Origin of the sequence: Amycolatopsis sp. NPDC059235, assembly GCF_042754125.1 — a bacterium.
Taxonomy (GTDB): domain Bacteria; phylum Actinomycetota; class Actinomycetes; order Mycobacteriales; family Pseudonocardiaceae; genus Amycolatopsis; species Amycolatopsis albidoflava.
Genome location: NZ_JBHZAG010000020.1, coordinates 1 through 57,671, shown reverse-complemented (window position 1 = coordinate 57,671; position 57,671 = coordinate 1). Strand labels below are relative to the sequence as shown.

49 protein-coding genes and 3 pseudogenes (1 of these 52 running past the window's edge) are annotated in these 57,671 nt (G+C 65.9%); 39 read left to right on the top strand and 13 right to left on the bottom strand.

Annotated features, from left to right (window positions below; genetic code table 11):
• Window positions 1-1,265, bottom strand: partial view of a group II intron reverse transcriptase/maturase gene (ltrA, locus tag ACFXI3_RS15930; protein WP_378400151.1) — the 5' portion only. The gene continues 487 nt to the left of window position 1, outside the view; only the first 1,265 of its 1,752 coding nucleotides appear in the window; the start codon lies at window positions 1,263-1,265; the stop codon falls past the left edge of the window.
• Window positions 1,266-2,813: 1,548 nt separating this feature from the next.
• On the opposite strand from ltrA, the gene ACFXI3_RS15925 reads away from it, so the two are divergent.
• Complete coding sequence (locus ACFXI3_RS15925; RefSeq protein ID WP_378400102.1) at window positions 2,814-2,984, top strand: hypothetical protein; 171 nt, start codon at window positions 2,814-2,816, stop codon at window positions 2,982-2,984.
• Between the two features lie 1,390 nt (window positions 2,985-4,374).
• Here the strand turns inward: ACFXI3_RS15925 and ACFXI3_RS15920 are convergent.
• A complete protein-coding gene (locus ACFXI3_RS15920) occupies window positions 4,375-4,977 on the bottom strand; it encodes a hypothetical protein (RefSeq protein ID WP_378400101.1) in 603 nt (200 codons plus the stop codon).
• Window positions 4,978-5,359: 382 nt separating this feature from the next.
• Here ACFXI3_RS15920 and ACFXI3_RS15915 point away from each other — a divergent pair.
• From ACFXI3_RS15915 to ACFXI3_RS15875, 9 genes and pseudogenes are all read left to right on the top strand, one after another.
• Window positions 5,360-6,789: pseudogene (locus ACFXI3_RS15915) on the top strand (hypothetical protein).
• Window positions 6,790-6,791: 2 nt separating this feature from the next.
• Complete coding sequence (locus ACFXI3_RS15910; RefSeq protein ID WP_378400100.1) at window positions 6,792-7,547, top strand: recombinase zinc beta ribbon domain-containing protein; 756 nt, start codon at window positions 6,792-6,794, stop codon at window positions 7,545-7,547.
• Window positions 7,548-7,589: 42 nt separating this feature from the next.
• Window positions 7,590-8,129 carry a hypothetical protein gene (locus ACFXI3_RS15905; protein ID WP_378400099.1) on the top strand — a complete coding sequence of 180 codons (540 nt, stop codon included), beginning with the start codon at window positions 7,590-7,592 and terminating at the stop codon, window positions 8,127-8,129.
• Between the two features lie 356 nt (window positions 8,130-8,485).
• Entirely contained in the window at window positions 8,486-9,571 is a 1,086-nt protein-coding gene (locus ACFXI3_RS15900) for an isochorismate synthase MenF (RefSeq protein WP_378400150.1), read from the top strand.
• Window positions 9,572-9,627: 56 nt separating this feature from the next.
• A pseudogene (locus ACFXI3_RS15895) lies at window positions 9,628-10,254 on the top strand (isochorismatase family protein).
• On the top strand, window positions 10,251-11,753 hold the full coding sequence (locus ACFXI3_RS15890) for a class I adenylate-forming enzyme family protein (RefSeq protein ID WP_378400098.1): 1,503 nt from the start codon (window positions 10,251-10,253) through the stop codon (window positions 11,751-11,753). Before ACFXI3_RS15895 ends, ACFXI3_RS15890 begins: the two are co-directional and overlap by 4 nt.
• The gene (locus tag ACFXI3_RS15885) at window positions 11,750-12,673 is read left to right on the top strand and encodes a DMT family transporter (RefSeq protein ID WP_378400097.1); all 924 of its coding nucleotides are present in this window, start codon (window positions 11,750-11,752) and stop codon (window positions 12,671-12,673) included. The genes ACFXI3_RS15890 and ACFXI3_RS15885 overlap by 4 nt, the downstream gene beginning before the upstream one ends.
• A gap of 629 nt (window positions 12,674-13,302) precedes the next feature.
• A pseudogene (locus ACFXI3_RS15880) lies at window positions 13,303-13,491 on the top strand (transposase family protein); the annotation flags it as partial.
• Between the two features lie 190 nt (window positions 13,492-13,681).
• Window positions 13,682-14,548 carry a transposase gene (locus tag ACFXI3_RS15875; RefSeq protein ID WP_378400096.1) on the top strand — a complete coding sequence of 289 codons (867 nt, stop codon included), beginning with the start codon at window positions 13,682-13,684 and terminating at the stop codon, window positions 14,546-14,548.
• A 76-nt stretch (window positions 14,549-14,624) separates the two neighbouring features.
• On the opposite strand, the gene ACFXI3_RS15870 is transcribed toward ACFXI3_RS15875, so the two are convergent.
• Window positions 14,625-15,014 carry an SSI family serine proteinase inhibitor gene (locus tag ACFXI3_RS15870; protein WP_378400095.1) on the bottom strand — a complete coding sequence of 130 codons (390 nt, stop codon included), beginning with the start codon at window positions 15,012-15,014 and terminating at the stop codon, window positions 14,625-14,627.
• Window positions 15,015-15,331: 317 nt separating this feature from the next.
• Here ACFXI3_RS15870 and ACFXI3_RS15865 point away from each other — a divergent pair, with 317 nt between their 5' ends.
• From ACFXI3_RS15865 to ACFXI3_RS15835, 7 genes are all read left to right on the top strand, one after another.
• Complete coding sequence (locus ACFXI3_RS15865; protein WP_378400149.1) at window positions 15,332-15,940, top strand: response regulator transcription factor; 609 nt, start codon at window positions 15,332-15,334, stop codon at window positions 15,938-15,940.
• A gap of 91 nt (window positions 15,941-16,031) precedes the next feature.
• The gene (locus ACFXI3_RS15860; RefSeq protein WP_378400148.1) at window positions 16,032-16,670 is read left to right on the top strand and encodes a GDSL-type esterase/lipase family protein; all 639 of its coding nucleotides are present in this window, start codon (window positions 16,032-16,034) and stop codon (window positions 16,668-16,670) included.
• Window positions 16,671-16,698: 28 nt separating this feature from the next.
• Window positions 16,699-17,358, top strand: a complete 660-nt coding sequence (locus ACFXI3_RS15855; protein ID WP_378400094.1) for a transposase — start codon at window positions 16,699-16,701, stop codon at window positions 17,356-17,358.
• Complete coding sequence (locus ACFXI3_RS15850; protein ID WP_378400093.1) at window positions 17,355-17,711, top strand: transposase; 357 nt, start codon at window positions 17,355-17,357, stop codon at window positions 17,709-17,711. The genes ACFXI3_RS15855 and ACFXI3_RS15850 overlap by 4 nt, the downstream gene beginning before the upstream one ends.
• 168 nt (window positions 17,712-17,879) lie before the next feature.
• The gene (locus ACFXI3_RS15845) at window positions 17,880-18,938 is read left to right on the top strand and encodes an ISL3 family transposase (RefSeq protein ID WP_378400092.1); all 1,059 of its coding nucleotides are present in this window, start codon (window positions 17,880-17,882) and stop codon (window positions 18,936-18,938) included.
• The gene (locus ACFXI3_RS15840) at window positions 18,875-19,528 is read left to right on the top strand and encodes a transposase (protein WP_378400091.1); all 654 of its coding nucleotides are present in this window, start codon (window positions 18,875-18,877) and stop codon (window positions 19,526-19,528) included. The genes ACFXI3_RS15845 and ACFXI3_RS15840 overlap by 64 nt, the downstream gene beginning before the upstream one ends.
• A gap of 160 nt (window positions 19,529-19,688) precedes the next feature.
• Window positions 19,689-20,063 (top strand): hypothetical protein, encoded by a 375-nt coding sequence (locus tag ACFXI3_RS15835; RefSeq protein WP_378400090.1) that lies wholly within the window; start codon window positions 19,689-19,691, stop codon window positions 20,061-20,063.
• 31 nt (window positions 20,064-20,094) lie between these two features.
• Here ACFXI3_RS15835 and ACFXI3_RS15830 read toward each other — a convergent pair whose 3' ends face one another.
• The 7 genes from ACFXI3_RS15830 to ACFXI3_RS15800 all read right to left on the bottom strand — a co-directional run bounded on the left by ACFXI3_RS15830 (window position 20,095) and on the right by ACFXI3_RS15800 (window position 31,412).
• Window positions 20,095-21,222: a Wadjet anti-phage system protein JetD domain-containing protein gene (locus ACFXI3_RS15830; protein WP_378400089.1), complete on the bottom strand. Its 1,128-nt coding sequence runs from the start codon at window positions 21,220-21,222 to the stop codon at window positions 20,095-20,097.
• Window positions 21,209-25,498, bottom strand: coding sequence for a hypothetical protein (locus tag ACFXI3_RS15825; RefSeq protein ID WP_378400088.1), 4,290 nt, complete (start codon window positions 25,496-25,498; stop codon window positions 21,209-21,211). Before ACFXI3_RS15825 ends, ACFXI3_RS15830 begins: the two co-directional genes overlap by 14 nt.
• Before the next feature lie 166 nt (window positions 25,499-25,664).
• Entirely contained in the window at window positions 25,665-26,441 is a 777-nt protein-coding gene (locus tag ACFXI3_RS15820) for a hypothetical protein (RefSeq protein ID WP_378400087.1), read from the bottom strand.
• Window positions 26,438-28,426 (bottom strand): hypothetical protein, encoded by a 1,989-nt coding sequence (locus ACFXI3_RS15815; RefSeq protein WP_378400086.1) that lies wholly within the window; start codon window positions 28,424-28,426, stop codon window positions 26,438-26,440. The genes ACFXI3_RS15820 and ACFXI3_RS15815 overlap by 4 nt, the downstream gene beginning before the upstream one ends.
• Entirely contained in the window at window positions 28,423-28,950 is a 528-nt protein-coding gene (locus ACFXI3_RS15810; RefSeq protein WP_378400085.1) for an RNA polymerase sigma factor, read from the bottom strand. The genes ACFXI3_RS15815 and ACFXI3_RS15810 overlap by 4 nt, the downstream gene beginning before the upstream one ends.
• A gap of 889 nt (window positions 28,951-29,839) precedes the next feature.
• On the bottom strand, window positions 29,840-30,955 hold the full coding sequence (locus ACFXI3_RS15805; protein ID WP_378400084.1) for a hypothetical protein: 1,116 nt from the start codon (window positions 30,953-30,955) through the stop codon (window positions 29,840-29,842).
• On the bottom strand, window positions 30,948-31,412 hold the full coding sequence (locus tag ACFXI3_RS15800) for a hypothetical protein (protein WP_378400083.1): 465 nt from the start codon (window positions 31,410-31,412) through the stop codon (window positions 30,948-30,950). The genes ACFXI3_RS15805 and ACFXI3_RS15800 overlap by 8 nt, the downstream gene beginning before the upstream one ends.
• A gap of 308 nt (window positions 31,413-31,720) precedes the next feature.
• Between ACFXI3_RS15800 and ACFXI3_RS15795 the strand changes: the two genes are divergently transcribed.
• Window positions 31,721-32,092: a winged helix-turn-helix transcriptional regulator gene (locus ACFXI3_RS15795; RefSeq protein WP_378400082.1), complete on the top strand. Its 372-nt coding sequence runs from the start codon at window positions 31,721-31,723 to the stop codon at window positions 32,090-32,092.
• A gap of 14 nt (window positions 32,093-32,106) precedes the next feature.
• Here ACFXI3_RS15795 and ACFXI3_RS15790 read toward each other — a convergent pair whose 3' ends face one another.
• Window positions 32,107-33,282, bottom strand: a complete 1,176-nt coding sequence (locus tag ACFXI3_RS15790; protein WP_378400081.1) for a diguanylate cyclase — start codon at window positions 33,280-33,282, stop codon at window positions 32,107-32,109.
• Window positions 33,283-33,414: 132 nt separating this feature from the next.
• Window positions 33,415-34,782, bottom strand: coding sequence for an MFS transporter (locus tag ACFXI3_RS15785; protein WP_378400080.1), 1,368 nt, complete (start codon window positions 34,780-34,782; stop codon window positions 33,415-33,417).
• An 808-nt stretch (window positions 34,783-35,590) separates the two neighbouring features.
• Here ACFXI3_RS15785 and ACFXI3_RS15780 point away from each other — a divergent pair.
• The 7 genes from ACFXI3_RS15780 (at window position 35,591) to ACFXI3_RS15750 (ending at window position 42,331) form a co-directional block, all read left to right on the top strand.
• Window positions 35,591-36,073 (top strand): hypothetical protein, encoded by a 483-nt coding sequence (locus tag ACFXI3_RS15780; protein ID WP_378400079.1) that lies wholly within the window; start codon window positions 35,591-35,593, stop codon window positions 36,071-36,073.
• Window positions 36,070-36,363, top strand: a complete 294-nt coding sequence (locus ACFXI3_RS15775; protein ID WP_378400078.1) for a response regulator transcription factor — start codon at window positions 36,070-36,072, stop codon at window positions 36,361-36,363. Before ACFXI3_RS15780 ends, ACFXI3_RS15775 begins: the two co-directional genes overlap by 4 nt.
• Window positions 36,364-36,436: 73 nt before the next feature.
• On the top strand, window positions 36,437-36,760 hold the full coding sequence (locus tag ACFXI3_RS15770; RefSeq protein WP_378400077.1) for a hypothetical protein: 324 nt from the start codon (window positions 36,437-36,439) through the stop codon (window positions 36,758-36,760).
• A gap of 63 nt (window positions 36,761-36,823) precedes the next feature.
• Window positions 36,824-37,723: a site-specific integrase gene (locus ACFXI3_RS15765; protein WP_378400076.1), complete on the top strand. Its 900-nt coding sequence runs from the start codon at window positions 36,824-36,826 to the stop codon at window positions 37,721-37,723.
• Between the two features lie 51 nt (window positions 37,724-37,774).
• Entirely contained in the window at window positions 37,775-38,311 is a 537-nt protein-coding gene (locus tag ACFXI3_RS15760) for a hypothetical protein (protein ID WP_378400075.1), read from the top strand.
• Window positions 38,295-40,235 (top strand): hypothetical protein, encoded by a 1,941-nt coding sequence (locus ACFXI3_RS15755; protein ID WP_378400074.1) that lies wholly within the window; start codon window positions 38,295-38,297, stop codon window positions 40,233-40,235. The genes ACFXI3_RS15760 and ACFXI3_RS15755 overlap by 17 nt, the downstream gene beginning before the upstream one ends.
• On the top strand, window positions 40,232-42,331 hold the full coding sequence (locus ACFXI3_RS15750) for an integrase (protein WP_378400073.1): 2,100 nt from the start codon (window positions 40,232-40,234) through the stop codon (window positions 42,329-42,331). The genes ACFXI3_RS15755 and ACFXI3_RS15750 overlap by 4 nt, the downstream gene beginning before the upstream one ends.
• 150 nt (window positions 42,332-42,481) lie before the next feature.
• Here the strand turns inward: ACFXI3_RS15750 and ACFXI3_RS15745 are convergent, their stop codons facing one another.
• Window positions 42,482-42,709, bottom strand: coding sequence for a hypothetical protein (locus tag ACFXI3_RS15745; RefSeq protein WP_378400072.1), 228 nt, complete (start codon window positions 42,707-42,709; stop codon window positions 42,482-42,484).
• A gap of 117 nt (window positions 42,710-42,826) precedes the next feature.
• On the opposite strand from ACFXI3_RS15745, the gene ACFXI3_RS15740 reads away from it, so the two are divergent.
• The 14 genes from ACFXI3_RS15740 to ACFXI3_RS15675 all read left to right on the top strand — a co-directional run bounded on the left by ACFXI3_RS15740 (window position 42,827) and on the right by ACFXI3_RS15675 (window position 57,628).
• Complete coding sequence (locus tag ACFXI3_RS15740; RefSeq protein ID WP_378400071.1) at window positions 42,827-43,315, top strand: hypothetical protein; 489 nt, start codon at window positions 42,827-42,829, stop codon at window positions 43,313-43,315.
• A complete protein-coding gene (locus ACFXI3_RS15735) occupies window positions 43,305-43,814 on the top strand; it encodes a hypothetical protein (protein ID WP_378400070.1) in 510 nt (169 codons plus the stop codon). The genes ACFXI3_RS15740 and ACFXI3_RS15735 overlap by 11 nt, the downstream gene beginning before the upstream one ends.
• Window positions 43,815-43,957: 143 nt before the next feature.
• Window positions 43,958-44,500, top strand: coding sequence for a hypothetical protein (locus ACFXI3_RS15730; RefSeq protein WP_378400069.1), 543 nt, complete (start codon window positions 43,958-43,960; stop codon window positions 44,498-44,500).
• Window positions 44,501-44,729: 229 nt separating this feature from the next.
• Window positions 44,730-45,413, top strand: coding sequence for a DNA-processing protein DprA (dprA, locus tag ACFXI3_RS15725; protein ID WP_378400068.1), 684 nt, complete (start codon window positions 44,730-44,732; stop codon window positions 45,411-45,413).
• Between the two features lie 365 nt (window positions 45,414-45,778).
• Entirely contained in the window at window positions 45,779-46,819 is a 1,041-nt protein-coding gene (locus ACFXI3_RS15720; RefSeq protein WP_378400067.1) for a hypothetical protein, read from the top strand.
• On the top strand, window positions 46,813-47,685 hold the full coding sequence (locus ACFXI3_RS15715; RefSeq protein ID WP_378400066.1) for a hypothetical protein: 873 nt from the start codon (window positions 46,813-46,815) through the stop codon (window positions 47,683-47,685). Before ACFXI3_RS15720 ends, ACFXI3_RS15715 begins: the two co-directional genes overlap by 7 nt.
• A 219-nt stretch (window positions 47,686-47,904) precedes the next feature.
• Window positions 47,905-49,572: a hypothetical protein gene (locus ACFXI3_RS15710; protein ID WP_378400065.1), complete on the top strand. Its 1,668-nt coding sequence runs from the start codon at window positions 47,905-47,907 to the stop codon at window positions 49,570-49,572.
• A gap of 88 nt (window positions 49,573-49,660) precedes the next feature.
• Entirely contained in the window at window positions 49,661-50,626 is a 966-nt protein-coding gene (locus ACFXI3_RS15705; protein ID WP_378400064.1) for a bifunctional DNA primase/polymerase, read from the top strand.
• A gap of 187 nt (window positions 50,627-50,813) precedes the next feature.
• Window positions 50,814-52,358 carry a DUF4192 domain-containing protein gene (locus ACFXI3_RS15700; protein ID WP_378400063.1) on the top strand — a complete coding sequence of 515 codons (1,545 nt, stop codon included), beginning with the start codon at window positions 50,814-50,816 and terminating at the stop codon, window positions 52,356-52,358.
• 77 nt (window positions 52,359-52,435) lie between these two features.
• Window positions 52,436-53,989, top strand: a complete 1,554-nt coding sequence (locus ACFXI3_RS15695; protein ID WP_378400062.1) for a DUF4192 domain-containing protein — start codon at window positions 52,436-52,438, stop codon at window positions 53,987-53,989.
• 43 nt (window positions 53,990-54,032) lie between these two features.
• Entirely contained in the window at window positions 54,033-54,299 is a 267-nt protein-coding gene (locus ACFXI3_RS15690; RefSeq protein ID WP_378400147.1) for a single-stranded DNA-binding protein, read from the top strand.
• Between the two features lie 287 nt (window positions 54,300-54,586).
• A complete protein-coding gene (locus ACFXI3_RS15685; protein WP_378400061.1) occupies window positions 54,587-55,648 on the top strand; it encodes a pentapeptide repeat-containing protein in 1,062 nt (353 codons plus the stop codon).
• A 649-nt stretch (window positions 55,649-56,297) separates the two neighbouring features.
• Window positions 56,298-56,759, top strand: coding sequence for a single-stranded DNA-binding protein (locus tag ACFXI3_RS15680; RefSeq protein ID WP_378400060.1), 462 nt, complete (start codon window positions 56,298-56,300; stop codon window positions 56,757-56,759).
• Window positions 56,760-57,184: 425 nt separating this feature from the next.
• On the top strand, window positions 57,185-57,628 hold the full coding sequence (locus ACFXI3_RS15675) for a hypothetical protein (RefSeq protein WP_378400059.1): 444 nt from the start codon (window positions 57,185-57,187) through the stop codon (window positions 57,626-57,628).
• Window positions 57,629-57,671: the final 43 nt, after the last annotated feature.

Here is a 57,671-nt window from a genome sequence, read left to right as displayed (position 1 = left end):
GCGATGACCCACCGTTTCGGCTTGTTCCGATGGCCGCGCCTGGCCCACTTGTAGAGCAGCGTCCACATGTAGGCGTCCAACGAGTTGAAGATCCTGCTTGAGACCGCCGTCCGGTAGTAGGCCGCCCAGCCCCGAATGATCGGGTTGAGCGTGCCGACCGCCAGCCCGGCGTTGTTCCCGCGCAAGTCCCGAACCTCGTTGCGCAGCCGATCCTTGATCCGCTTCACGGCCGCCGTGCTCGGTTTGGTCAGCAGCTTGCCGTTGCGATAACGGCGGATGTTGAACCCCAGAAAATCGAAGCCCTCTGCGAGGTGGACGATGCGCGTCTTTTCCTCGTTGAAGGCCAGCCCCCGGGGTTCCAGCCACGCGGCCAGCCGCGTCTTGACCTGTTCGGCCTGGTCACGGCTGACCCACAGGACTAGGACATCATCTGCGTACCTCACCAGCACCGGGGTTCCGACCACCGTCCGACCGGCGTGGTGCCCGGTCGTCTGGTACTCGGCTCCCGCGGCTCGTTCCATTCCGTGCAAGGCGATGTTCAGCAGCAAAGGACTGATCACGCCCCCTTGAGGGGTGCCCTCCTCGGTTGAGGTGAACCTGCCCTTCTCGATCATGCCCGCCTTCAGCCACCCTGCGATCCGGTCCCTGGCGGGGAATGAACCGATGGCAGCCATCAGGCGACCGTGATCGATGCGGTCGAAGGCTGCTGCCAGGTCTGCGTCCAGCACCCACTGGCGCGAGGCGGTCTTTCCCCTCGCTGTCCACCAGATGGCCTCGATCGCATCATGGCAGCCCCGGCCCGGCCGAAAGCCATAGGATCTCGGTTCGAACCGTGCCTCCCACTCGGGTTCCAGCGCGTTGAGTGTCGCCGCTTGGAGCATGCGATCGACGATCACGGGAATCCCGAGACCTCGCTGCTTTCCATTGGCCTTAGGCACGTACACCCGCTTGACGGGCAACGACGTCCACGACGCGGAATGCAGCTGCACCCATCCGGCCCACTCGGCCTTGTTCTCAGGTGCTGCCACGACCTTGCCATCGACGCCCGCCGTCGCGCGTCCAGCGTTGATCTCCGTGACCCTGCGAACGCTCATCAGCGCGTTCGCACGAGACCGGAGCATCAACTTCTGCAAGTTTCGGACCTTGGATAGGTCCCCAGCCTGCGATGCCGTGAAGATCCTCTGCCGTAGCCGCCGTACGTCTTCCTCCACTTGCCGCCAATCAATCGACGACCAGTCCGGGAACGCGTCCTCAGGTCCGTTCACCAAGACGTGCACAGACGGATCAGCGGCTTTCGCCGCCGTCTCCGCCTGCAACCCCACAGTGTCCAACTTGTCCCTCGGTTCCGGCTTCAACGTTCATTGCTTCTTCACAAGCTCACCCGATCCACGTCAGCACCCTTTCGGGTCGGCGCATCAGACGCCTATCCGGCCGGTTATGCAGGACGACCGGCGGAGGTGCCGATCATGGTGTCCCGGTTTCCCGCTGCCTTTCGGCCGCCGGCATTCGCTTCTTGGATCGTCCTGCGCCCGCTGAGGAGTTGGGCGTTCCTCACGGTCGGCTTACCGGGCCGCCACATCGGGCGTCCGGACCTCAACGGGGTTGTCCTGTTGCACACCAACAAGATGCGACCGGGGTGGGCGCCCTCTCTACCCCGGGAACGGCGGTGTTCTCACAGTCGGTGTGTCGTCCACCGGCTGCCGCCTGCCGCCTTTCAACGGCCGGTTCCTATCACCCCAGCAGGGCGACCCATCCACAGGGCTATTCATTACGAGGCATGATCGAGGGTTCACTCACGTTCGCCGGTCCGGTCTTCCCCTGACCTGTAGCTCCCGGATGGAGCGGGAGCCCTTGGGCGTGAACCCTGAGCTTCGCACCCCGCGATTACTCGCAGCGCACGTCAGGGTGGGGACAGGCCGCTGGACACTAGCCTGGGGCTACACCATCATCTCGATCCTCCAATCGGATAGCCCACTTGCTTGGTGCACCCTCAGGTCGCACCGACAGTTGAATACGCGATCTCACCAGTCTCAAACGCCTCCACGCGCCGGACAGCCAGGCACGACTCACCAGCCCATCTTCCGGCACGGGGTCCGGCCGCTGCGCGGGGCAGCACAACCCGCGACGCCGCGCGGGAGGGCGTCTGTTCACCGGCGGGGTGGAGAACGCCACCCGATCGACGCGGTCCGGATGGCCGTGCCCGGCCGTGTGCGCCAGACTCCGTCCGGTGCACACACAGTCACCGGCCGCGCAGGCCGCAGAGGACGCTGTCCTGCCGGAGCGAGCCGCACCGGGCGGCACCGCCGTCGGCGCGGCGCCCGATTGGCCGATGACGGCAAGGGCAAGTCCGGCACGATCGCCGGCGAAGCCCCGACATCCCGCAGCGGCGGGGCGCAGAGTCCGTCGGCGGGTGCTGGCCACGGCGTCGGCCGGGATCGGTGCCGCGGTGCTGGCGATCGTCGGCACCGCACTCGGCCGCATGCTGGCCACGGCCGTCCTCACCGGGCTGTCCCCGCGCCGCGCCGCCGGCGCCTCCGCAACCGGTCCCCGGCCCAGGCCGCGATCACGGCCTGGTCGGCCGACGCGGCGAGAACCGCGGTGATCGCAGTCACGCCCGGCGCTGCCGCCGGCCGCCCGGTCCTGGACGCGTGGGTGGCTGGCCGCGAGGACCGCGACGTGGTCCCGGCCCGCTGCCACGGCGTGCCGGTCCGACTGACCCAGGTGACCGCCCCGCCCCGGCACCGCCGCCCGCCCTCGCGCGCATGATCCGCTCTCAATGTGACGAACGGGTGTTCGAGGGCGATGTTGTGGCTGTGACTGTTTTCGACGATCTCGCGCGCCTTGACGCTCAGGTGCGTGGGCTGCTGGAGGACTGGCGCGGCGACGTCGAGGGCGAACCGCTCGCGCCGGTCCTGGACGTGCCGGCGATGTGCCGCAGCTGGCTGGCTCGCCGCGACCGGGACCGTTCGCGGGCCGAGGGCTGAGCGCAGCCCGCCGCGGGACGGACGACCGTGCGCGTCGCATGGTCGGCGGTGCCCTCGGCCCGCGGTCAAGGTTGCGCGCCGGACGCGCTGCCCGTTCGGGCACGGTCGATGGCGTCCCGGCCGCGTCGCCGCGTCGCCGGGCGCCAGCGTCGTGAACGCGTGGCGTCCGGCGTGGCAAGGACACAGGCAAGCGGAGCCCTGCCGTGCGGGTCGACGAGGCAGCCGGCAGTCCATGACCGTCTTCCATCGAACAGGAAGCGAGCAATTGTCAATACCTGCGAACAGACGCTCATGCGGCGCGGCGGACGCGGTCGCGGACGCGATAGGGCGATAGGGGACGACGAGATCGACAGGTGGGGTCCTCGGCTCGACGCCTTGCGTTGAGAACTCCCATCGAAGTCTCACAGGCGACGCCCGTCACCTTGACACGAAACCGCAGCTCACAGCCCGATTAGTCAATTCCTTCCAGGCCCCCTGTCGGATGCACTCCCGGCATCGACCCCGGCCACTCCGGGCCCCCGGCCACATTCGGCCCACGTCGCGGGCCCGCTTTGCCCAGGGCTGTGCGGCGGATCAGAAAAATGGGATGCCTTACTGACCTCCTCTCCGGAATTAACCTCGCGTGAACTCTTCCATCCCCCTTTCCCCACAAGAAATCAGTTGGTCAATTTATTCAATCAGGCAGTCAAGGTCATCATCCATCAAGTTTCGAGCCGAGGTCGACTCATCTTGACGACCTGACGGCTCATCTTCGTCCTCGCGTCGGTGAATCTGCTGCCTCGACACGATTCGATCCTCCACTGCCGAGTGCGCCGAGGCCGACCGCGGGGATGGCCGATCCCGACAGGACGCTCACTTATGCTGACCATTGTGTCGACCATCCGCCACAACCAAATCATCAATTTGCCTGATGTATTCGAATAAACCTTCTCGCCGAGTCGAATCATTAAAGCAATGCGCGACTTGCGGGGAGCCCAAAGCCAACGCCATCGGGTCTTGTCATCCTCCAATTCGATCACGCCGCCACGGCCGGGCAACAATTCAAGCGATGCCGTGACGGCCACATGCGCATCAGCTAGACAGAAACGAGCGTCACGCCGATTTTCCGACTTGCCGGACCGTGAGGGCGGCAGAGACAACAGGGTCGTCAACGCCATCGTCGAGCGCACGCGCAACCCCGACAATGATAGTCGTTCAGATGTTTTCTTAGCCACCGGATTTGCCGCGGAGTAAGAACTTCGACAATGACGTCGCCGCACCGATCCCAGCAAACCACGTGACCATCCTCGCCGACTCTCCGACCCCGAAGACCCTGGCATTAACCGCGACTCGCCCGACTGAACGCGGTTTTAAACGCGAGGATCGAAACGTCAACTGCAGCCAAGGATTGTTAGACGCAGGCGAAACTATCGACGCATGCGGCAACCTTGCCAGTTGCCGCTGTCGCATATCGCTCAAATGGCGGACCAGGTGTGCCCGTAAGGGAAAACTGCCTAGCCGGAAGGCTGCAGTTTTGGACCCCCCCCCGTTCCATCAGTCCGCGGACCAGGTCGGAGCGGCGGACGGCGACGGCGCGGGCGAACTGTCCGCCGCGGCTGTGGGCGACCAGCGCGGCCGTGTCGCCGACGGTTGCGGCGAACTCGGCGAGGGCGTGCTCGACGGCGCGGGCGGTGGCCTCGCCGCAGCCGATGCCGAGGCGGACCGGCGCGACCGGCACCCGGCAGCCCAGCCGGGTCAGCAGCGCCCGCAGCGGGGCCAGCAGCACGGGGGTGCTGCCCATCCCGCCGACCAGCAGCACCGGCAGCCCGGCCCGGCTGACGAGCGGGCCCTGCCACCGCGGGCCGGCCTCGATTGCCCGACACGCCTGTCCGGCCTGCGCCTCGTGCCGCACCGGCAGCCGCGCTGCCGCGGCCAGCCGCGGCAGCGACCCCAGCCTGGCCAGGTCCTGCGGCAGCCAGACCGCCATGTCGCGCGGCAGCGGCGCGGGTTCCATGCCCTCGCCGCCGGGTGAGACGTCCGCTGCAGCCGGGCCGGGCCGACTCGTCCGGTCCCAGGAGGCCGAGTTCGGCCCCGGTCCGGGCCGGTCTCGGCGGTCGTCGGGCGGGTCGGCGCCGTCGCCCGACCGGGGGAAAACGGTAACGGGGGGCGGGGGCGTGCGGGACTGCCGGGCTGGGCTCGCCTCGCCGGGAACGGGCACTGCTGGCCTCCGCGGACACGGTGCGCCGGGCGGCGGGGTGAAAGCCGCAAGCGCGGCATGACCGTCGCGGGCGCGTGACGTCTGGGGTGTTCGCAGCAAGGGTGCCCGACGATCCAACAGCAGGAAACGGCGAAGAAACGAAGGCCAGCGTAGTGCCGCGGTCTTGGCACAGTACTCGGTGGACAGCGAGCGGGGTTTCCTCCCGAAGGCGGATCCCGCCACAAGGTTGCCGGAGAGCCACTCTTGCTGGGAGGATGTCTGCGCGGAATTGCCGAAACTGCTCTGCGCGGACAGGCTGCGGGACGAGGTCCTGCGCATGCCGGCGCTCAACACGACCGGCTTGCACTCCGAGGCGCACCGCAACCGGGCGATGCTCGTGCTGTCCTATCTGGCGCACGGGTACATCTTTGGTTCCGACGAGACGGTCGACGTCCTTCCCGCAGTGCTCGCCAAGCCGTGGTACAAGGTCGCCTCGCTGCTGGGTCGGCCGCCAGTGTTGTCCTATGCGTCGCACGCGCTGCAGAACTGGCGGCGGTTCGACCGCACCCGCGGCATCGAACTGGGCAATATCGCACGCTTGGAGAACTTCCTCGGCGGGATCGACGAAGACTGGTTCGTTCTGGTCCACGTGGCGATCGAGGCCAGCGCGGGGCCCGGCCTGCTGGCGGCGGTCGATGCCCAGGACGCGGTTGCGGACGAGGACGTGGACGGGTGTCTCACGCGCTCGGCATCGTGGCGTCGACAATGGAGGAGATGCTGGCTATTCTGCGTCGGATGCCGGAGCGGTGTGATCCCTTCATATACTTCACCAGGGTGAGGCCGTTCATCTTCGGCTGGCATGACAACCCCGCCTTTCCTCGCGGCATCCACTACGACGGGGTGGCCGAGTACGGTGCCAGGCCGCAGCGATTCCGCGGCGAGACCGGGGCTCAAAGCTCGATAGTGCCTGCCTTCGACGCCGTCCTGGGCATCGACCACCACAACGCGCCGCTTGGCGCACATGTGTTCCAGCTGCGGGATTACATGCCGCCCCCGCACCGCAAGTTCCTCGACGTGCTGGCGAAACGTCCTTCCGTGCGCAACTTCGTCCTTTGCCGCACCGGCGAACGGTCCCTGGTGGACGAATATGACCGGTGCATCACCCTCTCCGCAGAGTTCCGCAAGCAGCATCTGGAGTACGCTGGCGCTTACATCGACGCCCATCGATCACATTCCTCCGCGAACCCGGTTGATGTGGGTACCGGCGGTACCCCGTTCATGAAGTACCTGGCGCCTCATGTGAAGGATCTGCAGCGATACTTGATCGGAAATGCGTTGCGAGGATCCCTGGTGATACGTGCCGATCGGGGATCTCTGTCCATTTCCTGCTATTCTCCCATCGGGGCTGAACACATGGTTTTGTCGTCCAACGTGGCACAAGGTTATATGGTCACGCTGATTTCTTGGTGTGCCGTCAAATTCGATTGGCAGTCGACGCTGTGCGCATTCTGGTCGTCGAGGACGAGGCGGCGCTCGCCTCGGTCGTGGTGCGGGGATTGTGCGAACAGGGGCACGCCGGCTGCCTCGCCGACGCGGACGAGCTGTGTTCCTGCACCGACTACGCGCTAGTTGTGCTCGACCTCGGCCTGCCGGACGGGAACGGCCTGAGCCTGTGCCGGCGGCTGGCCGCCGCGGGGCGCGCCCTGCAAGGGGGACAAAGTCATGCCGAACCCGGCGACCACGGTCCCCGCCTCGGGGACCACGAAGACGGTAACGGGGGGCAAGGGGGGCGGCTATCGCACGATCATCTGCTGTCGCCGTTCGTGCAGTGCGGGAAGTGCAACGCGCGCATGGTCGGTTCGTGGCGGCGCGACCAGCGCACCAAACAGCGGGTCGAAATCTACCGCTGCCCGTCGAAGGGCCAGGGCGGGTGCGCGGGCATCGCCCGCGGCGCCGAACCGGTAGATGTCTATGTGACCGCGCTGGTGCTGGCCGAACACGAGAAGATCCAGTCCCAGAATTTCGAGGACCTGCCGCCATGGCCGAAGCAGAAGGAACTGGACGACGCGGATAAGCGGATTCAGGAGTCCACGCGCGAGTACGAGGCCGGCCGGCATTCGGCAGAGCGGTACTTCCCGAGCCTGGCGCGGATGGAGGCGCAGGTCGCGGAGCTTCGACGTGAGGCGCGCCGGTACGAGCGGCGGCGCGACTCGCGCCGTGCCGTGGTCGCGAACCTGCGGGAAGAGTGGGAGAAGCCGGACTTCACGATCGAGCAGAAACAAGCCGCGATCGCCAAGAGCCTGGTCGCCGTGGTCATCGGACCAGCGAACAAAGGCCGCCAGTTCCATCCCGACCAACTCACACCGGTCTTCCGCGACGACACGTGACGTGCAGGCAAGGCACCGGGAACCGTCACGCTATTTGCTTGGGTGCGTCGTGGAGCCCGGATCTACGCCTATTCCTTTGCCTGCGCCAACATTGACATCTCCACGTCGGCCAAGGCGGTCGCAGTCGAGCGCTGGTACCGGCAGCGCGCCACAATCGAGAACATCTTCCGCGACAGCAAACACGACGCCGCTCTGAGTCATCCGCCCAGCGGCTACGCCGAAGTCAAACCTGTCTGGATGCACGGCGCGCTGCTGGCCGCGAACCTCGCAGCAGGACTGCACGAGCTCGCCGCCACCCAGTGTGACGACGGCGACGGCAACGAGAAAGCCACGGCAGGACAAGGGATTCGCGGCGGCAAAGCCATGACTGCCGCCCTGCCCCACCTGTTGATCCGCATCCCTTGCCCGCCTGGTCAACCACGCAGGCCAACTCTCCCGCATGCTTCCACCCGGTCGCGACCTGATCTCCGGGATCCTTGCCAGTCTACGAAACTTCCCCGCATTGCGCCCTGGCCACCCGGCCTGCACGGCCTCGACCAAGAGGCCTCGGATACCGCAAACCCGGGGCGACCACCGGGATAACGTCATGCCCGCCACCTGGAAATATCCATTCCGCGATCAACGCCAGGCCCGCGAAGATCAACACAAACGCACTACCCGCAGATTCGGGTCAGCCGCACGATTTGGCGACTGAGCGGCGCGGGATGAGCGTCTCGGTTCACGGCAACACTCACCCTGTCAAGCGCGTGGGCCTTACGTTCCCGCATTCTTCCCTTTTGAGCCCAAGGCTCGTCTTATCGGGTTGCCCCGATTGACTGAGGAATGTCCGAGGTTATAGATTGCCGCAGGGGCGGAGGGTGCCACTATCAACCTTTTGATCCGCAGGGAGGGGACGATTGTTCACCGGGGGTAGCGCCGGGCAATCTTCCAGCGAATTTGTGCAGGATTTGGCTGCGAGTTCATTTTTGCTGTCGTCGACGAGCGGCATTGTGCGGCTAAGGGAACCGGTGTGCGACCTGACATCGGCGAGTCAGGCGCTGAACAGGCTTTCCTCTGCTCCTGCCAACGCGGTACTAGCGGGAGCGTTTCCCTTCGACCTGGACGCGGAGGCTCGACTCGCGGTCACTGCAGATGTCCAGTGGAGTTCCAGATGGCAGCGACGGAAGGCTCCCGCATGGATCACGCGGAGTTGGTCGTGGGGCGACACGGGAGCTGAGGCGTATCTGGCTCGGGTACGCTGCGCATTGGAGCGTATCGGCGGCGACCTGGACAAGGTGGTACTCGCCCGCTCGGCGGAGTTGTTCGCGGACGGAATTATCGATCCCGCCGCTCTATTTGCAGCGCTGGCAGATGCTGATCCAGATGGCTACGTATTTTCGGTCGACATGGGCGGCAAGACGTTGGTGGGTGCGAGCCCGGAATTGCTGGTGTCCGTGCGTGATGGCCTGGCGCGGGCGAATCCGCTCGCTGGTTCGGCCCGACGTGTTGTCGATCCGGTGCGGGACGCGCAGATCGCGACCGCGTTGTTGGCGTCTCCCAAGGACAAACATGAGCATGAGATCGTCGTCGCTGCTGTTGCCGACGGTCTCGCTCCGCTCTGTCGCGATCTGAGGATCCCGGATACGCCCGAGTTGTTGTCCACCGTGACCATGTGGCATCTGTCGACACCGATCACCGCGCGGCCGCGAGCGGGTGTGTCCGCGCTGGAGTTGGCGTTGGCACTGCACCCGACGCCTGCCGTGTGCGGCTCGCCAAGGGGGGTCGCGCGGCAAGTGATCGCCGAGACGGAGCCGTTCGACCGCGGGTTCTACACCGGCATGGTGGGCTGGACCGACGCACGAGGTGACGGCGAGTGGGTGGTGACTATCCGCTGTGGTGAAGTCGAGGACGATCGTCTCCGGCTGTTCGCCGGGGCGGGGATCGTCGCTGGTTCCACCCCTGAGGCAGAGCTCGCCGAAACCGACGCGAAGTTCCGCACCCTGCTGGCCGTCCTCGGCATCCCGGAGGAACCTGATGGCCGTTGATTCCCACGCGATGACGGCGACGCCGTCCGGTATTTCCATCGATCGCGCCATACCGTATGCCTGTCGCGGACGAACTGCCAGCCAATCGGGTTGGCTGGCAGTGCCACCCGGACCGGGCGGTGTTGCTCGTGCACGATATGCAGAACTACTTCCTGCGGGCGTTCGCCGCCGTCGGCGACCCTATGGACACATTAACCAGCCACATTGGCGCGCTGCTCAGCGGCTGTCGCGCACTCGGCGTTCCGGTCGTGTTCTCGGCTCAACCCGGAGGACAGATCAGTGCGCGACGCGGACTGCAACTGGACATGTGAGGTGCGGGCATCGGCTCGGACCCACACGAGGCAGCGATTCTGGCAGCCCTCGCTCCCGCCGCCGACGACGTCGTGATGACCAAGTGGCGTTACAGCGCCTTCCAACGCACCGAACTCGCCGGTCTGCTGCACAGGTACGGACGGGACCAGTTGGTGATCAGCGGCGTGTACGCGCACATCGGCTGCCTGCTGACCGCAGCGGACGCGTTCATGCACGATATCCAGCCGTTCTTCGTCGCCGATGCGGTCGCGGACTTCTCCAGGGCCGACCACGACATGGCCATTAGATACGCCGCAGCCCGCTGTGCGTCAGTCACCACGACTGAGGCGCTTCTGGACGCACTGCGATACCCGAAAGCGAGCAATGCATGAGCACGACACCAGGCAGCCGCGCCGCGCCTCACAATCTTTCGGAGCGGTTGGCGTCGGCTGCACTGAAGAATCGCTGGCTGGCTCGCCCCGCTTATCACTGTGGCGGTGAGACCTACCGGTTTGCCGACGTATACGCGGGCGCGGCCAGGGCAGCGGCGGCGTTCGTCGCACACGGCGTGGGCGCGGGTGACAGGATTCTGCTGGCCGTACCGGACTCCATAGAATTTGTCTGGGCATTCCTGGGCGCCTTGCGTATCGGGGCGATAGCAGTGCCGGTCAACACCGATCTGCACCCCGACGAGCTGAGGCGTGCCGGAGAGATCGCCGAGCCGGCTATCGTCGCACATGCGCCGGGACTGGCAACGTCCCTCCCGTACTACGCCCTCACCACCGAGGATCTCCAGCTCGGCACCGCGTCCCCGCCTCCCTACGCCGAGGTCGGGCCGGAAACGCCGGCATTCGCGTTGTTCACGTCAGGAACGACCGGCAACCCGCGATTGTGCGTTCATACGCACGGTGATCCGGCGGTCTTCGAACAAGCCATCGCGTCCGTGATCGGGATGACACCCGACGACATTTGCTACTCGATGTCGCGGCTCTATTTCGGGTACGGCCTCGGCGTCTCCCTCTTCTTCCCGTTGCACCGCGGCGCGAGCACCGTACTCACTCCCGAGCGTGCCACCGCGCAGGACGCGATCCCCGTGCTACGGGAACACAACGTCACCGTTTTCGCCGCGCAACCCAGTGTCTACGCCCAGCTGGTCACCCACCCCGACACCGCCCCGCTGGGCAGGGTCAGGCTGGCGCTGTGCGCGGGCGAAGTGCTTCCCCCGACACTGGAAACACGGCTGCGCCGAATACTCGGCGAACGGCTGCTCAACATCTTCGGAACAACCGAGACAGGACACGCATGCGTGGCGAACACCACGACCGCGCACCGTAAATCCACCGTCGGGCGAGTGCTGGCCCCATACCGGCTCCGCATCACCGACGCCAGTGGAACGCCTGTCCCGCACGGTGTCGCTGGCCGACTCGAACTCGCCGGTCCGACAATCAGCCTCGGCGTCCCGAGCGGCAACGACTTACCCCGGCGGACCGGCGAATCCTGGTATGTCACCGGAGACGCTGCCAGCCGCGACGAGGACGGCTTCGTCCATATCCTCGGCAGGCTGGACGACATCGAGATCGTCGGCGGAGCCAACGTCCACCCCGGAGAAGTCGAAGACCTGCTGCTAAGGCATCCCGCCGTCCATGACGCTGCGGTCTGCTCCGTCCGGCGGCGATCAGGGGAGTCCGGACTGCGTGCATACATCGTGCTGGCGACTGCCGCGGACCCCTCGTCGGTTCGTGCTGAACTGCTCAGCGCTGCCCGGGAAAAATTGACCTGGTACAAGGTCCCCGAGGACGTCGTCTTCCTCGCCGAGCTACCGCGAAACTCCTTTGGCAAACTCATGCGTCGCGAGGTACGCATGCTGGCAGCGGAGTCTCCGACACCATGAACCAGACACCCACGCACCCCAAGAAGCCCGATCGCAAATCGGCCTGTGCGATGGCGATCACGCTGACGCTGTGGGCGTCGGCGTTTGTTGGAATTCGGTACGCTGGTGCCGATTTCACGCCCGGGGCACTGGCGTTAGGTCGCTTGCTGGCCGGCGCGGCCGGGCTCGGCGCGATCATGGTGCTGCGCCGGGAAGGGCTGCCGCCGCGCACCGCCTGGCCCGGAATCCTCGGCGTCGGCTTCTTCTGGTTCGGCCTGTACACCGTGGCACTGAACTGGGGCGAACAGCACGCCGATGCTGGCACTGCCGCCTTGATCGTCTGCATCGGTCCGATCTTTTTGGCATTGCTGAGCGGTTGGCTGCTGCACGAGGGCTTCCCACCGCAGCTGTTCATCGGCCTCGCCATCGCGTTCGCTGGAACAGCAATAGTCGGATGGTCCAGCGGCCACGGGACCAACACAGTTTTCGGCATCCTGCTTTGCCTGGTCGCCGCCGCGGGATACGCAATTGGGGTCACGGCGCAGAAGACAGCACTCAAGGACGCTTCCGCGCTGCAGGTCACGACCTTTGGCTGTGCTGTCGGTGCCGTAGCGTGTCTGCCGTTCGCAGGCCAGCTCATCACCGACCTGGCTACCGCTCCGACAGGCTCCACGCTTGTAATGCTCTACCTCGGCCTCTTCCCAAGTGCCCTCGCGTTCTACACCTGGGCTTTCGCGCTGTCGCGAACCACGGCGGGCCGCCTCGGTACCACCACATACGTGGTTCCCCTCCTGGTCGTGCTGCTGTCGTGGCTCCTGCTTAGCGAAGCGCCAACACTGCTCGCGCTGGCCGGCGGTGCCCTCTCACTGGCCGGCGTCGCGATATCCCGCACGAAATGGAAACGTCAAGCGCATACCGGCATCCCAGAAGCAATCGACTGACGCGAAATAGAACGAAACCGCCGTAGCAGAAGCGGCGGCATGCGTGACTGGCGGCTGTTGCCCACGCCCGTCACGGGCGTGGGCAACAGCCGCTTGTTGTTGTAGTTCCCGTTGCCAGTCAGCGATGTCGAGTCCGTAGATTCCGGCTACTTCCTTGGCCCACTGGCTTGATCGTTCGGGGGCGTTGAGCAGCTGTTGCCGTGCCCACTGTTCGGGAGCAGGTAGTGCAGTCGCCGCGTTGCGCGCACCTCGCGCGGGGGCGGTCTGCAGGTTTCGGTGCCGCGCAGTCGGAGGGCTCCGGCGCTGTGCGCGGCGCAAGTCGCCGTCGGCGGCGTCGCTGGCCGGTTGAATGTCGGATGTGTGGTCATCGTCGCTGCCTTTCCGCTCGTTCGGGATGGTCGTTCGGCGGATGGTCCCGGTGTCGGGCGGTTCAGCCTCCATCGGCACCGCCGGGGAGGGAGTCCGGTCCGGGGGCTCCCTGATCCTGTTTCCGGGGGTTTCTGGGTCCTGTCGCTGATTGCGTGATCAACATCGTGGAGCCCGCCGAAGGGCGTGGTCACACAAGTCTGTGATCATGATCCGGGTGTGATCATGATCAAGTGGCTGGCTTGCTGCCGCACCTTGCCGATATGGCGGTCGAGAAGATCGAACGATGTCAGTCGGGTGTGCGCATCTGGGCACGTGCCAAGTCGAACGTCGGTGTATGCCAGTCGTGCGGAGTCGGGTCGGGCCGAGTTCATAGCCGCTATCACCGTCGGGTTGCTGACGTGCCCATTGCGGGGATGCCGGTGGTCCTGTGTTTGCGCATGCGCCGGTTCTTCTGCAGCAACACGAGGTGCACGGCCAGGACGTTCGCCGAGCAGGTCGGGGGCTTGACCAGCGCGCACGCCCGCCGCAGCCAACCACTGCGGCGGGCTGGAATCGATCGGCCTGGCGGTCGCTGCCCGCGCAGGAGCGCGGCTGGCCGATCGCCTCGGGCTGGTCACCGGCAGGGATACGTTGCTGCGCTTGGTTCGCGCCGTGCCCGACCCTGCCATCGGGTCGATTGCAGTGCTGGGCGTCGACGACTTCGCGTTCAAACGCCGCGCCGCCTACGGGACCATCCTGCTGGACCTGGCCACTCACCGCCCGACCGACCTGCTCGCCGATCGCACTGCGGAGAGCTTCTCCGGGTGGCTCCGCAAGCACCGCGGCGTTTCCATCGTCTGTCGTGATCGTGCCAGCGCGTACGCCGAAGGCGCGCGCGTGGGCGCACCCGAAGCTCAGCAGATGGCCGATCGCTGGCACCTCTGGCACGGACTCGCGAGCTACGTCGAGAAAACGATCAGGCATCACCGCCACGACCTACGGGACCCTGATCATGATCTCGACGAACCTGGTCGGAATGCGGACGCCGAAGCGGACGTCGAACAGATCGCGATCGCCGCGGACGTCGATCGCGTCGAAGCCCAAGCGATTGTCGCCCGGATCCGGGAGCATCATGAAGCGGTGCAACGGCTTCTGGCCGATGGCGAGACGATCAGCGGGATCTCGCGATCGCTGCGGCTGGACCGCAAAACCGTGCGGCGCTTCGCTCGCGCCCCGAGCGCGGAGGAGCTGCTGATCAAGCAACGGGACGGGCGGCCGGGGCAGCTGGAGCGGTTCAAGCCGTACCTGCGTGAGCGATGGAACCAGGGCTGCACGACGGCGACCGTCCTGTTGGCCGAGATTCGCGAGTTGGGGTACTGCGGCAGCTACCCGGCTTTGACCCGCTATCTGCGCCTGTTCCGGACCGTCCGCTCCGCACCGCCGTCCACGCTGATCATCCCCGCTGATCATCCGGACCACATCAGACCCGTTGACTGGAAAGCGTTACGTGCACGACACAGGACCTGACCGTTTCGGATCGGGCCAGATCGTCCCGCTCATTGGCACTTGGACGGGTCCATCGTCGCCGCTGCAGTAGCGGAAATCAGAAGTTGAACAGACTTCCGGTTTTGTTGTCGCGGACGCAGGCGTTGGCGTAAGTGTCCTTGAACTGTACCGGCCGCCTGCGCCAAGCACCGCGCGCGGTGACCTTGATCGGCAGAAAGATCATCGGACAGAACCGATGTTCCTCGGCGGGCGGCAGCTTGGCCGGGTCGCCGTCGACCTGACCAAGCCGTGCGCACACGGTCCCGGCATCAGGATGCGTACCACCAGCCGGATCGCAGGTCAGGAGCACGACGTGATCAGGCTCGTTCGACACCTGGGCAGTCAGGACGAGGGCGGATGGGATCGCGGCCGCGGCGGGAACGGCGGTCAAGGGGATCGCAGCGGAGCACAGGACCAGCGCACCGGCGACAATACGGTTCAGAGTCATGCCAGCACCTTGACCGATCGGCGGGCGGTCACCCCGGGGATTCGGATGATCTTGTTTGATCTGGAGGGAAACCACCCGCGGGGATGACAAGGTTCGTGATCTTCGGGTGAGCGCCGTCGGTCGATAGTGTGCCCGCACTCATGCGATACGTCAGCGGAGCACGGGCTTGGTGCGCGAGGACTGCACGAAAGTCCCTGCATACCTGACCGAAGTCAACCGATCGGACTAACGACCTGGATGCGCGTACTCCACTGCAGCACACTGCCAGCCATGACAAGATCCTTTTGGCTGGCAAAGTGGACTCACGCCGCTTGGCCGTGGCGCAGGGCTTTGACGGCTCTCGATACCGCGTCCGCACCGTGGGCACCGCCACCGAGACCGTACGTCAGGGCGCGGCTGGCTGGGACGTGATCGTCATGGACCCCGACCTGCCCGACGCGGACGGCCTGTTCACTCTCCAGGTCATCAGCGCGCTCAGCTCGGTACCGATCATCGTCACGACTTCCGGCAAGAGTGCGCATCTGCTGGGCGAAGGAGCGAACGACTGCCTGCCGAAACCCTGCTCGACCGCTGAGCTGGCAGCCCGAATCGAGGCGCTCCTCACCGATGTACGAGCAGATGCGGTGGTCAACGTCGGCGAACTCCGGGTCGAGCCGGCAACCCGCCAGGCCTTGCTCGGCAACCGCGAACTCGACCTGACGAGGCGAGAGTTCGAGCTTCTTGCCTGCCTGGCGAGCAGTGCGAGCACAGTGGTGACGCGCAGGACCCTCTTGTCAACTGTCTGGTCGGATTCACAGCTCCGCCACGAGAAGGCCATCGACAAGTGCCTGTCGTCTCTTCGGCGAAAGCTCGGCGAGACGCCTTCCGGCCCTCAGTACCTGCGAACCTGCCGCGGGATCGGGCTGAAGCTCGCGATCCCGGCGTGATCACAGTGTCTGCACCGGACGGTCGATTCTGGCGAACAAGGTTGCGGGTACGCGTGATGATCGGAGCCGGCGCGCTGTGGACCGCCGGCTCATGCTCGGCTCCCCAGGTCGACCCGCCATGTGCGGAAACCGTTTCGCCAGGTGCCGTCTACGTGGCGTTAGGCAGCTCATTCTCGGCAGGGCCGGGTATCTCGCCCACAAGCCGGGCACCGCACCGGCTTGTGGGCGATCGGCCGAGAACTACGCGAGCCAGGTCGCCGCCCGAATGCGGCTCGCGCTGACCGACGTCACCTGCGCTAATGCCACCACGGCGAACATTCTGACGTCACCGCAGGCGAGGCAGCGGCCACAGCTTTCCGCGGTCACGGCCGATGCGTCCTTGGTCACCATTACCGTTGGCGGGAATGATGTCGACTACCTCGGCAGCCTGTTCGCCTATTCGTGGCAGAACAGCGGCAGCGAGAAGCCGTGCTCCAAGCTTGACCAAGGCGCGATGAGGAGACAGCTCCAGAAGGTCGGCACCAAGATCCGTGACGTCATCTCGGCGGTCCATTCGCGCGCGCCGAAGGCCGAGGCGCTGATGGTCGACTATTTGACCGTGCTGCCGGAGACGGTGCCGGTCTGCGCCGGAGTGCCATTGACCCCGAGGAAGCCGCCTTCGAGCGCGACGTGGCCAATCGGCTCAAAGAAGCAACCCGAAAGGCCGCGGAGGCAGAGCACGCGCTGCTGACTGGCTCTCCCGGCATCCCGGGGTCCAGGTGATCACGCGTGACAGGTCCTCGGCCTATGCTGAGGCCGCGTCACGGGGCGCTCCGCAGGCGGTGCAATGCGCAGATCGCTGGCACTTGTTGAAGAAGCTGGGCGAGGCGGTGGAGAAGACCGTCAACGCACACCGGGCCTGCCTGCCCGAGTCGGCCAGCCCCGAGAGCGCGGCACCGGACGGCGACATCAACAGCGGTGTGGCCGAGGCAAAGCCGGTGCCAACAGGCGACTCGGAACCGGGTGCGGTCGGCGGGGAGCCGGAGTCCGGTTGGGAGGCACGAATTCGGGAGCGGTTCACCGAGGTCCAGAAGCTGCGCACCCAGGGGCAGGGGATCCGCGCGATCGCCCGGGAACTGGGGCTGGACCGGAAACCCGTCAGGCGCCATACCCGGGCCGGCAGCGCCGAGGAGCTGGTCGCCAAGACCACTTCCAGGTCTTCGCTGCTGGACGGCTTCAAACCCTACCTGCGCCAGCGGTGGAACACCGGCCACACGAACATCTCCCAGCTGGTCACCGAAATCCGAGACCGCGGTTACCGGGGCAGCGCCCAGACCGTCTACCGCTACCGGCGACCCTTCCGCGTCGCCGGAGCCAAGGCCCCCCCGTTCCGAAGCCCGCGGCGCCGAAGATCAGGGAAGTCACCCGCTGGATCATGAGCAATCCGGACAATCTCACTGACGACCGTGCGCAGCGACTCGCAGCGATCCTGGCCCGCTGCCCGGCACTGGCGGCGGCACGCCGCCAGTTCGGAGCCTTCGCGTGCATGATCCGAGACCTGCGTGGAGACCTGCTGCCCGCCTGGATGGACACCGTTCTCGCCGAGGACCTGCTGCCGCCCCTGCGCGCGTTCGTGAACTGCCTGCGCCAAGACGTCACCGCCGGACTCACCCTGCCCTACAGCAACGGCCCGACCGAAGGTGCCGTGAACAAAATCAAGGCAATCAAGAGGATGTCATACGGACGATCCGGATTCCCCTTGCTACGAAAGAAGATTCTACACGCCCTATAGGCCGCAGGCCGCCGGGTCGAACCTACTTGATCACGCAAAGAGCACCAGATCTGCATGAAGGGACCATCGGTTTGCCATGAGCATGGGTTCTGGCGCACTTTGCGTGATCCATGGTCGGCGTGTCGTCCATAGTGGACAGATGAGTTGCTGGGATCCTTATATGTGACAATGAATCGTGATGTCATTGCGGTCTTGATGCCGCATCTGACCGGGGTGATTGTTGAGAAGATGGAGCGTGAGGCAGACCAGGTCTGCATCCGGGCCTGCTCGGCGACGCGAAGTGCGCAGTGCCCTCGCTGCGACGGCGCCTCAGCTCGGGTGCATAGCCGTTATGAGCGAGTACTGGCCGATCCCGCCATCGCCGGGCAGCGTGTCGTGGTCCGTTTGCAGGTTCGACGCTTCAACTGCGGCAACGCCGGTTGCCAGGCCAAGACGTTCGTCGAGCAGGTGCCCGGGCTGACCGAGCCCCGCGCGCGCCGTACCCCGTTGCTGCGCCGGATGCTGGAAGATATCGGGCTGGCGCTGGCCGGGCGCGCAGGAGCACGGTTGGCGAGCCGACTCGGCGTCACAGTCAGCCGAGACGGCCTGCTGCGGCTGGTACGTGCGCTGCCCGATCCGACGGTGGGCGAGGTGATCGTACTCGGCGTCGACGACTTCGCGATCAGGAGAGGACAGGTGTACGCAACAATCCTGCTGGATCAGGACACCCACCGGCCGGTCGACGTCCTGCCCGGCCGGGAAGCCGATACCCTGGCTGGGTGGCTGCAGACACACCCTGAAGTTCGGATCATCACTCGCGATCGTGCCAGTTCGTATGCCGAGGGCGCCACCCGCGGTTCGCCACAGGCCACGCAGTGTGCTGATCGTTGGCACCTCTGGAAAAACCTGGGCGAGGCCGTGGAGAAGACCGTGATCGCGCACCGCGGGTGCCTGCGTGATCCTGAAGCCACCGCCGAGGCCCCGCAGGACGCCGCACCCGGAGCCCGCGACGCGGACGAACAAGCCGCAACCGCGGGTATTCGGCAGGCCCGGGCAGGTGACGTCGAGCCCGTGACGGCAGCCGAGGCCAAGCCTGTGGCGGCTCAGTTCCGGGAACGGTACGCCGCGGTCCAGACACTCCGGGCCGACGGCAGGGAATCCGAGCCATCGCCCGAGAACTCCGCTTGGACCGCAAGACCGCGCGCCGGTTCTTCTATGCCACCGGTGTCGAAGAACTGCTGGCCGTGACGCTCTCTCGCGCCAGCATGCTGGACAAGCACAAGCCGTATCTGAACCAGCGGTTCAACGCCGGCTGCACCGACGCCGCGACCCTGGCCACGGAAATCCGGGAGCAGGGCTACCGCGGCAGCCAACGCACCGTCTACCGCTACATCCAGCCCTTCCGCACCAGCCGGAAAGTCCCCGACCCAGCACCGGTCCCACCGAAGACCAAGCACGTCAGCAGTTGGATCATGCGAAACCCGGAGAACCTCAAGGACGAGGACGAACAACGGCTGGACGCCATCCTGGCGCGCTGCCCGGAACTCGCGGCCACCCGCTGCCACGTCAGAGGGTTCGCCACCATGATCCGTGACCTGCGAGGAGACCGCCTGCTCGAGTGGATCGACCACGTCCGGGCAGACGACCTGCCCGCGCTGCGGTCCTTCACCACCGGCCTCAGACAGGATCTCGCCGCGGTCATCGCCGGACTCACCCTGCCCTGGAACAACGGCCCCACCGAAGGCACCGTGAACAAGATTAAAATGCTCAAGCGGACCATGTTCGGCCGCGCCAAACTCGACCTGCTCCGCAAGCGAATCCTGCTTCTCACAACATGATCGCCCCGGAACTTTCACGCAAAGTGCGCCAGAACCCGTTTCGCAGAGCGCCATCACCCTCGCCTTCTTCTTCGGCGGCGGGCTCTCGAAACAGCCGGAGCCGACCTCGGAGGCCACGCCGCCGGCCTCCTGGAAAACCGCAGGGCTGGAGTTCACGACGATGAACTTCGACGCCTCTGCCACATGCGAGGCCTATGGCGCGGTGAAGAAATACCTGGCCGCGCATCCGTGCTCAGACCTCCGGCGCGGCCTGTTCGAAGCCAGCGAATCCGGCAGCAAGATGGTCGTGGCCACGGCTACGGTCACGATGCCCACGACAGAGCAGGCCGAGGGGCTGCGCGCTCTCGCCGACCGGCCAGGAACCGGCAACATCACGGAGCTGAGCACGGGCTTCGACGGGCAACACTACACATCACGCGCCGCGGGCAACACCGTGACGATCACTCAGGCCAAAGCGCAGCTGCTCGCCCACCCGTCGTCCGCGGCGCTCGACCATGCGGCGTCGGCCCGGTTCCCAGAGTCGTCTGGTGACTGACGCCGGGTGTGTCCCACGGTGGGCATCCGCTTCAGCGCAGGTCGGCTTGCCAGTCTGTCGTCGTCGACAGGTGCCGGAGGCCGACCCATTCCTGCGCCAGCCGGGAGCCTGTCGAAAGCAAATCTTCAACTGCCCGCCGGTGTTTCCCGGCCAGCCAGCTCAAGTGGGGCTGGACCCGTTCGGCAGCCGACGCCTCGCGGGAGGGCGCGGGAAGTCCCAGCCGCAGCAACGAATCGTAGAGGTGAACGGCGGGCACGACCGGCGGCAGGCCGGCCTCCCGGGCGACCGCCGCAGCTTGCGCCGGAATTCGGATGCCGCTGAGATCGAGGTCGCCGAAGTACCGTACTTCAGCGACGTGGTGCCGTTCGGCTATCGATCGGACCGACCGCACAAAACTCGTGCCCAGCCCCCAGGCCACGTGACCGACGCGATGGGCAGAGATCCCGCCCAGCACCTCGACCACGGACCACCAGGTGGTGCTGTTCTCGAGGACCAGCAGCACGTCTCCCGCCCCTACCCTGCGGTAGCCACCGCCAGTTTCCTCCAACACGGTTTCGCTGAGCAATGGCGGTGGCACGCGGAAAGTCGAGAGCAGCTTCATCAGCCGGTCCTCCTCGCCGAACAACGCGGCTGTCGTCTTGCCGTCGAGCGTCTTTTCGGCGTCCTGGTGGCACTCCGCGGAGCCGAAAGACGCGAAGACGTCGAGGCACCGCTCACGGACCGGCACGGGAGTCCGGTCGGCATTGCTCTTGAGCCACTTGTTGACTGCGGCATACCTGGCGCGGCGAAGTGGATTGGCGTCCTGCCAATGCTTGTCGAGGTCGTAGAGCGCACGGTGCCAAATAGGCGCGGGCGGGACCTCGGGGCGGAGTACCCGCACTATCGGCTCCAGGTGAAAACCACGGGCGAGCGGCACCCGTTCCCGGTTGGTCGCCGCCATCGGCCGAAGCACGCCCCGCCCGCATAGCAAGTCGACGCACTCCGACAGCATTTCCTCCGGCTGGTCGTCGCCGAATTGGCCGTTGACCGCTTCGTGGAAGGCGAGCCGCACCTCGTCGGCTCTCACCTTGGTGGCAGTTGTGCCCCGCCAGCCCCGCTCACGGGCGAGCCGGACAAGGAGGTCGTACGTGGCCGTGGCGATCCGATCAGTCCTCGTCACGACGACGCTCCTTCAGCAGAAGCCGCCCTGCGCTCAGTCGAGATTTGCCATCGGGCTCTGCCAACGAGCCGAGGGCGGCTTGCAGTTGTCGGTCGACCGAGAGGTACTTGCGGCCGGCGCGGATGTCTGCGTCGTTGCGCAATCGCACGATCAGCGGAAACGCGCCGAGTGCTTCAGCGTCGAACAATCCCGTCGTATAGATCAGCTGGACGCCCAGTGCAGCGGCGACGGCGCGTTGGAGGTCGAGGAGGTAGCCGGCTGAAGCTCGGCCGATCGGGTTGTCCAGAAAGAGCACCCCGGAGTGGCGGCGTCCGGTCCGCCCCTGGCTGTTCGCCCGAAGCGCGGCGAGCGTGCAGTACAGCATGATCGCGGCGGTGAGGTGCTGCCCGCCGGAGAAGACGTCGCGGACCTCAGACACCCGGACGCGCTCGGTCCGCAGGACGGCATCGGGCTTGAGCATCGTAACCTTGAACCCTCGCGGGACCGCGGCCCGGACACCTCGAAGCAAGACGGTCATGCCGTCGCGTTTCGTGCCTTCCCCGGCAGCGGAGTCGATCACCTCGGACAGCTGCTGCGTCAGGACATCCGCTTCGAGCGGCTTGAAGGTGAACCGCAGGAACTCCTCGCCCGACCAGTCGCCGAGCCCGGCAGGGAGTCTCGACAGCCGTTGGGCATGCCGGAGCGTGCTCAGCGCGTGCTCGACCATCCCTTGCAGCCGGGCGACGATCATTGTCCGGTGACGTTCGCTCTGCGCGAGATCGTCGGCGAGAGAACGCAACCTGGGCTGCAGCGCAGTGGCCCATTCTTGAGCGTGCGCTGACAGTTCCCCGAGCGCCACGGTGGTGATCTGAGTCCGGAGGTGCGAGGTCAAACTGAGGTACCGGACGTCGGAGACGGCTGTACGGAGCGCTTCTGCTTTGTGCTGCAGGTCTTTCTGCGCATCACGGAGCGCGTTGCGACCGTCTTTGACGGCTCTCCTGAGCCTTCCGTGCTCTTCCCGCGCGACCTCCGGCGAACCTGAGTAGGACTCCACCACCTCGTCGACTGCGGGCTCGAATTCCTCGGACATCGACAAAGCTTCCGTCACGACGGTGAGCCCGTTGATAGTCTCTTCGACCTGCTTGACTGTCTGCGCAATGACGGCTTTCGCTTTTGCCCGGGCGCTGACGCGTTCTCGGGCCTCGCGGAGGGAAGTCCGCGCGGCGGCCAGCAGCCGTAGCGCGTGGGTCGCATCAGCCGGTTCTTCCGGCAACACAGCAGGAGAATCCGGCAGCGGGAGTCCTGCCAACTTCGCCTTCTGTTCGCTCAAGTTGCTCAGGGCGGTGTCCCGGAACTCGGCGGCTTCGCCATGCTCGCGTTCAGCTGCGGCCACGGCTGCGGCCCGGCTTGCCGCGTCGGCACCGTCAGGACCTTCGAGTAGCTTCTTCGCCCGTTCGCGAGCGGCCGGTGGGTACCTCTTCAAGGCCTCGTTAGCGGCGGCCGCGGCCTTGTCCGCGGCCGCCGCTTCCGCCAGCAGTTCGGAACCGACCTGGACCTGCAGGCAACTTGCTTCGGCTTCGCGTAACAACGTCCGCAGCACCGTCACCGGATACCCGGGCGCCTCGGCATCCGGATCGGTCTTCGTCTCCCCTCCTGCCTCGATGATCTCTTCGCGCACCCGCTCGACGGTCGCCCGGTGCCGGTCCGCTTGCCGACGCTGTTCGGCTTCCTTCGCCCGCAGCTCGTCCCGCAGGTTCCGCTGCTCTTCCGCCAGGGCGTTCGCGGCCTCCTCGACAGCGCGAAGCTGTTCGGCAGACCTCTGCCATTCCGCTGCTTGAACGATACGCTTCCGCAGCCGGCTCACTCGATCGGCGCGGTCCGAAGCCGTTTTGGCGGCAGAGGTCAGGCCAGCCAGCCGAATCCGGGCTTCTTCGCGACACTGCTTGGCATCTGCAACCGCCGTTTCGCTTGCCTGGACCATTCTCTTGTTCTCCGACACGGTCTGCGCCGCCGAGGTGGTCCAACCCGACAGTTCGGCCAGCCGCCCCGGCGGGTAGTCGAGACGCCACCGCCGCAGCCGCGCGCGCAGTGCCAGGTCCGTGCTGTGGCGGGCATTCAGGTCGCTGATCCGCTGCTCGCGTTCGATGTGCCGCCGGTTGATCCGAGCGCTCTCGTCCCGCGCCGCCTGGTGGTCGTAGTAAGCCTTCTTCGGGAGAACGAGGAACCCGACATCGCCCTGAGGCGTCAGGTCGAAGACCTCATCGGGGTCGAGATCGAAAGTTTGGGTGCTGGCGATGGCGATCACACAGGCTGGCTCGAAGCCGTGCGCGGCAACCAATCGGCGGGCACGGTCGAGATCGTCCGGATCGTTGAGCAGCACTCCGGCCGCCAGGTGCGGGAGCTTGGCCACCAGCTCCCGGCGCTCGGCCTCGTCCGGCAGATCGGCAAGGACGTCCCACCCGCTGTAGCACTGTACTCGCTCCTGCTTCAGCAGTTCGACGAGCTGTTCGGTCTCCGGAGGCGGCGGGTAGAGCGCGTCGTCGCCGCTGTCGAGCGCCAGCCGAGCCCGTTCGTCGGCAGCGCCCTCGACCCGCAGCCCGGTGCGTTCCCGGTCGACGGTCGCGAGAGCCTCGGTCAGGCGGTCGGCGAGCACCTCTGCGTCGGTTTCGAGCACAACCCCGACGCCCTCGGTCAGCTCGGCCAGCCGCGGCTCGTCGGCCAGCTCAGCTGTCGCACGAGCCGCTTTGTCCTCCTCTGCAACGGCTTTCTCGTGCTCGGCTTGCGCCAAGCTCTCCTTGCGACGGGCTTCGACCAGTGCGGTTTGCGCGCTGTCAACGGCGGTGTCCAGCGCGGGCAATTGCTCTTGCTGTGCGGTGACCTCGGCATCGGCGGCTCGCGCTGCGTCGGCGAGTGTGTCAGCCGTGAGGCCCACTGAGGCGGCGTCTGCCACCAGCTCATCGCGTACGGCTTGGTCGACCTCGCCTTTCACCTCACCGATCGAGGTTTCCAGGCTTTCGGCCTTGGCGGCGGCCTTGGCGCTTTCCTTGAGCGCTTCGTCATGGGCTTCCTGCCCCTTTTTCGCTGCTTTTGCCAGTTCGGCAGCTTCGCCGTCCTTGGCAGCAGCGGCCTTCTCGTTGCTCACGACTGTGCTTAAAAGCGCGCTGACCAAGGCCCCGGCACGTTCGTCGCGCACCCGCATCGCAGCGGCTTCGATGCCTTGACGGTCCCGGAGCACTTTGCGCAACTGGGTGGCAGTGGCGTCCTTCTCCGTCCAGTCCTGCAACACCCGCGTGGCCGCCCAGGCTTGGACGATCGCGACAGCTCCGTCACGTCGGCGGTCGGCGGCGTCCAAGTTCGCCTGCGCATCCTGCACGCGAAAGCCCGCCACGCGACGGTCGAGCGCGGCCACACTGCCAGCGCCGGCCGTCGCGTCCCGTTCCGCCGCCAGCATCTCGGATTCGGCCGTTTCCAGTTCTTTCGCGCGCTCGGCTCGTCGAGCCTGCTCCTGCGCGATCCGGCGCGCCACCGACGCGGCGAAGCGGTTTCGCCTCGCTTCGTGGGTCGAGAGAAGTCCCTGCGCAGCCTCGGTCATCGCATGCTGCCGAGCCAGCGGCTCCAGCCGCCCCAGGGTGGCGGCGACGAAGTCGTGCTCCAATTCGAGCGCTTCCCGAGCGGCCAGCGTCTTCGCATACTCCCCCAGCGAAACGCCGAGGCTGTCCGTGTCCGCCTCCTTCACCACTGCTCGCAAGAGGAAGTCGACGAGCGCCTCGTCCGTGTTGAAGGTGAACGCGTCAGCGGCTTCGCCCTCGCCGGCGTTCATCCGCCGTTGGAATTCGAACAGTTCGGGATCGATGCCGAGGAAGATGAGGCGCTCCTCCCACTTGGCATGCCGATCGGCCCAGAACAGCTCGAGGGAGGGATCTTCATGGGCTGCTTCGGTCAACCGCTCGCGGAAGACTCGCGACACCAGCTTTGCCCCGGACTCGGCAAAAGGAAGCGATGCGATCCCCATCGACGGCCCGGGCCGCAATGAGTACCAGGTCTCGGACAGATTGCCGTCCGCGCTCGCGCTGTTCTTTTGGCGGCGCCATTCCGAGACCTTCCCGGTCACCAGCAGTCGGCCGGTTTCGGAGTGCATCCACTCGAGCACGACGTGTGCGACATCGCCGCGTTCGACGAACTTCTCCAGCACCCGAGTGTTCGACGTCCCGACGATCTGGCGCTTGCCGGGCAGCATGACAGAGAAGATCAGTTTGATGAGCACCGACTTGCCGCCGCCGTTCTCCAGGAACAGCACAGTCGCGGGCGACGGCCGCAGAACCGCCGAACCCTCCAGCAGATCGAGCTGAGCGCGCTGAACCGGATTCCCGGCCTTGGACAGGTCGATGGTGACGTCCTCGTACCGGGCACCGGCCGGGCCGACGGAGTAGAGCCGGGCCCTGGACAACTCGTACATGTCGTGTTCAGCCTTCGGTGGATGCCAGTGTTGTGCCGGAGAGGGAGGGGATAGCGCCCAGCTCGAGCAACTCGCGGAACGCGGCGTGGGAAGCAGTCTCGCGGACTTGAACCTGGTACCGATGCGTCGCTCGATACACCTCGTCGGCGTCCTCTCCGACCTGGTGGACCAGCCCGCGCTCCGCCAGGTACTTCAGCGCCCGGCGGACGATCTGGCGAGTCGCGGTCGCGTTGGCCCGGCTGTCCTTGGTGGAACCCACTTCGGGTCGACGCTGATAAGCACGCCATGCCCGCTCCAGCTCGCTGTCTTCGGCCAAGGGAGTGTCGTCCTGCTCTGCCCGCGCAGCTCGTTCGTCGAGCAGCCGGCACGTCTCCCGCACCACTAGATCGACCTGCTCCACCGACACGCGACCTCTGTGCGTGTCGTCCGCGAGGTCTTCGGCTCGAGGGAAGGCGAGGGCAGCGATGGCGAGATGAGCGACACCGTGCAACATCCTCTGCGTCTCGCGTCGCTCTTTCGTCGAAATGTATTTCGCGTAGTCGTCCATCTTGGTCTCGAACACCGACTCGGCCTCGGTGACCAGGACGATTCCGCTGGGCATGCCCACAGCCAGCACCGAAAGGCCCATCCCCGCCGCGAAAGCGCGGACCAGGCCCGCGAAAACGTCGTCCTGGTCGAACCGGCGGACAAGGTCCCGGTATGTGCTGTCCCGTTCTGCGATCAGCCGCGGGCGAAGCCCGAAGGCAATCAACCTGCCGACCTGCTCGGCGTCCTCGGCGATCATGCGCTCTCCCCGATCGGAGGTGCGTCCGCCTCCGGTCCGGCGGCCGGGCCGACCAGTTCCGCGCTGGTCAGCAGAAGGTCGTCCCCGCCCGCAGTGGCTCGTGGCCCCAGGAACGTCGTGCCACTGGCCACGGCGACCAAGATCCGCCGCGCCCGCTTCGCACGCGCGGATTCGATCCCCGGTGCCAAGGCGTGCCCGGCTCGTAGCGCGATCAGTGCAGGCAACTCGTCGTCGTGAGCGGCGGCGTCGGTCACCAACTCGCTCAGGGACCGGACCTGTCCGGGCAGGTTCAGCAGTTCGTCGGCGAGCAGCCAGTGTTCGTCGGTGAACCGGGAATTGTCAGGAAGCTCGTCCAGCACCGGGCACACGACGGGGCCCGCCGTGCTCTCCGGTTCGGCTGAAGGCCTCAACAGCGTCGAGATGAGCGAGTGCAGAGTGACCACCTCCGGGACGGTGGGCCCGGCGACGCCCTGGAAGAAAGTGCTCAACGGGCGAACGGCCGCCTTGACCGTCTGTTTCAGAACGGGCTCGAGCAATTGCCCGTGCAGGTTAATCGCCGAACGGCGGGGCGGGCCGGAGAACTGCTGCCGGTCCTGCTCCTCGCGGAAGACCGAACGAGCCCCGAGAAGCCGGGCCTGCAGCTGAACGTGCCGACGCAAGCAATCTTCGACTACATCGACCAGTTCGGCCGCGTGCCGCTTGCGAACCGGCTCATCAGTCGTGTCACGAGCCTTGGTGATGCTCGCGTGGATGATCTGCTCGCCCCGGATACGGTCCTCGATGTGGCCGAGCGCGTCGTCGAGCATGGTGGGCAATTCGACGTTCCAGTCGACCAGTCGCAGATCGCGCCTCGTCGCTTCGAGCCTCCGCCGGAGCAGCTCGCCGTACTGGACTGTGCGGTACCGCGCCTGCTCGGCTGCCGACCGGGCGTCGGCCAGCTTGCCGCGATCGATCAGGTTCTGCAGCTTCACTTCGGCGGCGATCTGAGCCGATTCGACATCGGTGTCGAGCGCCCCGATCAGCACGGTGATCGCCTCGTCGCTCGCTCGCAGGGAAACCGAGCCCCGCGGCCCCGGCACTTCACGGACGATTTTGAAGTAGAACGGCTGGCGGTGGTACCGGCCGTCGACGTCGATCTCTCCGTAGACCTGGTAGAAGGTGCGATCCACGGTGCCGACGTTGATGAGCCGTTCGAGGACCCAGCGTGCCACCCGGTCATGTTCCGGTCCTGGCCGCTGCGGGGCCTGGTTGGCAACGAACGGGACCACCCGGCCGATGATGTCGTCGTGAACGGCGCCCTTGTCGAAGTCCATCGCGATGGTCACGAGGTCAATGACGCGCAGGGCGATCTCAGCCATCTGATACGCGGCCGGGTCCAGCCAGTCGAGCATCGACTTGCGGCTGTCCAGATCGTGCAGCGGCGCGGTGCACGCGAGCGCCTTCAGCCGACGGGTCAGCCCCGGGTCGGCGCTGTCGCCCGGGGTCCGGGGCGGGCCGCTGGCACGTTCTCGCTCCGGCTCGGCCACCGGGTCGGGGAGAACGGTGCCTCGGTCCGGCCGGGCGCGAGGCGGTGGTTCCTGCGCGAGGGCCGCATGACACCGGACAGCCAGGTCGGCCGCCTCGTCGAAACCCGAACCCTCTGCCTTCGAACACCACGCGAGCGCGTCGGCATGACGGCCAAGCTCGACCAGGCAGCGAGCCAGCCGCAACGATGCGTCTCCAAGGCCGGCTTCCGCTGCGGTCCGGTATCTCTCTACGGATACGGAGTACTCCCGCCGCTGTTCGGCCTCCCTGCCTTCGCGAAACGCTTCCGATGCCTCCCTGAACGCGGCGAGTTCGCCGTCGACCTCGGCGAGCTGTTCGGCATCGGCCAGCAACCTGTCGTAGGCGGCCAGAGTCTCGCCGACTTTCCGCCGTACGGTCATCTCGTCGGCCTCTGCTGCGATCACGGCCAGCTCGACCGGAAAAACATCGTCGAGATTCATCCGTCTCCCTCGTCCGGGCCGCCGCCCTCGTATTCCGTCAACGCCAGGCGTAAGGCAGCGATCGCTTTCGCCGTCTTGTCCCGGACCGTCCCCGGCGGAAGCTCCAGCATCTCCCCTGCCTCCCGAGACGAGTACTTCGCCAGCTTGCAGAGCAGGAACGCCTGGGCGTTGAGGAGCGGCATCGCATCCAATGTCTCGGCAGCGACGTGGGACACGGCGAGGTCTGCCGGGACGGCTGCGGGGTACTGCATTGCCAACTGATCGAACAATCGCTCGTCCCGGTTCGTCTTACGCCAACTGTCCTTGGCGGCGTTCATGCCGATGCGGAACACCAGCGCCTTGGTCGGCGCGGTATCCGGCTGCGAACGGCACAACCGGAGGACCTTGACCAAACTGTCCTGCATCACGTCCTCGGCGCCAATCCAGTCGCCCAGGTAGCGGGCAAAGCTGACGAGCAACCGCTTCTGGTCGTCGCGGACGAACTGGTCGAGCCAACGCAGGTGTTCGATACTCAGCCCAGCCATCCGTGCGTCCACGGCACGCCGTACGCCGCGTGGTTCTTCGGTCAACTCCGACTCTCCGAAATCCGTCCAAGCCGGGGACCTTTGCCGCCCGGTGGCCAGCGCGACGCTGCCGATGGTGCACCGACGTTCGCGTGTTCGCCTGTTAAGACGTCCAACGGAGGAGAATTGTTGGACCTTCTTCAAAAAATCATGCCGAAATGCCCCCATCGAGTGAAAAAGGGAATTTCATGTAACAACACTCTGATCCCCGGCCCGCGATCACCAGCCATACCACGAACAACGGCAGGAACGGCGGCAACAACGACATGACGGTGCCTACCAGACCTCCGGTGGTAGCGATCTTCATCGCCGTAGTCGGGTCGAGGGTTCGCGATCAGCAACAGCCTGGGGGCCACCGCGATAGCCACGACGGAGGGCGGCCCCTCAGCAATCACCGACGCAGGCTCGGGCGGCACGATGCTGAGACCACGTTGGCCAAGTACTACTCGGCGCATCCAACCGCCGGCCAGGACGATCATCGTTCCGGCCTGCCAAATGACCGGGAACGGCAGCCGATCCGCCGAGGAACGTCTTCCTGACCTGCAGTATCGGCCCGTCGATGGCGACTAGAGTGGAATTTTTCGCTTCGGGACGGGAAGTTTCGCCGCCGTTCGAACCCGCCGTGGCCTGCACCGTAGTCAACCGGGGCAAACAACGGCGCAGAGAGCAGACCAGGACGGCGGCCGGTTCGAGGACGCAGCGGGGATGTTCTCGGCGGTTGTACTGAGTCGTTCGCTGTTTGCGCGGGGCCGCAGCGGCGCATACGTTCGAACGCTTCATCCACAGGAACGAAACCGGCTTGCGCGAGCGCCCCCGCACGTGCCGCGTGCCACAACGGCCGCTATGCAGTTCAAGCGGTACGCCGTACCATCCCGTCCCGCAGCACGCGTCTAGCCAATCTGACAACCTTCTCCCGTTGCACTAACGCATCCACATCGAGCGGGTCCGTCTCCACCTCAATATTCAGCTTCTCCGACGGAGCACGCTTGCCCGTTCCGAGGAAACGGCACGAGCCGCTAACCGCCGCGCGCAGCTCGATCGCATCGAGAAATTCAGCCCGATCCCGCTGACCGAGGCCCGCTGCCTCCGCAACCAGCACCGCCCTGTCACGCACTCGCTTGCAGCTTTGTTGTTGTGCGAGAAGGAGCGCATCGTAGATGTCAATGATCTCCCGATTCAGCACTCCGCCGACATGAAGCCGATCGGTCATCGTCCGTCTGATCGGCTCGACGTAGCACCACAATCGCCGGACGCTCGCGTTCTCCAGACTTATACGGACGTCCTCGACAAGGCCCGCGGCTTCGCCGAAACACGAGCCCGCAGCGATGAGCACTCCGCCGAGGCCCTGCACGACGAGCCCTGGCCAGGCACTGCCTCCGGTCAAATCCGGCCCTCCGACCACTGCGACCAGGCTCGCCGCTACCCCGGTCGCACAAACCAGACAGCCAGCAAATGTCAGATCGCCCGCGACTCGCAGGCGCAACGACGCCTGCCTCACCAGTTTTCTGATTCGCATCGTGTATACCGCGAATGCGAGCGCGGGGACGGCGCCGCCGATCCAGACGACCGCGCCCAGCAGCTCAACGCCTTCACTCCTCCGCGGTTCACCGAAGACGGTCCAGGCCAGCACGCCGGTTCCGGCCGCGACAACAGCCAGGACGTACCGCAGCCGCAGCCAACCCCATCCGCTGAGCCCCAGGAGACCGGCCGGTCCGATCAGCGTTCCTAATGAGCACGCTCCGCGCACGAAGATCGTCAGGTTCGGCCCGCCGGTCGCGTTGGTCACGATCGAAGTGACCTCTGGTGCCCTGAGCACCAGCGACGCACCGAACAAAGCCAGCATCGTCCCGAGATACGCCTTGCCCAGTGCGTCACGATGCCGGGCGAACACGATCAGCGTCCGGATTCCTTCTGCCGAGACCAATACACCCACCGCCAGCGCAACCCACCCAAGCGGTTCACGCATTCGCGTCGCGCAGATCTGTCGCCGCCGCGAACGTCTTGCCCAACGCCACCACTGCGTGACTGTCACGACCGCGGTCTCTGCTCAGCGCATGTGCATCGATCCGCTCGGCCAACTGGTGCGCGAACTCCTCCGCCATCAACTCGCCGACCTCGCGGCAACGGGGGTCCGCGCGCGGCAAGCACGGTCCAGCGGCGTCCGCGTCTTCCAAGAGAATGTGCCCGAGTTCGTGAAAGTGGATGTGCCGGGCATGTCCGCGTTCGATGTCGCGGATCACAACGATGTAGTCGGCGGACTCGGTTCTGATGAGCATGCCGGTAGGCATGGCTCCGCTCAGATCGCCGCGCATCAGGCGGATCGGCTTGTCCCGGAGCCGGTTCAGCCGGTCGACCAAACCGTTCATGCTGAACGGCCGCGGAACCGGAATCTCCCCCACGAGTCTCCCGACGTCCGCGATCATGCTCGGTTCCAGCCTGGACTCTTCCGCTCGCTTCGCGCGCATTCCCCACCCTTGCGAATTCGGCCTGTCCGGCGAGGCTTGGACGTGCGGCCTGCTCCTGGCCGCTCGCCCAAGCCTCGCGCTTCTGTGCGGTGCCAGGCGGTCAGTCCCGGCTGCGGCCTGCCTACCAGGCAATCTGCCGACTCACGCCAGTCATCGGCGTCGACTCACGCGGGGGTGTTCCGCGCAGTGTTCACTCATTCGGCCTAGCTTGAACAGAATCCGCCGTTCAGCGAGACACTGTCACGTGGATCGTGTTAGCTGAGAACGTGTCGAGGCAGAACATGTCGTACCAGAAGACTTTCGAGTCGGCGGTCGAGATGCTCCGAGGACGGTGGATGATCGTGGTGCTGGCCGCGCTCTCCACCGAGGACCAGCTCCAGTACCGCGACATCCGTGACCGGGTGAACGAAGGCGAAGTCCGGCCGGGCAATGGCGACGACGTCAGCCCGCTCTCGGACCAAAGCCTCACCAAGACGCTCAAACGAGCGCAAGATCACGGGCTCGTCCGCCTGCACGCCGACGAAGGCCACTTCAAGCCGACCTGGTACGAACTCACCCGGAAAGGCGCGGAAGCGTTGCGCGCCGTCCGCCCACTGATCGAGTGGATGCACCGCTACGAGCCAGCACCGAACCATTAACCAGCAGCGTCAGGTCAACGAGCCTGCCTGGTGTAACCCGCATTGATCCGGTCACGACCCTGGCCCTTGGCGAAGAACAGCCGGTTGTCCGCTGAGAGCAGCAGCTCGCTCAGGTCGACGTCGTCCTCGGCGTACCCGTTGTCACACGCCACGCCGACCGTGACGCGAACGGAAACCGCCGACGCGCTGTCCTCCTCGCCGGGAACTATCTCCAGCGCTGCGACAGCACACCGAATGCGCTCGGCGATCTCGGTCGCTCCACTGAGACTGACGTCGGACAGAAAGATTACGAATTCCTCGCCGCCGAAGCGGCCCACAAGGTCGGTCCGGCGCGTCTCGCTGCTGATCACTTGAGCGACAGCACGGAGAACATCGTCCCCGAACAGGTGGCCGTGGGTGTCGTTGATGCGTTTGAAGAAATCCAGGTCCAGCATCAGCACCGCTGTCGGCACACGGTGCCGTCGCGCCTTCCGCAGACCGGCCTCGGCCAGGCACCGCCAGGTCTCCATATTGAGCAGGCCGGTCTTGCGGTCAGTACTGGCCGCGGTCTCGAGGTGCTTCGCTGAGTCGCTGCGGTGCAGAACGTAGACCAACGGCAGCAGGAAGAGCGCGAGCCATGGCCGCAACTGGACGAATACTGCGGTGATCGCCCCCAGGAACAGAGTCACGACCTCCAGCGCGTTGGCGCTCCAGCCGCCGACGATCCCGGCAATCGAACGCTGCTTCTCCGCAGTCACGATCGCCGCACCGACAGCCACGGTATTTACCAGCCAGAACGTTGCGATTGCGGCGAGGAGCACCCAGGCGCTGACCTCGCTCGGCGCGCTCAGCACATCCCCGGGCTCCAAGACCCGGACCACGCCATACGACACGCACGCCGGAATGATCATCGCGCTGGTGTTGAACACCGCGCGATATGGGGCGATCCCGCTGGTCCACCTGGACGCCCGCCACCACAGATGCAAGTAAAGCACCGCAGCGGCCGACGCCCCCAGGACTGGACCGGAAACCAGCGTGACCGCCAGGATCGCGACCGAACTCATGTTGACGTGCGGAGTATCGGTGAGCTGCCGACGTTGGCGTTCGAGACGCCAGGTCAGCTCTGCGCTCAGAAGCCCTCCCAGGGTGACAAGCACCGATCGGCCGACGTCTGCGAACACCGGCGGTTCGATCCACAGCCACCAGAGCACCAGCGAGGCAGCCAGAAGATCGACGAGTATGACCGTTACGAAAACCGAGCGCGGAGCATCTATCAGCTTCGATTTCCGATCAGATACTCGCCTCCGCGCAGCTGTTTCCGCTGCACCTGGCTCTGTTGGCCCTTACCCGCCATACTGACTCCTATGTGTCGCCGACCGGGTCGGCGCTGCCTCTTCGTGCACGGCCCGGTCGGCCAGGCGGTCCTGGTCCCGGGGGGAGGTGCCGAACGTGCGCGGCAAGGAATGGTGATCATGCTCCCGATCCACTGAGATCGGCTCGCTCCTGGTTGCTCCTCGGGAGCGAGCCACCCACCACCCCGCGCCGACGATCAGCGCCACCACTGCGGCACTCGCACCCGCCGCAGCTGTTGCCCGAAACGGACCGATGCGGTCCGCGACAGCTCCGCCGGCCACGATCATGAGGCCTTGCGAGCAGTACATCGCCGTTCCCATCCGGCCCATCACGCCACCGAGTCTTCGATTCGGCACGACGTCCACCACCAGAGCCTGGGCCTTGATCACGTACATCTCAGCAACAGCGCCAGTCGTCGCCCACAGCACCAGCGTCACAGCAAGGTTCGGCCTCGCTTCGCAGGCGATCAGCGGCACCCCGGCCAGCACGGCCAATGCGACGATCGTAGACACCTTCGTCGGCAGGGTCACCAACGTGGAAACCCAGGCACCGATCGCGCTGCCGATCGGGTCGGCTGCCATCAGCAATCCGATCCCGAGCGCGCCAACACCGACCTCGCGTCCGTACGGCGCGGCCAGCCCTTCGGGAATGATGTACAGGCCGAGCAGCAGCACCAGCCCGAACAACGCGACAACGACGCCGCGGTTGTCGCGGGGAATGCCGCCGTTTGGCTCCGACGTCTCCGACGGCTCCGAGGTACGCGCGGCCGGTCGTCCGTGCACGCCGCGCAGCACCAGGATCATGCTGACCACGAATGTGCCGGCATCGAGTCCCATCGCGACGTGCGGATCGAGCCACGCTAGCAACAGCCCTCCCCCGGCGAATCCGCCGAGTTGCGCAATCTGGGTGGTGAACTGTCGCAGTGCGAGCCCTGCCTCATAGTGTTCGCCACGGCCGAGGACTTCCGGCAGCAGTGACATCTGCGCGGCTTTGAACGGTCCCGCCGCGAAACTCAGGAGTCCGACGCAGCTCCACAACGCCGGCAACGGCAATCCGGGCACAGCCATGGCCCCGGCGAGCAGGGCGCGTGCGGCATCCGCCGCGGCCATGACGGTGCGCCGGGGAAGCCTGTCGGCCAAGCCAGACAACAGCACTCCGCCCAGCAAGCTGGGCACGAGGGTCAAACCGTACGTCAGTGCGGTGAGCAAGGCAGATGAAGTCTGCGAATATACGACTAAGGCAAGCGCCACCCGCGCCAACTGGTCGCCGATGACGGAACTCAGCTCGGCAAGCCACAGTGCCCGGAACTCGCTGTTTCGCAATGGTTCGGCGAAGCCGGGCTTGCTTCCTGCAGACATTCATCCCCCGCGGCGGTCGTGCGTCATCGGGACCGGGCCGGCACGCGCCTGACCGCAGCTATCCGGACGTTCGGACGGACCAGGCATCCTCAGCCAGGTCCCGCGGAATTGTCATAGGTCGCGGTCCCGACGCCTGCTTCCGTGCAAGTGGCGACGCGAATCCATAGACCTTCGGCGCACGACAACGAGATCCATACGGCCTCCCCTGCCAATATGACTTCTTGAAGGCGACTCCACCCATCGCCTCCAAGTCGATCAACGTATACCGCTCAGTGCGCAAGTGTATGCAGAACGCAACACTTCACTCGGATGGCTGAGTGCTTTGTTCGCACGTCCCAGATGATCACCCCGGCAATCGCGCAAAGCAGATTCCAGGGCTCAGAAACGAATTCCGCCAGAGCCAAGTACAAGGCCGGTCGCCCGGGAGACGGCGCCCTCCCCGACAACCGCCTCCCAGGCCGGACCGCGGCATCCACCGAGGGGAAAGGGTAAGGAGCCGCCGTCCGGAAGGTGCCGCCGCAGCCGCTCCGGTCCGGGCTGACAGCTGATCACCTTCTGCTCTCAGCTTGCCCAAAGAGTGCGACTTTGTCAACAGGTGAAGTCAAATAATCCCTGTCGGCGAAAGGCATCCGAAAAGTTGCCGAGGTTCCTTCGTGCCGAGACGGCCCCAGCCACCCAAGCATCCGCGCGGCGGCGTGCAAGCCGAATTAGGCGTGTTACCGCACCGTCGTCGTCCGCGGGCTTGCACGCGCGCGACGCGCGACTGCTGCGGGGTGCGGGTCCGTCCTCCGACACGAAGGAACCTGGTATGCATCGAATCGAGAACAGCGCACGGACATCTCCTCCGGCCGAGCAAGTTCTAGTGTGCTGCGCTTACACCGAAGCAGCCGAACAGAAGCGTCTCGCCGCGGGCCAACCGCAAGAATCTCTGACGTTCGTCCAGTCGGCTGACGATCTCAAACGGTTGCGAGACAACGGCCATGCACAGTTCGACACCGTGATCCTCAATCAGGTATTCGAACCCGATTGGGCCGAGCCCGTGCTCCTGGCGTGGTCCTTGCTCGCCGATAACGGGACTCTGCTGGCTGTCGTGCCACAGGATTGGGATCGAACCAAAAGCCAGCACGCGCGTGCCGCCCAGGAGGTTGTCAGCCAGTTCGGCCGCGTCCGCCGCTCTTCTCGCCGCGCTCGCCAGGCCGGAATCCCCGCCGACTGTTCCATCCTGGTCTGCTCAAAACGAGACCCGCGAACCGCTAACTGGTGGCAGCGCCTACTGCGGCGGGGCCGATGAACCGTCGGCCGTCTCTCAGCGGACGGGAAACCCAGATGCTCGCGCACGTCGCCCGCGGGCTGTCCAACTATCAGATCGCGCAGGTCGAATACGTCAGCGCTGAAACGGTGAAGACCCACCTGTACAACGCGTTTCGCAAGCTTCGGGCTGTCAACCGAGCGCACGCGGTCGCGATTGCTTACCACGTAGGGATTTTCGCGACTGGCACCTCGTTCGGCCCGGCGATCGAGCCGTCGCCGCTTACCCCCGTCCGACGGTCGCCACCACACCCAATCCGGTCGGACCGCTGATCGCGGACAGTCGAGCGTAGGCTCGACAGTGGACGTTCGTCCGGCCCTCCTCGCTTGATTATGAGGAGTGTCAATGACGTTGCTGCGTCAGAACCGCGAGCTGAAGCGGCTCGGGATCTGGAACTGGTCGCTGCCGGCTTTCGCCGGAACGCTTCCCGACGGACGCAACTACAACACCTGTCCGTCCGCCGGAGTGTGTGCGAGCGTCTGCTACGCCCGCAACGGAACCTACCGATTCCCGGTTGTGCTGCAGCGGCACCAGGAAAACCTCCGGTACGTCCTCGACGACCTTCCCGGATGGACAGTCCAGATGACTGCCGAAGTGACGCATCCCAAATTCGCCGGGGCATGGGTGCGGATCCATGACTTCTTGGGGCAGTTCAGGTGTGTCTCATGAGAGCACGTTTTCGCAGTGTAGACCGCCGGGAGGGTGTGTCGTGAGCACTGCTATCCATGACCGATGCGTTTGTACTTCGTGGACACTCAAGCCGCACGGAGGCACCTCGACGTGGGGGTGCTTGCTGGTCGGGATGTCGTTGACCTGCTTGATGATCGAGGCGTTCTTGACGGCACGCCGGTCTTTCTTGACGAGGAGACGATGATGCCAGTCGAGCCCTTGTGCTCGTGGGCGCGGACCCTGTCGAACGCGGAACTGTCGCCGGCCACGATGAAGGACTATGGCCGGATCATCGCCCGGTTCGCAGACTTCCTGACCGGTCGAGGACGAGATCTCCTCATGGCTACCGAGTCGGATGTACTGGCATACAAGAAGGTTCGCACCAGGCTCCAGGAACGACCCATCGGCGGTTCGGCGTGGAAGAAGGAAGCTCAACTGCTCGACCAGTTCTACAAGTGCCTCGTGTCGGCGGGGATTCGGAACGATCTTCCGGTCCGGGCCCTCGCCCGCGGACGGAGCGCTTTGGCACCAGCGATCAAGCAGCGGATGGACATCCGACACCTGACGTTGGCCCAGTACCGGTATTTCCGCGACGTGGGGCTGGGCGGGCAGCGCTCCGACTCCACAGTGGACACCTTGTTCCGAGGTTGGTCACCCCATCGGAACAAGGCTGCGGCTGATCTTGCCTTGGGAACCGGGATGCGGTGGCAGGAATGGGCGACCGTGCTCTTGCCCGAGCTGGGCATCGACGTCGGGCACCCGGTCGACCAGGTGGAGTTCAGGGTGCAGGCGTGCGCGAAGTACGGCAAGGCCCGCAACATCTACGTGCCCGAGGAATCGATGCGAGCTCTGGAGCTCTATCTGTTGTTGGAGCGGCCTGAGCAGGCCGCACGATCCGCAGCACGGCTGCAGCAGCGTCATCGGGACCTGTTCGTGGTCTCTCGGATCGACCACGCTTCCTGACGGATCTCGGGCCAGCTGGACGGACTCAAGCGCGAGTTCGTCATGTCCGCGATGAGTGCCGACCTCCGGCGGATCACCGTCCGCGAAACGAGCGCCGGGTTGGAGGCCCTGACGGTGTTCATCTGCCACGGCGGGTTGATGCCGCGCGCGGACTCGTGGAAGCGGTATCGGCATGCGGCCTGGAGGCGCATGGTCGCGGGGGCTGGCGAGCGCACGCCGCTGCTCCCGCGCCGGCGCTGGCGCTGGCACGACCTGCGGCACACCTACGCGCTGCAAATGCTGAATTACCTGGAGAGCCTGATGGACGGCGACGAGCCCGACGCGGCCGCACGCCGCCGACGGCACCGGTCCTGGCTGTCCGGCCACGTCAAGCTGAACCCGCTGCTGATCGTCAGCCGACGGCTGGGCCACTCGGACCCGGGCACGACCTACGAGTACCTCGAATACACCGACGACCTGCTCAACGAGTTCGACGACGCGTTCCGCGGCTGGGTCGGCGACCTCGGACAGGAAGCGACCTACGCGCAGATCGCCTCGCACGCGCTCTCGTTGGAGGAAAGGAGGCCCGCCGATGCCTCGCAAAGGTGACTATGTCAGGGATTTCCCCGATCTCGAGGTCGAACCCGGCTCGTCGCGCGACAGCGGTCCTCATCGGAACGAGTGGGTGGTCGTCGCGTCGACGGCGACCAAGCGCAACCAGTCCAGCCGGATCGTGCCAGATCGTTACGCCTGTTCCGGGCTGGCGGCCGAGCTGGCCCAGGAATGGGTCGAGTATGTCGAGGCGGCCGGGCTCGCCGCCGGATCGGTGCAGTCCTATCGGCAGGCGATCGCGAGCTTCTGTGCCTGCGTCGACAACCGATTCGGCGCTGCCGCACCGGACGCGTCGCTGGAGAAAGACGAGCCAGATCTCGCGCGGGCGGTCGCGGCCTGGGAACGCTGGCTGCCCTCGAACTTCCCGGAAGGTTCGACCCGTCCTTCCATCCTGGCCGGCGCGATTCGCGTGCTGATCCGCAGGCGGGTCGAGCATCCGGAAAGGCCCGTGGCGGACGCGGTGATCGCGCTCGCCCGCGCGGGCAGCGGGGTTCCCGTCGGGGACTGCGGCGAACTGGACGAGTTCTCCCGCCAGGAGAAGCTCGAGCTGGTCCGGACAGCCTGGACGGCGGTGGTCGCCCTGGAGAAGCGCCTCGCAGGGGGATGGGAACTGGCCGCCGCGGGGCGGCATCCCGATCACGGTTGCTGGACGTCGATCCCCGATTTGCTCTGGGGCCTGGCCCATCAGGCCATCACGCCCAAGGACATCCACGATCGCCTGCCGGTCTCCACGTCCTGGCCCGCGCACCTGCGCGAGTGCGTCGGGCTGCCCGACGGACCGCTTCCACGCACTGCCAAGCAGTTTCTCAGCCGCTGGCTTGTCGCGCAGTTGTGGCCCAGCACGCTGGACTTGCACGCTTTCCGTGTCCTGCTGACCGACGCGACCGGCCGTGCTCCCGAGGAGATCGGCCAACTGACGGGCAACGACGTGGAGTTCGTCCCGAACGGCGTCCGGCTGACGCTGGTGAAGAAGCGGGCCCAGCGCCGCTACTACCGCTCGTTCACCGACAAGCCCGTCGACAGCGTCGGCGGTGTGGTCGAGACCGAGGACTTCCGGAACCTGCCGCGACGCGAACCGGGCGAGATCATCCGCCGGCTGATGGGCGTCACCGAGCGAGCGCGGCAACGGACTGCCGACCCGGAGGGCAAGCTGTTCGTCCGGGCCGTGGTCGACGTCGGTCTGCGGTTGAAGTTCGCCGAGTGGAATCCCGAGGCACCGCCCGTCCGGTTCAGCGTCTGGCTGCGGGAGCACGAGGTCACCGTTACCGGCAAAGCCGATATCAGGCGGTTGCGCAAGTCCACCAAGGTCGAAAAGATCGCCGTCGCCCAAGGCCACATCCAGCAAGCCGCCGATGACCATCACGAACAGACCTTCCGCGGTCACTACGCCCAAGGAACCACGCTGCGCGTGATCTCCGCCGAAGTGATCAACGCCGCCCAGCAGCACTGGTTCGACCAAGCCGTCCACGGCCCCACCGTCCTCACCGAGCAGCCCGGACCGACGCGAGAGGACACCGAACGCCTGCATAGCCTCGGCCTGACCGACCAGCAGGCCGACGACCTGATGCACGGCCAGCTGGACATGGGCGTGACCCACTGCTCCGATCCCTACGACTCTCCCTACAGCCCTCGCGGCGAGCTATGCGCAGTGGCGCCGCTGCACTGCCTGGAATGCCGCAACGCCTGGATCCTGCCCAGCCAGCTTCCCCAGCTGCTGCTGTTCGCCGACCACCTCGACCGGCTGCGGCAACGGATGGCGCCGGCACGGTTCACCACCGTCTGGGGCCAGTCCTGGACCAACCTGCACGCCGTCCTCGCCGAACGCACCGAGGAAGAGATCGCCCTGGCCCGCGAACACATCGCCGGAAGCGACGTCTCCCTCACCTTGCCGTTGGCCGCACACGTGGAGTTCGACGCATGACCCGACCCGCCGAACACCGGCTGCCCCCATCAGTTTTCGCCCCTGACGAGCCCGTGATCCAGAGCCATCCGCTGCTGACCGGCGCGATCAGCCCGAGGTTCGGGCAGACCGACGTCTGGGACTTCAACGGCGTCGTCCGCCGCAACGCCAACCTCCCGGAATGCGGGTGGAGAGCGCGTTTCAACAAGGCGCTGGACGATCCACAATGGAATCTCACGGCACGCGAGCTGGCCATGATCATGGCGAACCCGCGACACGACGCCGTCATCGACGCCCGCGTCCACCTCCCGCCCACGCCCTGCGACCTGGGCACCGTCATCGGCGCCGTTTCGCGTCTGCGCCTGCTCGCCCGCTGGGCACAGGACAACGAGTTGCCCGCGCAACTGCGCAAGTGGTCGGCGACCGACTTGCGGCGCTACATCACCAGCCGCGGCAACAGCGGTCTGACCGCAGGAACCGTGAAGAACCACATCTTGCTGATCAAACGCCTCCACGAGATCGGCCCCGCGCTGAGCCTGGGCGGCCCGCCGACCGACCCCTGGCGCGGCATCAGCGCGCGCAAAGCGGCCGACATGCCGCCGCCAGGCCACCTGTCCACTCCCGTCATTCCGCCCGAGATCTGGTTCCCGCTGACCAAAGCCGCCTGGCGTTACGTCCGCGCCTTCGCCCCCGATGTCCTGCGCGCCTCCCGGCGACTCGCCGAACTCCGGGTCGCTCTCGCACGGCCGTCCAGCTCGCGAGGGAACATGCACCACCTGCTGGAGGACTACCTCGCCGACCCGACGAACCCGATCCCCATACACGCCAAGCGATACACCGTCGCACACGAACAGACAAGCGAGGCGATGGTCAACTGGGACGTGCTCAGGCTGTTTCTGGGCAACCGGGCCACCGACAACCTGTTCGCCCGGACAAGCCTGGGAACGCAGCGTCGGGCTCGCGTCCTCGACGCCGTGCACGCCGGGCACCGAACGACCACCGGTCTCATCGACGACCTCGCCCGCACAACCCGCCCGGACGGCACCACCGGTCCCTGGCACCCCGGCTTGGACCCGCGCGAGATCCACCGGCTGCTCCCGAAACTGCGCGACGCGGCTTTCTGCCTGGTCGCCGCGTTGTCGATGATGCGCGACAGCGAAATCCACGAAATCTGCCGCGGCGCCGTCGTCGACCACTTCAACGCACCAGCGATCGCGTCGTCCCTGGACAAAGGACATCCCGGCAGGCCGGGGAAATACTGGTGGATCACCGCTCCGGTCGCGGAAGCCATCGCCGTCGCCGAGGCTGTTTCGACCCACCACGAGCGCGTGTTCGCGCCCATGAAGCGCTCGACCGACACCGCCGTCCACGGCGACCGAATGATCGACACCTTCATCGGCACTGTCAACGCCGATCGCGACTGGACCGGCTTGGACGAGATCCCCGCCGGCCGCGTCCGGCCGCACATGTTCCGCCGGACGATGGCGATGCTTACCGACCAGTTCCCCGGCTCGGAAGTAGCGCTGGGCTTGCAGCTCAAGCACGTCGCGGCACGGGCGCTGGCCAACCGCACCACCCAGTCCTACGCCGCGTCCGACTCCAGCTGGGCAACGTTGCTCGACAGCGCGCTGGAGGCGAACCGGTTCCGCCGATTCACCGACCTTTACGGCATGCACAAAGCCGGCCAGCAGATCGGCTACGGCCCCGGCGCCGACCGAGTCAAAGAAGCGTTCGACGAGATCCTCGCGACGGTCCACGCTCGCGGCGGAGACGCCCGCGTCGAGACCGACCTGCTTCGCAAGAGCCGCATCACCATCCGCTTCGGCGCGCTCAACAACTGCCTGTTCGACCCGGCGAACCCCACCGGAGCCCTCTGCCTGGAAAACGCCACCATCCCCGACGGGCACTCCGGCCCGCTGCACGAACGCTGCCGACCCGACCGTTGCCGCAACAGCATGATCGGCGTCGAGCACCTCGCCATCCACGACTCGCACCGGCGCACTCACCTCAAGCTCCTGGACACCCCGAGCCTTCCTCCCGCGCGCAAAGCCCTTATCCGCCGCGAGATCGACCAGGCGACCACCATCCTCGACCGCGCCCAAGGAAAGAACCAATGACCACCGCGTCCGACCGCACCCTCACCGAGGACGGCGTCACCGCAGCAACCGCCCGAGCACTACGAACGGCCATGCACCGCCTGCTCACCGGAACCGCGCGCCACACCGACGGACAGCTGACCAAGCAAAACTTGTGGAAAGAAGCCCGAGTCAGCCGCGCGACCATGAACCGCGCGCACCATCCTCGCGGAATGGGACGACCAGGTCGCTCAACGCAGCACCGCAGATCCCGAAGCCTCCCGCCGCGACGAAGAAATCCACGAACTGCAACAAAAACTCGCCACCCAAAAGCGCGAATACACCGACCTCCAACGACGTCTCGACGCCGCCACCACCGCAATCGCCGCACTGCACCACGACAACACCCTGCTCCGACAAGAACTCGCACACCACCGCGCTGACGTCATCCCCATCCGCCCCACAGCCAGTCAGTGACCTAACTCACAAGCCCTGCTCGACGGCTCCGCGCAACTCCGCAACCCGACGGAGGACCACATGCCATGTCTCGTGAGACACACAAATCATCAAGAACACGATTCCGGGGACTTCTTCAGTGACGCTCATCTGTCAGCCTGGCTGCGCGTCATCGCTAGCGCGCCGACCACCAGCTTTTACGCCTACACAAAGGAAGTATCCGCATTTCGGACGCTCGCTGAACCAGACCCGCCGCGCAACTTCTGGTGGGTCTACTCCTACGGCGGCAGGCAAGACGACCAACTCAACCCGTCGACAGACCGTGTCGCAGACGTCTTTCCGGACGCCAGTGCGATCACCGAAGCCGGCTGGCACTCGCAAGAAGAGTTGGACTTGCTCGCCGTCCTGGGACCCACGCCCGTCGGCATTCCCGCCAACAATATCGCACGCTACAAGGCTCTCCAAGCAGGTCGCCGGTGGAGCCACTGGCAGACCGCGGTCAACGCCGCTCGCCGCGACCGGATCGAACGAGCCTCGCGAACCAAGAGGAACCCGTTCCATGAACCCTGACAACCCTCCCGTTCCCGCATGGCTGTCCGGCCGGCCGCTCGTCGGCGGACTAGTCGTGCCGTGGATAACGCCGAAACTGCCAGACGGTCGATACGTGTTCGGCAGTATCGAGCAGACCTACGCCGAACAGGCCCTCGTGCACCGATTGTGCGGCGTGTGCGGGCACCGTCTCGCACCCCATCCTGTCGTCCTTCTCTTGCGGGCGTCCGATCTTCCTCGGCAATGCACGAGCGAACCAGCCCTGCACCCGCAATGTTCGGCCTACACTGCCGTCGCTTGTCCCATGGTCAATGGAACGCTCGCGACCTACCGCACCACACCCGTACCGGGCGTGCCTGTAACAGCGGGCTCTTCGAGTCGTCGCGGTGCTCGGGCCGAACGTTGGTTTTCGGTGTGGCTGGACGATTACCACGTCGTCGTCGACCACGGTCATTTGGCGGCCTCGTACCGCGGCGAACACCCGCTGCGGATCCGCCCGATCGCACGGCAGCTGCGGTGACGGCCTGCCGCGCACATCGCCCTCTCGGTGCCCGCGCGTTCGTTTTCCGCGCGGGCACCGAGAGGCGAAACCCCTGCTTTCCAACACGTTGACGCACGCCACTGCCACACGCACGACAGGCCTTCTCGACAGGAGTATCTCCGATGATCTCGCGCGCCGGCTACGACCCGACCACCCCGGATCCCGCCAAGGTTGAACAGCTTCGCGCGCGAGCCGCTGAGGCAGAGCAGCTCGCCGTGCTGCGGAACGCCAGCCTCGAAGAAGTCGCGGGTTACGCCGAGCAGTTGCGCATCTATGTCGCCGACTTCACCGATGACTCGTACACCCAGTTCAGGGCAACGTCGTACCCGCCGAAGGGTCCGCACGACGTCACCGAACGCATGAACAGCCTCGCGGAAACACTGGCGCGCGCCGCCGCCGGATACGCCCACGCGCGCAGCAAAGACATCGACTGCCCACGAATCGCCGACGATCTCGCCGCCCGTGGATGGATCTCACGCCCTGACCGCACACTGCCTCCGCTTGACGAACTCCGCGACGCGCGAGGCTACCGTCGCGGATGCGTCCGGGGAGCAGAAACTCTCACCTTGTGGTTCACCAGCCCGGGTTCCCTGGCGTACGCCAAATCCAGTGCCCACGGCACCCTCCGAACCGCCGCCGAGGTGCGAGCTGTGATCAGCGGCTGAACCGATCACCATCGCGTCCCCCGGCTGTCCCGCGATTTCTCTGGAGGAACCGACCATGCCATCACAATCAGAACTGCACGCCCGCCTCTACCTGCTCGGCGCCGCAGAACCACCGGCACCCAACGTCCACTGCTATGTCACCGACGTAGGGCCGGTCGAAGCTGCTGAACAGATCTGGCAAGGCACCGCCCCTGCCGCCGTCCTCAACGAGATCGCTCGGTCCGACGCGGTGATCAACGACGATCTGCACGCTCTCGACTCAGGCACTGCGCGCCTGGTCACGCCCGAAGACGACGACTGGCCGATCGTCCGGTTGACGGGCCTCGCCGGCGCTCCCCTTGCCCTTTGGGTGCGCGGAAACGGCAGCCTCGCCGACCTCACCCGATCTGCAGTCACGATCACCGGTACCCGCGCATCAACACCGTACGGTCACACCGTCTCCGCGGATCTCGGCAACGAACTAGCCCGCGCCGGTGCCACGGTCATCAGCGGCGGCGGCTTCGGGATAGATGAAGCCGCACACCGCGGTGCCCTGGCCGCCGACGGCACCACCATTGTCGTGCTTGCCACCGGCGTCGACCAGAATTACCCGTTGTCCCACGCGCGGCTCTACCAGGCCGTGATCGAAGAGGGCGGACTTCTGGTCAGCGAATATCCCATCGGCACTCGCCCTGCTCGCGTCCGGTTTCACGCAAGCTGCCGACTGCTGGCAGCCCTTTCGCAGGCGACTGTCATCGTCGAAGCCGGGCAGCGCAGCGGCGTGCTTGCCGTCGCCCGCGCTGCCGGTGAACTCGGCCGCATCGTCTACGGAGTGCCCGGACCGATTCACTCCGCCGCGTCCGCGGGCGTGAACGAACTGCTCCGCACGCAAGCCGCCGAGATAGCCACCTCGGCCGAACACATCACCCTTTAGCAGATTGAGGACGTCCTGCCCCAACGCTTCTCGACACAGCCGGTCCTATTCAAGATCCAGCCCAGCTACCAAGAAGCTAAGGCTCCCAACGGCACTGAGAGAAACAGTCGTATGCGGCGAACCAGTGCAGGTTCTGCGCCGACGCGACGCCGACAGCCGTAAGCCGCACCAACAGTAGCGAGGGCGGTGCGCGGCGGGTGTCTGCACCGACCACCAGTCGGCGACCACGCCCACCGCACACCGCCCTCGCTCTTCGGGACGCGGCCCACGCCCGTGGGCCGCCGGCACCGCCGGCCCACGCCTCCCTACCGCCGCTGCTCGAACAACAGCCGGGCGAGGGGTGGCTCGCGCCCGAGGAGTCACGATTGGCTACCACAACCCAAGATGAGGACGTCTGCATTCATTGCGCTACCGAAGTAGTTCCCGGGTGCACGCGTACTAACGTCGACGACGAACTCGTCTGTGACGATTGCACGCCACTGTACTATTTCCGATGCGATAACTGCGCGCACATCTTCCGCGTGCTGCTGACCGTCGAGGACGACAGCGAGTCGCTGTGCGACGACTGTGCCGCGGATGCCGGATACCACGAGTGCCTTGACTGCACATACCTGGTGCGCGGCCGCGCCCGGTGTACCGACTGCGCCGACCGACTGCTGGGGTCTTGGGACGACCACGTCTACAGCTCCGACTACAAGCCATACCCGCGATTCCACGGCACCGGCCCGCTATTCCTCGGGATGGAACTGGAAATCAACACCCCAGACCGCGACACGCAGCTCTGCCAACTTTGCGAAGACCGGCTCGGCGGATTGGCCTACCTGAAAGAGGACGGCTCGATCACGGTCGGGTTCGAGCTGGTGACGCACCCGATGTCGCTTGCCTGGGCGCAGGACAACTTTCCCTGGAGTCTGCTCGACGAGCTGGCGGCCCGCGGCTGTCGCACGACCGACGACGTCGGGCTCCACATCCACGTCAGCCGGGAGGCGTTCGACGGTCGCAGCCACGTGTTCCGGTGGATGAAGTTCATCTACCGCAATGCCGCCAAGGTGCAGCAGCTCGCGCGCCGACAAGATTCGAGCTGGGCACAGTTCTCCCCGCGTGAGCGCGCGGGCATCAAGGAGATTTGCAAGGGCGACCACAACCGGCCTCGTTACTCGGCGATCAACGTGCAGAACGATGACACGTTCGAACTCCGGATGTTCGCCAGCAGCATCAAGCCCCAGGAGGTGCAGGCCGCGCTCGCGTTCGCCGATGCCGGTGTCCGCTACACCCAGCAGCTGACGCTCAGGGCCATCGTCCGCGACGACGGCTGGTCTTGGGACGCGTTCCTCGACTGGGCAGCAGACCGGCCGGAGTACGACGTCCTCTCGCGCGAATGCGAGGCACTCGCGTGTGCATGCTGACCTACCTTCCGGCCGGAGTTCTGCCTGACGCTGCGGCCTTGGCCAACGGTGCCGAACTGAACCCGCACGGCCACGGCTACGCGGTCGTCACCGCACAGGGCATCATCGTCGGCAAGTCTTTCGATTTCGCGGAATCGCTGGAGACGTTCACCCGTATTCGACAGGAACACTCCGGTGGACCGGCGTTGTTCCACAGCCGGTTCCGCACGCATGGGAAGACCTCAGAGGCGAACATCCACCCGTTCAAGGTCAACCTCAGCTCCAGCACCGTGTTGGCACACAACGGTATTCTTCCGGCGAGCGTCCAGCCCACCCGCCGTCAGAAGAAATCCGACACCCGGATCTTCGCCGAAGACTGCCTGGGCAAGTCGATCTCGGACGACTTCGACAATGAAGCCACGCGCTTCGTCCTCGAACGCTGGCTCGGTCCGTGGAACAAAGTCGTTGTGCTCACGGCAGACCCTCGCTACTCCGCGCAATCCTATCTGTTCAATGAGAAGGCCGGCATCTGGGACGACGGGATCTGGTACTCCAACTCCGACTTCCAGCCTCTCGTGCCGGTGGCCCGAGGCGCGTTCAGCGGAATGTGCATCGCGTGCGACAGCATGGACTCGGCTGATCTCAGAGGGATCTGCGTAGTCTGCGGCAGCTGCGTCGAGTGCGCGTCGCTTCCCGGTTGCTGTGCACGCTGGTGCCCTCGCATCTGGGCGCTCCCCCTATGCGAAGAGTGCGGACTTCCAGCCGACGAATGCGAATGGCCCACGGAGACCGACAAGACAATGCAACTCGCGCTGCCAACCTCGGTGCCTGTATCCACGATAGCCGGCCCGCCGATGCGCCTGTACCGGCGAGACAACACACGCTAGCGCAGCGCACCGGGCACAGACCGGATCGCTGATCCCCGCGCCAACCAGGCGGAACCCCATCACGTCATCGCGTCCGCAAAGGACCTTCCGACGGTTCCGCCTGGTTGGGCGCAGGCGATCCGCCCATGCCCGACGGCTGCGCTCGAGCACGCCCGTCCCGCAAGGGACAACCGCGCCGTCAGTCACGGCGGCGCTGAATTCCTTCTGCAAGGAGCTTGGATGCGCACCACCAGCGACCTCACCGCCGAACCTGATCACGCAGAAACCGCCGAGGAGACCGTGCCGATGCAGCGCTCGATCCTCGGCCCCGCCGACGAAGAGGAATTGGCAGCGTGGGAATCCCAGTGGGGACACGAAGTCGACACCATCGTGCACGCCGACCCGAACGAGATCGTGCTGGAGGACAACGTCCGGTCGCTCCAGGTGAAGACTCGGGCAGCGACGGTGCGCAACTACCAGCAGTCCGGCGTCACTACTGCCGCGAACGGATACCGGTCTACGGACGGCACGATCGTCGTCAGGTCCGGGCAGCGGCGCGTCCTGCACGCTCGCAAAGCCGGCACGACCGTGCCGGTCTGGATGCACCTGCCCCCGCAAGGCGACGACCAGGCTCGTGAGATCGACCGGGTCCTGGAGCAGCTCGACGAGAACGACCACCGAGAGCCGCTCACACACCAGGAGAATACCCAGGCCTACCAGTACCTTATCGACCTGGGAATCTCGCCGACCAGGCTCGCGCGGCGACGCGGTCAGCGGCGCAAGGTCGTGCAGGAAACTCTCGCCGTGGGGTCCAGCGAGCTGGCGACCAAGGCCGGCGACCGCTACGGACTGACCCTCCCGCAGCTCGCCGAGATCGCGTGGTTCGACCAGCAAGGCAGGACCGAGCAGGCGAAGGAACTGATCCTCACGGCCAACGAGCGGCCGCGCAACTTCGAGATGCTGGCGCAGAAGTTCCGCAGCGACCTGCGGGAAGCCGAGATCCGCCAGGAACTCGTGGACGCCGTGACCGCAGAATTCGACGCCGCCGACGTCACGGTGCTGGCCGAAGACAGCGACGAAGCCGACGCCGCGCTGCCCTTGATCGACCTCCGTCCCAGCCCGGACTCGCCCTGCGGAACCGAACTCACGGCCGACGAGCACGCATCCTGCCCGGGTCACTGCGTACGAGTGGGACGCCGGTATCTGCGAGACGATGAGGAGGACCCGCACGGCATCGGCTATGTCATGGTCGCTCCCTATGCGTGCCACAACTTCCGCGCACACGGGCATGCGCTCCGCTGGGCACCGGACAACCGCGCCGACGCCCCGGCAGAGAACGATGACCGTGACGCAGAAGTGCAGTGGAATCGCGCGCAGTGGCGGTGGTTCCGGGACAATAACAAGCTGTGGGATGGCGCCAAACCCAAGCGGCTCGATTGGCTGAAGTCCTTCGCCGTGCGTCCCCAGGTCCCGACGGGCCTGCAGAACTGGATCGCGATCCAGAAGGTGAACGGGGACAAGCCTCTGGTCCGTGCGATGGAACGTGGGCACACCCTGGCTCGTGATCTCCTCGGCGACGAAGATCTCGCCGCCTACGCCGGGCGGCTGAGCGCCAAGCAGGCGACCGCGTTCGACGCGTTCTTGACCCTCGCCGCGCACGAAGAAGCGCTGCAGCGCGACCGCAGCCCTTGGCGTGCGCCGACACACCTGCAGCAGCAGTACCTGCAGACGCTCCAGGACTTCGGCCACACCCTGTCCGACATCGAGCTGAAGGTTCTGACACCGGACGACGAGGCCGAGGCCGTTACTCGGCTTCTCGAGGAACAGGACAGCAGCGAGGTGGGCGTCGACGACGACCCGGACACGGCGCTCACGCCCGCCGACGACCAGACGACCGACCACGACTGATCTTGCCGAGCAGCGCGGCGGCGGGCGCCGCATTCGCATCCGCCGCCGCGTTCCGCGGCCATGTTTCCCTGCACGACGGGAGCCGACCATGCACCCTTCCCGAGTTCACCTGGCACTGCCTAGCCGACCGGACCTGACCTTTCCCTCGGTCGAAGGTCCCCGTCGGCTTCTGGCCGCCGCGCTCTGGTGCGCAGCGCGAGGCTGGGCGGTGTTCCCGCTCAAGGCCGGACGCAAGATCCCGGCGGTCGAAGGCTGGCAGCAGCGGGCCACCAGGGACCCCGCCACCATCATCGGCTGGTGGCGCAGTCATCCCGCCGACAATGTCGGCATCGCCTGCGGCCCCTCCGATCTCCTTGTCCTCGACCTTGACGCGCCGCGCGCCGCCGGAGATCGAGAACTCCTGCACGGGCGCGATGTACTGGCAAATCTCGCGTACAAAGCCGGTCAGCCGGACCCGGCGGGCACGTTCACGGTCAGCACCCCCGGCGATGAAGAGAGCGAGCACCGATACTTCCGGCAACCTCCCGGCCAAAGCCTTCGCAGCTCGGTCGGAACGTCGCGGCGAGGGTTGGGGCGCCTCGTCGACACTCGCGGCTATGGCGGCCTCGTCGTTGCGCCCGGCTCGGTCCTCGATCACCGCGGACAGCTACAGGCCTACACAGTGCTCCGCGATCTTCCGGCTGCACCGCTCCCGCAGTGGCTCGCCGACCGGTTGACGCCGCCATCACCTCCGCCCATCCCCGCGGGACCCGCTCCCCCGGCGGCGGATCCGCAGGTCGCGGCATACGTCAAGGCTGCGATAGCCGGGGAAAGTCGGCGGGTGCGCGAAGCGGAGGTGGGCGGACGGCACGAAGCGTTGCTGACTGCTGCGAGATCCCTCGGCCAGCTCGCGGCCAACGATTGGATCAGCGACGCCGCCATCACCGAGCAACTCGTCAATGCGGCACGTCGGCACCTCGACGTCGACGACTTCGACTGGGCTGAATTGACCACCACGATCAGAGACGGCATCGCCTACGGCCGCCGATGGCGACGCCAGATCCACCCGCGCTGACGACCTGTCCAGCCTGTCGCGCAGATCCCCGCACCGGAGATTCCAGCACGCCCGCCCGGGCCCGGCCGTCCTCGCATCGTTCGCCGGGCGAGGCGAAAGCCGGGCCCGGCCGCGCGCGCTCAAGCGAACTCGTCCGGCGATCAACGCCGGACGCGCAGGAATCCTTCACGAACAGCTAAGGACACCAATGGACTCCTCTAACGCCACTGGGCGGTTTCTCTCGTCCGTCCCGGCAGTCCTCGGGTTCTACCCAGAAGAATCACTCGTCGTCATGTACTTGAAGCCCGCTGACGACGGACGCCACCTCGTGGGACTCACGATGAGGCTGGACCTCCCCGAGTTCGCCGCAGCACCGGAAAAATGGAGCGCCCAGACGGCTGCGCCACTCCGTGCCCAGCATACCGGCGACGTAATGATATGTGTGGTCTCCGACCGCACAGAACCCTTGCAGGACAACGACCTCCCCTTCCACAACGAGATCGACGTCCTGACCGCCACGACCACGGCCGCCGGGCACAACGTCCGGGGAATCTACTTTCTCCCGAAATTCACCGAAGGAGCCCGGTGGCACTGTTACTGCGGGAGGCCGGGCTGCGGAGGAATCCTGCCAGATCCGCGGTCTTCGATGGGTGCCTTCTCAGCCGCAGCGAGCGGATTCACTGTCCAACCGTCTCGTCAGTCGGTCCAGCAGCTGTTCTCCCGTGCACCTGCCGCCGATCTGGAAACCGTTGGCGGCGCGACACGACGAACATTGGAACGGCATGAGGACACCCCATTGCCGTTTGCCGGTCGGCTTGCCGCTTTCGACGCAGCCGTCGTGGCAACCGGAGAAGGACAACTGCCTGCCGACCACGATCGGGTCGCGGATCTGATCGCTTGCTTCGCTTCGCCCCTATTCCGCGACGCATGCGTTCTGCCCCCGAAGGATCCGCGGCCAGAACTGCAACGGCTCAACCTGCTGCTCCATCTCAATCGCCTTGCGCCTCCGGAACTTCGCCGGCAGATCGGCACCGCGTTGGCGGTCGGATACTGCTTTGCCGGGGACTACCTGCACGCATCGATGGCTGGCGAGTCCGTCCAGCCTCCGACCGCGCTCGCGGAACTTGTCCGGACGATGGTCAACAGCGGCGTCGACCCGAAAGCGCTCGACGACCGATTCACCAGCTATTTCCGCTCCGCGCGCGACAGTGCCGCCCAGGTCCACACCGTCGGCGCACCAACTGACCGACGGCTGCCTCTTCATCGCCTCGTGCAGGACAAGGTTCGGCAGGTCGCCTCCGAGCACGATCGCCAGGACGATCGAGCGCTCCGAACACGCCTCGAACGAATCGACCGTGCAGTCGAACGTGCCGGATTCGGGCTCCCCGAACACGACGAGGACGTCGCGGAACTCGTCGCCAGCATGACCGCGCCGCCGGTATGCATCGCGGCGCTGGTCTCGCCGTCGAGCGGAACCGTCGACGCCGACAGGGTCGCGCTATTCCGTCTCCTGCAGACGGTCGCTCCGCCCGACTACGCGGCCAACATCGCCGGAGCTATCGCTGTGGCCGAACTGACCACGGGCGATCTCGTCCGCGCACGGGCCGCGGCGAGGTCCGTCGACCCGCCATCACTTCTCGCTGAAGCTGTCCTCCACGGGACGCTGACCTCGTCCGCGAAGGTCGTCGGCAACCTGATCGCCGACATCGCGCTCGCCGAACGTCATCGGCTCGAAAGCGCAGAACAAGCCTGAATTCCGGCGGGCACGGCCGAACCGCAAGCCGTGCCCGCCTCCGCATACGCCCTCCGTTGCCTCGCAAAGGAAGTCCCATGTCAGATCCCAAGCCCCCGAACCTCGACGCCGCCGGCCAGTTCCTCGCGAATATCCCGGCTATTGTCGGGTTCTACCCCGCAGAGGCAGTCATCCTGCTCCATCTCCGTCCTGGCGACGACGGCCTCGACCGCGTAGGAGTGACGATGCGGCTCGGCCTCGCCAGCCTCGCCGCCGACCCGGCAGAGTCGGGCAGGACGGTGACAGGCCCGCTCCGGGCACAACCCACCGGAACTGTGATCGCAGTCGTGGTGTCCCACCTAGGCGATGCCGATGCCGAATTGCCCTTGCGCGCGGAAATCGACATTCTCGCCTCCGCGATCACCGAAGCTGGCCATCGGGTCAGGGCAGTCTTCTTCGTCCCGGAGTTCCGCGAGGGTTCCTGGTGGCGCAGCTACTACGACAGGTCAGGGACCTCAGGAATCATGCCCGACCCGACCACGTCGCTGATCGCGATCGCCTCCGCGGATTCCGGGGTCACCATCCAGCCGAGCCGTCAGGCGATCGAAGACCTGTTCCGCCGTGCATCGACCGATGAGCAGGAACGAATCGCGCGTGCGACACGGATCGCAGCCGCACGGCAACAGGAGGCCCCCGAGCCGCTCGCGAAGCGGATCGAAGCCTTCGACGCTGCAGTCGCCTCGGCCGTCGACGGCGAGTTGCCAAGTGCCGACGAAGACATCGCGAATCTCATCGCCAGCTTCTCCTCACCGCTGTTCCGTGACGCCTGCGTTCTTCCTGCGGACGGCCGACACCCCGAGCGCCAGCGCGTCCAGCTGCTGCTGCACCTTCACCGGCTGGCCCCCTCAGCGGAACGTCGCGAGATCTCAGGTGTCCTGGCCGTCGGGTACTACCTGCTTGGCGAATACCTGTACGCGGAAATCGCCACACAGCAAGTCACAATTCCCACCTTGCACGCGGTTCTAGTCGCCAGGAATGTCCAGCGGGCAATCAATCCCTTCGCCCACCGCGGCTCCTTCGCTGAGTACTTCCGCTCCGCACGCTCCGCTGTCGAAAGGACGCGGACGGTCGGTAGCGAATCCGAACGTGATCCCCGCCTGTTGACGCTGGTGGACGAAGCAAAGCGGCAGATCCGGGCTGAACTCGACCGCAATGACCTCCGGGCGCTCAATGCTCGAGTCAACCGCGTTGACTCTGCGGTCAATGCGTGGTCGGTCGGTCGACATCCTCAGTCCGACGAGGAACTCGCCGGACTCGTCGCCGCGGTGGCTTCGCCGCGGGTTGGCCTGGCGGTCCTGCTCCCTTCGGCCGGGCACGACACGGATAGCAGCAGGGTCTCGTTCTTCCGCTGCCTTTTCGAGGTCAGCCCGCTCGACTATGCGAGCGACATCGCAGCCGCGCTCGCCTTCGCCGAGTGCACCCAAGGGAATTTCGAAGCGGCGCGAGCTGCCATATTGGCCATCGACCCGCCGTCGCCTTTCGCCGAGAAAATGCGAGCGCGAACCTTGGATCCCTCCGGCGGAGACCTCACAGTCATTATTGCGAGCCTGGCGCGTGCCGAACGTCGCAGTTTGCTGGACGGCAGCGAGTGAGGGTTGAACACTGAGCGACAAGTAAAAGAAGGCGGACTGTCAAATAGCTGGAGGCACCGCAATCACCGCCGCAGGAAACCTCACCTCGGATCAGGACCTTCGCTTCACTCCGTCCGGTGCGCCGGTCGCGGACTTCACCGTCGCGTCCACCTGCGCACGCTCGACCGGCAGACCGGCGTGCGGAAGGACGGCGACCCGCTGTTTCCTCCGCTGCAACATCTGGTGGCGGGCCTTGGCGATACCGTTCCGCAGCATTCGACGCCTGACCTGGCAGACTGTCGCCCATGTCCTCGTCGCAGGAGCCAGCTGACGGCACCGGTCCTTCCGCCGTGCGCGACGTTGCCCGTAGTCCGGACAGGGGCGCGCAGCCGACGAAAAGGCCGATGCTTCGCCCGATCCCCCGATGGGTGCTTCGTGTCGGGATTCCCGTGATGATTCTTGTGGCGATCGGGACAGTGTGGCTATTTCTCGGAGTCGGCGCAGGGCGCGACCAGCTGGACGCGGTCCGAACCGGTGGCACGATCGGCGTCGGCCTCGGCGGAGCCGTGGCGTTGTGGCTCGCAGTACGTAAGCAGAGGTCCAACCGAACTGGACTTGTTGCAGAAGTACGAAGCTCACGAATTCGCCGAACGCACCGCCGCCGAAACGCTCAAGCATCAGCAACAGGTGGCCAAGGATGCACGTGAGGACGCGACTGGGCGTCGAATCACCGAGTTGTATGGCAAGGCTGCCGACCAGCTCGGATCTGAGCACTCAGCGGTCCGGATCGCGGGCCTGTACGGGTTGGAACGCTTGGCGCAGGACCACTGCGATCCGCGCCTTCGGCAGATGATTGTCAACGTAATATCCGCGTACCTGAGGATGCCGGCCAGGCAGCAGACTGACGAAGGACTCCCTGCGGACGAGCAGGAAGCCGCGGTGCGCTCTATTGCGTTGGACATTCTTTTCAAGCATCTCGGTGGCGTGCCTAGGCGCGGAGTTTGGACCGAGCATGATGACTACTGGGGCCTGTTGGATCTCAATCTATCCGAAGCGTCGCTGCCGGACTTCAATTTCACGGGATTCCGACTGCGATCCGCACGATTTGACGGAACCGACTTCACCGGGGCAGTTCTTTTCGGGAATGGAGAATTTGCCCGGTCTGCAAGGTTTTCGAATGCCAGATTCCGCAAGGGAGCGGACTTCAACAACCTACAGGTTGCGCACCGTGCCCACTTTGACTACGCCAGATTCGATGGTCAGGTTCTATTCTATAACTGTCAATTCACCCATACCATACTACTCCCTTGGGCAAAATTTGACGCCCCGCTAGCATTCGAAAATTGCTATTTTGCGAGGGCGGCTCACTTTTATCGCGCCGAATACCGGGGCGGCATCGAGATTCTGAATAGCGAGCTTCGCGGGACACTCTCGCTTGGGGGTGCTCAAATACATTCAAGAATTCATCTTGCGGGAAACGAGTTTTCTGACCTTGATTCCTTGGATGCCAACTATACCGCCGGCGAGACCAACAGGATTCCCCCATGGGTTACGCTAGGGGAAGGTGAATATAATATTGACCACGAGCTGCCGGACGGACTTGTGGTTGAGGCTACGGCCGAGCGGCCAGGTGACGATTCTGCGCATAAGTGGGGCAGGTTGGTACACATCACCGAGTGATGTCACCTTAACGCCCTGGCGAGCCCATGGACCTTCTACGAGATGCCCCCCATCGGAGGAGTTCACCAGGAAGTCGGTCGTCTACCTCAATCACCAGACCCGCGGCACGTTCGTCCACGGCCAGGCAGACGACTACCTCCACGCGGCGAACGAACTCGAACGAATCGCCCTGCCCGCGGCGGAATCAACCGCAGCGCTGCGAAGGTTCGTTGCCGGAGCAAGCCTCCGCCACGTGACTCCAGGCCGCCGTGCTTCTCCCCGAAGCTGCGCGGCGGCCGGGTTCCATCGCGTTCTGCCGATGGGCGACAAGTAACGCATCACGCTGCTCATCCTCAGCCGTCACGGGAAACCACTTGCCCCGTGACGGACATCGACGTGCCACTGCCGCGACGCCGTCACCGGCCAGTCGTCCGGCGAGGGACGGGAGCGGAGCGCAAACAGCCCAGCACACCCCGGCCGGGGCTGTGAACACCGCGAAGCCTCGGCTTGTCCGTCCGGGTGAACCGGCGCTGCGGACAGCGAGCCCCGGCACGTTCCGCACAGCCGGTTCGCGCCGGACGGGCGAGCCGATCCGCGGCGTACCGGCCCCGCCCGGGGAGCGCTCCAGGCAGGTCGCGTTCCACACCACCGACCCTCACAGGAGGACACGATGGCCGGCGACACCGTCATCACCATCATCGGCAACCTCACTGCCGACCCTGACCTGCGGTTCACCGCGAATGGCACGTCCGTCGCGAACTTCACCATCGCATCGACGCCTCGTACATTCAACCGGTCCACCAGCGAGTTCGAGGACGGAGACCCGTTGTTCATGCGCTGCACGATCTGGAAGGAGAAGGGTGAGAACGTCGCTGAGTCGTTGAAGCGCGGCATGCGAGTGATCGCGCAGGGCCGACTGCGCCAGCGGACCTACGAGACCCGTGACGGCGAGTCGCGGACCGTCGTCGAGCTGACCGTCGACGAGATCGGTCCCTCGCTCAGCTACGCGACCGCGAAGGTCACCAAGGCCTCGCGGAAGACCGCCGCTGACCCGTGGGCCGCCGCACCGGCCGCCGAGGGCGAACTCGTCGGTGCCGGTGCCAGCACGGACTCCGATGCCCCGCCGTTCTGATCCTTGCCGGCCTTCGGCCGGAACGAACCCGGTGGGGTGGGTGGGCGGGGGCGGCCCGCCCCCACCGGGTGTGGGGGGGTTAGTAACGTGGGGCGACCCGAGCTCGGCAAGCCCCCCCGCCCGCCCCCCCTGGTTCTGTGCCTGCGCGGCCCCCCCCCCCCCCCCGGGGGGGGGGGGGGGGGGCCCCCCCCCCCCCCCCCCACCGGTCTGTCGTCGTGATCTCACGGAGGAACACCATGCGCTCGCAACGCGCCCGCGCCCGCGCCCCTCACGATTCGACAAACTGTTCCCGGCACACCGTGAATCCGGCCCGTCCTGAGACAGCGCGCGGACGCCTGCCCCCTGCCGACCGACACCGACTGGCCAGTCGTCGAGACTGGCAAATCTCCCCCAAACGGGCCGGTTTTCCGATCTACGCTCGGATGATGACCCGAATCGCCGCTGGACTTTCCGCACGAGGAATGGTCGATGCCGCCTTCTACGGCGTTCTCCTCGTCGCGGCAGTCTTCGGTGCCATCGCCCTGATCGCCGCCCCTGCGGCAGTCGATCTCATCCGCTTGCCGGTGTACGCAGCGCTCGGCGCAGCAGTTGGGTGGGCTGACTCGCGACGCACACGGCACCCGATCTTCCCGCGGATCGCTCAGCACACACGCGCAGCGGTCGTCTTCGGCGCGGGCATCGTGCCGTGCGTCCTCTCTATCGCGAAAGTGCAAGATCTCGGCTGGGACCAGCCAGTACTTGGGACCACCCTGTTCGTCGGCGGGTGCTCGTCGATTGCCTGGCGCGTTGCGGCCCGACGGCGACTCGCGCGCCGGAGGGCGCACTCTCGGACCGAGCGACGCGAGGCTGAGCCGGTTCAGCCGGGGTGACCACACACCGGTAGTTGGTGGGGTGGTGCGAGCGCTACGCGCT

Excerpts from the sequence above, each read along its gene's own strand:
- ACFXI3_RS15920 (WP_378400101.1), bottom strand. The coding sequence starts at position 4,977 with ATGGAACCCGCGCCGCTGCCGCGCGACATGGCGGTCTGGCTGCCGCAG.
- ACFXI3_RS15890 (WP_378400098.1), top strand. The coding sequence starts at position 10,251 with ATGAGCACGACACCAGGCAGCCGCGCCGCGCCTCACAATCTTTCGGAG.
- ACFXI3_RS15885 (WP_378400097.1), top strand. The coding sequence starts at position 11,750 with ATGAACCAGACACCCACGCACCCCAAGAAGCCCGATCGCAAATCGGCC.
- ACFXI3_RS15870 (WP_378400095.1), bottom strand. The coding sequence starts at position 15,014 with ATGACTCTGAACCGTATTGTCGCCGGTGCGCTGGTCCTGTGCTCCGCT.
- ACFXI3_RS15860 (WP_378400148.1), top strand. The coding sequence starts at position 16,032 with ATGCTCGGCTCCCCAGGTCGACCCGCCATGTGCGGAAACCGTTTCGCC.
- ACFXI3_RS15850 (WP_378400093.1), top strand. The coding sequence starts at position 17,355 with ATGAGCAATCCGGACAATCTCACTGACGACCGTGCGCAGCGACTCGCA.
- ACFXI3_RS15845 (WP_378400092.1), top strand. The coding sequence starts at position 17,880 with ATGAATCGTGATGTCATTGCGGTCTTGATGCCGCATCTGACCGGGGTG.
- ACFXI3_RS15835 (WP_378400090.1), top strand. The coding sequence starts at position 19,689 with ATGAACTTCGACGCCTCTGCCACATGCGAGGCCTATGGCGCGGTGAAG.
- ACFXI3_RS15820 (WP_378400087.1), bottom strand. The coding sequence starts at position 26,441 with ATGATCGCCGAGGACGCCGAGCAGGTCGGCAGGTTGATTGCCTTCGGG.
- ACFXI3_RS15815 (WP_378400086.1), bottom strand. The coding sequence starts at position 28,426 with ATGAATCTCGACGATGTTTTTCCGGTCGAGCTGGCCGTGATCGCAGCA.
- ACFXI3_RS15810 (WP_378400085.1), bottom strand. The coding sequence starts at position 28,950 with ATGGCTGGGCTGAGTATCGAACACCTGCGTTGGCTCGACCAGTTCGTC.
- ACFXI3_RS15805 (WP_378400084.1), bottom strand. The coding sequence starts at position 30,955 with ATGCGTGAACCGCTTGGGTGGGTTGCGCTGGCGGTGGGTGTATTGGTC.
- ACFXI3_RS15800 (WP_378400083.1), bottom strand. The coding sequence starts at position 31,412 with ATGATCGCGGACGTCGGGAGACTCGTGGGGGAGATTCCGGTTCCGCGG.
- ACFXI3_RS15785 (WP_378400080.1), bottom strand. The coding sequence starts at position 34,782 with ATGTCTGCAGGAAGCAAGCCCGGCTTCGCCGAACCATTGCGAAACAGC.
- ACFXI3_RS15780 (WP_378400079.1), top strand. The coding sequence starts at position 35,591 with ATGCATCGAATCGAGAACAGCGCACGGACATCTCCTCCGGCCGAGCAA.
- ACFXI3_RS15775 (WP_378400078.1), top strand. The coding sequence starts at position 36,070 with ATGAACCGTCGGCCGTCTCTCAGCGGACGGGAAACCCAGATGCTCGCG.
- ACFXI3_RS15770 (WP_378400077.1), top strand. The coding sequence starts at position 36,437 with ATGACGTTGCTGCGTCAGAACCGCGAGCTGAAGCGGCTCGGGATCTGG.
- ACFXI3_RS15765 (WP_378400076.1), top strand. The coding sequence starts at position 36,824 with ATGCGTTTGTACTTCGTGGACACTCAAGCCGCACGGAGGCACCTCGAC.
- ACFXI3_RS15760 (WP_378400075.1), top strand. The coding sequence starts at position 37,775 with ATGAGTGCCGACCTCCGGCGGATCACCGTCCGCGAAACGAGCGCCGGG.
- ACFXI3_RS15755 (WP_378400074.1), top strand. The coding sequence starts at position 38,295 with ATGCCTCGCAAAGGTGACTATGTCAGGGATTTCCCCGATCTCGAGGTC.
- ACFXI3_RS15750 (WP_378400073.1), top strand. The coding sequence starts at position 40,232 with ATGACCCGACCCGCCGAACACCGGCTGCCCCCATCAGTTTTCGCCCCT.
- ACFXI3_RS15740 (WP_378400071.1), top strand. The coding sequence starts at position 42,827 with ATGCCATGTCTCGTGAGACACACAAATCATCAAGAACACGATTCCGGG.
- ACFXI3_RS15735 (WP_378400070.1), top strand. The coding sequence starts at position 43,305 with ATGAACCCTGACAACCCTCCCGTTCCCGCATGGCTGTCCGGCCGGCCG.
- ACFXI3_RS15730 (WP_378400069.1), top strand. The coding sequence starts at position 43,958 with ATGATCTCGCGCGCCGGCTACGACCCGACCACCCCGGATCCCGCCAAG.
- ACFXI3_RS15715 (WP_378400066.1), top strand. The coding sequence starts at position 46,813 with ATGCTGACCTACCTTCCGGCCGGAGTTCTGCCTGACGCTGCGGCCTTG.
- ACFXI3_RS15710 (WP_378400065.1), top strand. The coding sequence starts at position 47,905 with ATGCGCACCACCAGCGACCTCACCGCCGAACCTGATCACGCAGAAACC.
- ACFXI3_RS15705 (WP_378400064.1), top strand. The coding sequence starts at position 49,661 with ATGCACCCTTCCCGAGTTCACCTGGCACTGCCTAGCCGACCGGACCTG.
- ACFXI3_RS15700 (WP_378400063.1), top strand. The coding sequence starts at position 50,814 with ATGGACTCCTCTAACGCCACTGGGCGGTTTCTCTCGTCCGTCCCGGCA.
- ACFXI3_RS15695 (WP_378400062.1), top strand. The coding sequence starts at position 52,436 with ATGTCAGATCCCAAGCCCCCGAACCTCGACGCCGCCGGCCAGTTCCTC.
- ACFXI3_RS15680 (WP_378400060.1), top strand. The coding sequence starts at position 56,298 with ATGGCCGGCGACACCGTCATCACCATCATCGGCAACCTCACTGCCGAC.
- ACFXI3_RS15675 (WP_378400059.1), top strand. The coding sequence starts at position 57,185 with ATGACCCGAATCGCCGCTGGACTTTCCGCACGAGGAATGGTCGATGCC.